The organism is Rossellomorea yichunensis (assembly GCF_032337515.1).
GTDB classification, from domain to species: Bacteria; Bacillota; Bacilli; order Bacillales; family Bacillaceae_B; genus Rossellomorea; species Rossellomorea yichunensis.
Genome location: NZ_JAVYAD010000008.1, coordinates 57,672 through 103,233 on the forward strand (window position 1 = coordinate 57,672; position 45,562 = coordinate 103,233).

The 45,562-nt window shown below is 38.3% G+C and carries 55 protein-coding genes, 1 pseudogene and 1 riboswitch (1 of these 57 running past the window's edge); of the genes and pseudogenes, 19 read left to right on the plus strand and 37 right to left on the minus strand.

The window, feature by feature from the left end:
- The 3 genes from RSX31_RS20540 to RSX31_RS20550 form a co-directional block, all read right to left on the minus strand.
- Positions 1-597 carry the 5' portion of a serine/threonine protein kinase gene (locus RSX31_RS20540; protein ID WP_148993825.1) on the minus strand. Its footprint begins 84 nt before the window's first position, so 597 of the gene's 681 nt are visible here — the first part of the coding sequence; the start codon lies at positions 595-597; its stop codon lies beyond the left edge, outside the window.
- Positions 598-873: 276 nt separating this feature from the next.
- Positions 874-1,149 (minus strand): helix-turn-helix domain-containing protein, encoded by a 276-nt coding sequence (locus RSX31_RS20545; RefSeq protein WP_315635872.1) that lies wholly within the window; start codon positions 1,147-1,149, stop codon positions 874-876.
- 263 nt (positions 1,150-1,412) lie between these two features.
- Positions 1,413-2,282: a LysR family transcriptional regulator gene (locus tag RSX31_RS20550; protein ID WP_315635873.1), complete on the minus strand. Its 870-nt coding sequence runs from the start codon at positions 2,280-2,282 to the stop codon at positions 1,413-1,415.
- 112 nt (positions 2,283-2,394) lie between these two features.
- Here RSX31_RS20550 and RSX31_RS20555 point away from each other — a divergent pair, with 112 nt between their 5' ends.
- Positions 2,395-3,024 carry a class I SAM-dependent methyltransferase gene (locus RSX31_RS20555; protein WP_315635874.1) on the plus strand — a complete coding sequence of 210 codons (630 nt, stop codon included), beginning with the start codon at positions 2,395-2,397 and terminating at the stop codon, positions 3,022-3,024.
- A 90-nt stretch (positions 3,025-3,114) separates the two neighbouring features.
- On the opposite strand, the gene RSX31_RS20560 is transcribed toward RSX31_RS20555, so the two are convergent.
- Positions 3,115-3,792, minus strand: a complete 678-nt coding sequence (locus RSX31_RS20560) for an HAD family hydrolase (RefSeq protein ID WP_148993821.1) — start codon at positions 3,790-3,792, stop codon at positions 3,115-3,117.
- A 525-nt stretch (positions 3,793-4,317) separates the two neighbouring features.
- On the opposite strand from RSX31_RS20560, the gene RSX31_RS20565 reads away from it, so the two are divergent.
- Positions 4,318-4,500 carry a DUF1272 domain-containing protein gene (locus tag RSX31_RS20565; protein WP_148969080.1) on the plus strand — a complete coding sequence of 61 codons (183 nt, stop codon included), beginning with the start codon at positions 4,318-4,320 and terminating at the stop codon, positions 4,498-4,500.
- A 141-nt stretch (positions 4,501-4,641) separates the two neighbouring features.
- On the opposite strand, the gene RSX31_RS20570 is transcribed toward RSX31_RS20565, so the two are convergent.
- Positions 4,642-5,097, minus strand: coding sequence for an NUDIX domain-containing protein (locus tag RSX31_RS20570; RefSeq protein ID WP_148993820.1), 456 nt, complete (start codon positions 5,095-5,097; stop codon positions 4,642-4,644).
- An 89-nt stretch (positions 5,098-5,186) separates the two neighbouring features.
- Entirely contained in the window at positions 5,187-5,552 is a 366-nt protein-coding gene (locus RSX31_RS20575; protein WP_148969082.1) for a VOC family protein, read from the minus strand.
- A 177-nt stretch (positions 5,553-5,729) separates the two neighbouring features.
- On the opposite strand from RSX31_RS20575, the gene RSX31_RS20580 reads away from it, so the two are divergent.
- Positions 5,730-6,782 (plus strand): serine hydrolase domain-containing protein, encoded by a 1,053-nt coding sequence (locus tag RSX31_RS20580; protein WP_315635875.1) that lies wholly within the window; start codon positions 5,730-5,732, stop codon positions 6,780-6,782.
- Between the two features lie 81 nt (positions 6,783-6,863).
- On the opposite strand, the gene RSX31_RS20585 is transcribed toward RSX31_RS20580, so the two are convergent.
- From RSX31_RS20585 to RSX31_RS20595, 3 genes are all read right to left on the minus strand, one after another.
- Positions 6,864-7,031: a hypothetical protein gene (locus RSX31_RS20585; RefSeq protein WP_315635876.1), complete on the minus strand. Its 168-nt coding sequence runs from the start codon at positions 7,029-7,031 to the stop codon at positions 6,864-6,866.
- 13 nt (positions 7,032-7,044) lie between these two features.
- The gene (locus RSX31_RS20590; RefSeq protein ID WP_148969084.1) at positions 7,045-7,383 is read right to left on the minus strand and encodes a DUF4181 domain-containing protein; all 339 of its coding nucleotides are present in this window, start codon (positions 7,381-7,383) and stop codon (positions 7,045-7,047) included.
- A gap of 310 nt (positions 7,384-7,693) precedes the next feature.
- A complete protein-coding gene (locus RSX31_RS20595) occupies positions 7,694-7,993 on the minus strand; it encodes a hypothetical protein (RefSeq protein ID WP_148993817.1) in 300 nt (99 codons plus the stop codon).
- Positions 7,994-8,313: 320 nt separating this feature from the next.
- Here RSX31_RS20595 and RSX31_RS20600 point away from each other — a divergent pair, with 320 nt between their 5' ends.
- Complete coding sequence (locus RSX31_RS20600; protein ID WP_148969086.1) at positions 8,314-8,799, plus strand: sigma-70 family RNA polymerase sigma factor; 486 nt, start codon at positions 8,314-8,316, stop codon at positions 8,797-8,799.
- Between the two features lie 75 nt (positions 8,800-8,874).
- Here the strand turns inward: RSX31_RS20600 and RSX31_RS20605 are convergent, their stop codons facing one another.
- From RSX31_RS20605 to RSX31_RS20625, 5 genes are all read right to left on the minus strand, one after another.
- Positions 8,875-9,327: a GNAT family N-acetyltransferase gene (locus RSX31_RS20605; RefSeq protein ID WP_148969087.1), complete on the minus strand. Its 453-nt coding sequence runs from the start codon at positions 9,325-9,327 to the stop codon at positions 8,875-8,877.
- A gap of 248 nt (positions 9,328-9,575) precedes the next feature.
- Complete coding sequence (locus RSX31_RS20610; protein WP_282137824.1) at positions 9,576-10,319, minus strand: ABC transporter permease; 744 nt, start codon at positions 10,317-10,319, stop codon at positions 9,576-9,578.
- A 15-nt stretch (positions 10,320-10,334) separates the two neighbouring features.
- Positions 10,335-11,246, minus strand: a complete 912-nt coding sequence (locus RSX31_RS20615; protein ID WP_315635877.1) for an ABC transporter ATP-binding protein — start codon at positions 11,244-11,246, stop codon at positions 10,335-10,337.
- 168 nt (positions 11,247-11,414) lie between these two features.
- Positions 11,415-11,759, minus strand: a complete 345-nt coding sequence (locus tag RSX31_RS20620) for a DoxX family protein (RefSeq protein ID WP_282137825.1) — start codon at positions 11,757-11,759, stop codon at positions 11,415-11,417.
- Between the two features lie 154 nt (positions 11,760-11,913).
- Positions 11,914-12,561, minus strand: coding sequence for a pentapeptide repeat-containing protein (locus RSX31_RS20625; RefSeq protein WP_315635878.1), 648 nt, complete (start codon positions 12,559-12,561; stop codon positions 11,914-11,916).
- 270 nt (positions 12,562-12,831) lie between these two features.
- Between RSX31_RS20625 and RSX31_RS20630 the strand changes: the two genes are divergently transcribed.
- Positions 12,832-13,338, plus strand: coding sequence for a GNAT family N-acetyltransferase (locus tag RSX31_RS20630; protein ID WP_148969092.1), 507 nt, complete (start codon positions 12,832-12,834; stop codon positions 13,336-13,338).
- Positions 13,339-13,481: 143 nt separating this feature from the next.
- Here RSX31_RS20630 and RSX31_RS20635 read toward each other — a convergent pair whose 3' ends face one another.
- The 7 genes and pseudogenes from RSX31_RS20635 to RSX31_RS20665 all read right to left on the minus strand — a co-directional run bounded on the left by RSX31_RS20635 (position 13,482) and on the right by RSX31_RS20665 (position 17,913).
- On the minus strand, positions 13,482-13,991 hold the full coding sequence (locus RSX31_RS20635) for an NUDIX hydrolase (protein ID WP_262372581.1): 510 nt from the start codon (positions 13,989-13,991) through the stop codon (positions 13,482-13,484).
- Positions 13,992-14,010: 19 nt separating this feature from the next.
- Positions 14,011-14,415 (minus strand): hypothetical protein, encoded by a 405-nt coding sequence (locus RSX31_RS20640; protein ID WP_315635879.1) that lies wholly within the window; start codon positions 14,413-14,415, stop codon positions 14,011-14,013.
- 61 nt (positions 14,416-14,476) lie between these two features.
- Positions 14,477-14,833 carry a VOC family protein gene (locus RSX31_RS20645; RefSeq protein WP_315635880.1) on the minus strand — a complete coding sequence of 119 codons (357 nt, stop codon included), beginning with the start codon at positions 14,831-14,833 and terminating at the stop codon, positions 14,477-14,479.
- A 351-nt stretch (positions 14,834-15,184) separates the two neighbouring features.
- The gene (locus RSX31_RS20650; RefSeq protein ID WP_148993808.1) at positions 15,185-15,568 is read right to left on the minus strand and encodes a VOC family protein; all 384 of its coding nucleotides are present in this window, start codon (positions 15,566-15,568) and stop codon (positions 15,185-15,187) included.
- A 102-nt stretch (positions 15,569-15,670) separates the two neighbouring features.
- Positions 15,671-16,678 carry a citrate synthase/methylcitrate synthase gene (locus tag RSX31_RS20655; protein ID WP_315635898.1) on the minus strand — a complete coding sequence of 336 codons (1,008 nt, stop codon included), beginning with the start codon at positions 16,676-16,678 and terminating at the stop codon, positions 15,671-15,673.
- A gap of 11 nt (positions 16,679-16,689) precedes the next feature.
- Positions 16,690-17,016: pseudogene (locus tag RSX31_RS20660) on the minus strand (class I SAM-dependent methyltransferase); the annotation flags it as partial.
- Between the two features lie 369 nt (positions 17,017-17,385).
- Positions 17,386-17,913 carry a GNAT family N-acetyltransferase gene (locus RSX31_RS20665; protein WP_315635881.1) on the minus strand — a complete coding sequence of 176 codons (528 nt, stop codon included), beginning with the start codon at positions 17,911-17,913 and terminating at the stop codon, positions 17,386-17,388.
- 282 nt (positions 17,914-18,195) lie between these two features.
- Between RSX31_RS20665 and RSX31_RS20670 the strand changes: the two genes are divergently transcribed.
- Both RSX31_RS20670 and RSX31_RS20675 read left to right on the plus strand, forming a co-directional pair.
- Entirely contained in the window at positions 18,196-18,753 is a 558-nt protein-coding gene (locus RSX31_RS20670; protein ID WP_148993804.1) for an MEDS domain-containing protein, read from the plus strand.
- A gap of 228 nt (positions 18,754-18,981) precedes the next feature.
- Entirely contained in the window at positions 18,982-19,419 is a 438-nt protein-coding gene (locus RSX31_RS20675; protein WP_148969100.1) for a hypothetical protein, read from the plus strand.
- Positions 19,420-19,511: 92 nt separating this feature from the next.
- Here the strand turns inward: RSX31_RS20675 and RSX31_RS20680 are convergent, their stop codons facing one another.
- The 6 genes from RSX31_RS20680 to RSX31_RS20705 all read right to left on the minus strand — a co-directional run bounded on the left by RSX31_RS20680 (position 19,512) and on the right by RSX31_RS20705 (position 23,264).
- A complete protein-coding gene (locus RSX31_RS20680) occupies positions 19,512-19,886 on the minus strand; it encodes a nucleotide excision repair endonuclease (protein WP_282137828.1) in 375 nt (124 codons plus the stop codon).
- Between the two features lie 108 nt (positions 19,887-19,994).
- Complete coding sequence (locus RSX31_RS20685) at positions 19,995-20,306, minus strand: iron-sulfur cluster biosynthesis family protein (RefSeq protein WP_315635882.1); 312 nt, start codon at positions 20,304-20,306, stop codon at positions 19,995-19,997.
- Positions 20,307-20,318: 12 nt separating this feature from the next.
- Complete coding sequence (locus RSX31_RS20690) at positions 20,319-21,206, minus strand: diacylglycerol/lipid kinase family protein (protein WP_315635883.1); 888 nt, start codon at positions 21,204-21,206, stop codon at positions 20,319-20,321.
- A 62-nt stretch (positions 21,207-21,268) separates the two neighbouring features.
- A complete protein-coding gene (locus tag RSX31_RS20695; protein ID WP_315635884.1) occupies positions 21,269-22,114 on the minus strand; it encodes an aminoglycoside adenylyltransferase domain-containing protein in 846 nt (281 codons plus the stop codon).
- Positions 22,115-22,356: 242 nt separating this feature from the next.
- Positions 22,357-22,701 (minus strand): hypothetical protein, encoded by a 345-nt coding sequence (locus RSX31_RS20700; protein WP_315635885.1) that lies wholly within the window; start codon positions 22,699-22,701, stop codon positions 22,357-22,359.
- 134 nt (positions 22,702-22,835) lie between these two features.
- Complete coding sequence (locus RSX31_RS20705) at positions 22,836-23,264, minus strand: collagen-like protein (protein ID WP_315635886.1); 429 nt, start codon at positions 23,262-23,264, stop codon at positions 22,836-22,838.
- Between the two features lie 842 nt (positions 23,265-24,106).
- On the opposite strand from RSX31_RS20705, the gene RSX31_RS20710 reads away from it, so the two are divergent.
- Entirely contained in the window at positions 24,107-24,655 is a 549-nt protein-coding gene (locus RSX31_RS20710) for a kinase (RefSeq protein ID WP_148993798.1), read from the plus strand.
- Positions 24,656-24,826: 171 nt separating this feature from the next.
- On the opposite strand, the gene RSX31_RS20715 is transcribed toward RSX31_RS20710, so the two are convergent.
- The 3 genes from RSX31_RS20715 to RSX31_RS20725 all read right to left on the minus strand — a co-directional run bounded on the left by RSX31_RS20715 (position 24,827) and on the right by RSX31_RS20725 (position 26,589).
- Complete coding sequence (locus RSX31_RS20715; RefSeq protein ID WP_113967738.1) at positions 24,827-25,015, minus strand: hypothetical protein; 189 nt, start codon at positions 25,013-25,015, stop codon at positions 24,827-24,829.
- A gap of 160 nt (positions 25,016-25,175) precedes the next feature.
- Complete coding sequence (locus RSX31_RS20720) at positions 25,176-25,382, minus strand: hypothetical protein (RefSeq protein ID WP_113967737.1); 207 nt, start codon at positions 25,380-25,382, stop codon at positions 25,176-25,178.
- A 112-nt stretch (positions 25,383-25,494) separates the two neighbouring features.
- Positions 25,495-26,589 (minus strand): hypothetical protein, encoded by a 1,095-nt coding sequence (locus RSX31_RS20725; RefSeq protein ID WP_315635887.1) that lies wholly within the window; start codon positions 26,587-26,589, stop codon positions 25,495-25,497.
- A gap of 162 nt (positions 26,590-26,751) precedes the next feature.
- On the opposite strand from RSX31_RS20725, the gene RSX31_RS20730 reads away from it, so the two are divergent.
- The 7 genes from RSX31_RS20730 to RSX31_RS20760 all read left to right on the plus strand — a co-directional run bounded on the left by RSX31_RS20730 (position 26,752) and on the right by RSX31_RS20760 (position 35,308).
- Positions 26,752-28,725, plus strand: a complete 1,974-nt coding sequence (locus RSX31_RS20730) for a hypothetical protein (RefSeq protein ID WP_315635888.1) — start codon at positions 26,752-26,754, stop codon at positions 28,723-28,725.
- A 92-nt stretch (positions 28,726-28,817) separates the two neighbouring features.
- The gene (locus RSX31_RS20735; RefSeq protein ID WP_148993795.1) at positions 28,818-29,474 is read left to right on the plus strand and encodes a PIG-L deacetylase family protein; all 657 of its coding nucleotides are present in this window, start codon (positions 28,818-28,820) and stop codon (positions 29,472-29,474) included.
- Positions 29,471-30,805, plus strand: coding sequence for a glycosyltransferase family 4 protein (locus RSX31_RS20740; RefSeq protein WP_315635889.1), 1,335 nt, complete (start codon positions 29,471-29,473; stop codon positions 30,803-30,805). The genes RSX31_RS20735 and RSX31_RS20740 overlap by 4 nt, the downstream gene beginning before the upstream one ends.
- Positions 30,805-31,983: a carboxylate--amine ligase gene (locus RSX31_RS20745; RefSeq protein ID WP_148994285.1), complete on the plus strand. Its 1,179-nt coding sequence runs from the start codon at positions 30,805-30,807 to the stop codon at positions 31,981-31,983. Before RSX31_RS20740 ends, RSX31_RS20745 begins: the two co-directional genes overlap by 1 nt.
- A 2-nt stretch (positions 31,984-31,985) precedes the next feature.
- A complete protein-coding gene (locus RSX31_RS20750) occupies positions 31,986-33,047 on the plus strand; it encodes a phosphotransferase (protein WP_148969111.1) in 1,062 nt (353 codons plus the stop codon).
- Between the two features lie 29 nt (positions 33,048-33,076).
- Complete coding sequence (locus RSX31_RS20755) at positions 33,077-34,345, plus strand: glycosyltransferase family 4 protein (RefSeq protein ID WP_262371789.1); 1,269 nt, start codon at positions 33,077-33,079, stop codon at positions 34,343-34,345.
- 48 nt (positions 34,346-34,393) lie between these two features.
- Positions 34,394-35,308 (plus strand): NAD-dependent epimerase/dehydratase family protein, encoded by a 915-nt coding sequence (locus tag RSX31_RS20760; protein WP_148993793.1) that lies wholly within the window; start codon positions 34,394-34,396, stop codon positions 35,306-35,308.
- Between the two features lie 87 nt (positions 35,309-35,395).
- Here the strand turns inward: RSX31_RS20760 and RSX31_RS20765 are convergent, their stop codons facing one another.
- Positions 35,396-36,793 carry a protoporphyrinogen oxidase gene (locus tag RSX31_RS20765; protein ID WP_315635890.1) on the minus strand — a complete coding sequence of 466 codons (1,398 nt, stop codon included), beginning with the start codon at positions 36,791-36,793 and terminating at the stop codon, positions 35,396-35,398.
- A gap of 235 nt (positions 36,794-37,028) precedes the next feature.
- Positions 37,029-37,136: riboswitch (SAM riboswitch) on the plus strand.
- 105 nt (positions 37,137-37,241) lie between these two features.
- On the opposite strand from RSX31_RS20765, the gene RSX31_RS20770 reads away from it, so the two are divergent.
- Both RSX31_RS20770 and RSX31_RS20775 read left to right on the plus strand, forming a co-directional pair.
- Complete coding sequence (locus RSX31_RS20770; protein WP_148969114.1) at positions 37,242-37,457, plus strand: Fur-regulated basic protein FbpA; 216 nt, start codon at positions 37,242-37,244, stop codon at positions 37,455-37,457.
- 221 nt (positions 37,458-37,678) lie between these two features.
- On the plus strand, positions 37,679-38,248 hold the full coding sequence (locus RSX31_RS20775) for a TVP38/TMEM64 family protein (protein WP_315635891.1): 570 nt from the start codon (positions 37,679-37,681) through the stop codon (positions 38,246-38,248).
- 82 nt (positions 38,249-38,330) lie between these two features.
- Here RSX31_RS20775 and spoIIP read toward each other — a convergent pair whose 3' ends face one another.
- The 3 genes from spoIIP to RSX31_RS20790 all read right to left on the minus strand — a co-directional run bounded on the left by spoIIP (position 38,331) and on the right by RSX31_RS20790 (position 41,676).
- A complete protein-coding gene (gene spoIIP / locus RSX31_RS20780) occupies positions 38,331-39,494 on the minus strand; it encodes a stage II sporulation protein P (protein ID WP_187443367.1) in 1,164 nt (387 codons plus the stop codon).
- Between the two features lie 101 nt (positions 39,495-39,595).
- On the minus strand, positions 39,596-40,069 hold the full coding sequence (locus RSX31_RS20785) for a DUF2975 domain-containing protein (RefSeq protein ID WP_148993790.1): 474 nt from the start codon (positions 40,067-40,069) through the stop codon (positions 39,596-39,598).
- 131 nt (positions 40,070-40,200) lie between these two features.
- Positions 40,201-41,676 carry a flavin monoamine oxidase family protein gene (locus RSX31_RS20790; RefSeq protein ID WP_148993789.1) on the minus strand — a complete coding sequence of 492 codons (1,476 nt, stop codon included), beginning with the start codon at positions 41,674-41,676 and terminating at the stop codon, positions 40,201-40,203.
- A gap of 205 nt (positions 41,677-41,881) precedes the next feature.
- Here RSX31_RS20790 and RSX31_RS20795 point away from each other — a divergent pair, with 205 nt between their 5' ends.
- The gene (locus tag RSX31_RS20795) at positions 41,882-42,118 is read left to right on the plus strand and encodes a hypothetical protein (protein WP_148969118.1); all 237 of its coding nucleotides are present in this window, start codon (positions 41,882-41,884) and stop codon (positions 42,116-42,118) included.
- Between the two features lie 99 nt (positions 42,119-42,217).
- Positions 42,218-42,979, plus strand: coding sequence for an AAA family ATPase (locus RSX31_RS20800; RefSeq protein WP_315635892.1), 762 nt, complete (start codon positions 42,218-42,220; stop codon positions 42,977-42,979).
- A 107-nt stretch (positions 42,980-43,086) separates the two neighbouring features.
- Here RSX31_RS20800 and RSX31_RS20805 read toward each other — a convergent pair whose 3' ends face one another.
- The 3 genes from RSX31_RS20805 to RSX31_RS20815 all read right to left on the minus strand — a co-directional run bounded on the left by RSX31_RS20805 (position 43,087) and on the right by RSX31_RS20815 (position 45,393).
- Complete coding sequence (locus RSX31_RS20805) at positions 43,087-43,401, minus strand: DUF3892 domain-containing protein (protein WP_148969120.1); 315 nt, start codon at positions 43,399-43,401, stop codon at positions 43,087-43,089.
- A 130-nt stretch (positions 43,402-43,531) separates the two neighbouring features.
- Positions 43,532-44,947 (minus strand): N-acetylmuramoyl-L-alanine amidase, encoded by a 1,416-nt coding sequence (locus RSX31_RS20810; RefSeq protein ID WP_315635893.1) that lies wholly within the window; start codon positions 44,945-44,947, stop codon positions 43,532-43,534.
- Between the two features lie 311 nt (positions 44,948-45,258).
- Positions 45,259-45,393, minus strand: coding sequence for a hypothetical protein (locus tag RSX31_RS20815; protein ID WP_262371676.1), 135 nt, complete (start codon positions 45,391-45,393; stop codon positions 45,259-45,261).
- Positions 45,394-45,562: the final 169 nt, after the last annotated feature.

Sequence of the window (45,562 nt, forward strand, 5' to 3'; positions counted from 1 at the left end):
CCATTTTCGAATTGTTTCAAGTAACCAAAACGGAATGGCTCTTCCATCAATGAGGTGGTAATGCTCTTCGTATGCTTTCTTTAAATGCTCCCATCTAAAGTCATTTCCTGGAAGGACGTATTCAGATACATCAATGATTTTGGCTCTTCCATTTTGAAGCAATATATTCTTTAAATGAATATCACGGGGATTCAATCCCTGATCACGAACATACTGTCTGGCATCCTCAACATCTTGAATTACTTGTTTAGGAATGTGAATTCCTTGGAGCAGACAATCGAATAGTGTTGGTCCATCTTCATAACTTAAAACGAGAAATTTATCGTAAGCGGCATAGCAGGTTGAGAAAAAGGGTGAATTCCCAATGGTATTGTACACTTTTTCTTCTATATTAATTTTCGATCCCTTATCCTCCGCGTACAATTTGAACGCATACTCTGGAGCATAAATGGATTGAAATACCGCTGCATCCGTCCCGACACCGATGCATCTTAGACTATCATCCCCTCCATGGATCCTGACAGGTTCATTATTGAGATTGGAAAACACGGTAACCTGAGAAAGAGATGGTAGTGCTGCTTCCCATTTATTATCCATAAGTTCTCCCTTCTTTGGATTGAACTTTATAAAAGGTATGATTGGAATTCATACCTTATTCAGAATAATATAGCACCTACCAAACCCTGATATCAATCTTGCACCTTTGTAATTTGCTAGAAATTTTAGACAGTTGTATGTAATAGCATATATTCTTAATCATGATGAACATATCTTTCTTAAAAACTTTTAAGAAAAGAAGGGAAAAATCACGCCCCCAATAAGTTCATCTACTTTTACACTTCCTTCTCTCTATCATTTATACATCAAGTTAAGTCATTTCTCTAAAAGCTCCGTTAATAAAGAAATATTTACTCCAAGTGCTTCAAATATTGATCGGCAGGTGATGTCACTTACTTTGCCCTTTCCTCCTTCAAGCCTCTTAATCGTTTGAGCACTCACGTTTGCTTTTTGAGCTAATTCCTCTTGTGTTAATTGAGACTTCACACGCAAAATGTGAACGATTTCGCCCATATGTAGTTTTTCAGTATTCGAGTCATCTTTTACAAAACAATTATTTATGGAGTTGCATAATTTTTTCATGTCCTTCATAGGTAGACTCCTCCAACAATTGGTAAATTTTATTTACTAAATATAAAGAAATTTCTACACATTTTCAAGGGAAACCGTATAATTTCTTATTTACAATATACGGTTATATCGGAAGTACTTTATGGTTTGATTGGTGAAAGCTAGGTGCGACTTTTGAACGGGATGAATGATATACAAAGAAGAGGATTGACTCTAAACATTTTCATTCTTAATGAATTTAATGACAGATATTCTAATTCTGTTTTCAAGAAACGGATAATTTATTATTTTATAAGGTTTAAGAAAGTATTATATGAAGTTGGTAATGAATCTGCAGAAACCAAACCAACGACTGCTATTTCCCGGTTTATTTGAGGGGAATCTACTATTTCCATTTCAACGATAGTATCGGATTTTGCGATTAAGTCTCCAGTTAATAATGCAACTCCTTTTCCATTTTCCAAAAAATCCAATGCGGTTAAAGGTGGCAGTTCTATATAATCTGTCCCAGGTTGCAACTGTGCTTTTTGCCATTGAAGGCTTTCGTGATTCCAATCAACCATAATAAAAGGCTTACTACCCGGGAGCACATCTATAATTGAGAGAGTTTTATTCTTTATCATCTTAACCAGTGGATGTGCATAATGAGCTGCAAGTTTTAGAGGTTCTCGGAATATCCAATACTTATTCAAGTCTGTATTAAAGTAGGGATGTGTTATAAATCCCAACATAACCGATCCGTCATAAAGCATTTCAATGATTTGTTGGTTATGTCCAGTGTGGATTTCAAGTGCAATATCTGGATATTGTTCATGTGATTTCTGTATAAGTGAAGAAAAAATACCTGTCGTGAAGGTTGGGAGAGTCCCGATCGTGACGTGCCCAATCTTTCCATCTCGAATAGACTGTACTCTTTCAACCCCTTTTTGCAGAAAGTCTATCGCTTGTCTAGCATAAGGCAAAAATCCTTTTCCTAATTCACTTAATTCAACCGTTCTTCCAACCCGAGTGAAAAGCGGTCCTCCTACTTTTTTCTCTAACCCCTGTATTCTTAACGTGACAGTCGGTTGAGATAGATCTAGATATCGCGCAGCTTTACTGATACTCCCCAGCCTTACCACAAAATCGAATGCCTGTAATTGATTAAGGTCCATCTTTTCACCTCATATAAGTATTTCTAATACTAAATATAACTTATATTGTATTGTTTGATTAGTGATTCGGACATTATAATTAGTTACTCATATACAAGGAGGAACACATTTGATGAAAAAACGAATAATCGATTTGGTTAATGAACAATACAAAGCACCAAAGGGTTTACTAGGGGTTTATTTCGGTGAAAAAATGGTTCGTCAACATAGAATTGAGACTTTGTGGACGTTGGAATTGCTTAAATTGCAGGATAACGATTATGTATTGGAACTTGGCTGTGGTGCTGGATATGCCGTGAAAAGGGTACTAAGGGATTCAAACGTTAAAAAAGTAGTCGGTTTTGATTTATCCCAAACTGCACTTGCATCCGCAAGATTCCGAAATAGAGCTAACATATACAATAGTCGTGCAAAATTTGTGTTGGGGAATGTTAATAGTCTTCCTTTTCAAGATGGGATGTACTCCAAGGTCTATAGCATTCAATCAGTATACTTTTGGGAATCGATACATGATTCAATCAATGAAATATATCGAGTGTTGAGACCAGGAGGTTCCTTGATCATTACATTAAGTGACGGTAAAAACGGCATACCTTGGATGAATATTCGAAGAATGTTGTTAGAAGACCTAATCCCAAATATGAAAATCAGGGGATTTAAGAATATTGAATTATTAGAAGGGCCTACTTCCAGAGGTTATAATTCCGTTGCGATAGTGGGGGATAAACAGATTTCATTATGACGCCAATTTCCGAAATGGCGTCATAATGAAATTATTGAATATGTTTTTCTAGTTATATCTTATAACGAATCAAAGGAAAATCGGGTTTGATCAATCTCGATTGTAATTCAGATGATCAATAAATTCCGGCAATTCCATCAAATCATCAATCACCCAATCTGCTTGTTCCGCATGACTCAAGTGATGGTCTTTCTTCCAAATACCCTTCATCCCGACTTTTTGAGCACCATACACATCATACTCAGGGTGATCCCCGATAAAGATGCATTCATGAGGTTCTAAATTCAACCTTACTAACGCTCTCTTGAAGATTTCAGGGTCAGGCTTTTTCAAGCCTTCCCACTCTGAAACTAGAATTTCATCAAAGTATGCTTTTATATCAAGAGCCAGGATGTTGTCCATTTGAAACTGGCCATAGCCATTTGTGATCATTCCCAGTTTGATATTTTTTTCTCTTAATTCATCCAACATTCTATGTAAATGTGGAAAAGGTACACAGCTGTGCTTGAATTCACTGATGTAATCCTCAAGCAGCTCTTCCCAGGTTAATTCGTGAATAGTGAATTCATCTATAAGCTGCTTGTACACCTCATCTTTCCATACGTAGCCGCGCTGGTCTAATTCAATGAATCTGGTTATGTACGATTCTTTTGGGATATGTCTTAGCCATTTATCCAGTCTTTCATATTGGCTAGTGATGAATTCAACTACAGAGGCATCTCTGTTCAGTAGGGTTCCGTCCAGGTCGAATATGGCAGCTTTGATCATGATGGGGTGTCCTCCATTTCTGTTTTTAGTCGAAGGTTCATATTGCATATTGAAAAATAGTCAAGTAGTGGCAGATTTCGCCCGAATAAGGGAATTTGCGTCGTCATCCAAGCTGTTTCTTGTAATTAATAGTGGTTTTGTGAGGATGTTCCCTGCCCTATCTTATAAAATTTAGACTTACGTGTTTATTTATCAGCGAAAAACGATTTTTATCAGCGATATTTTCGATATATCAGCGAAATACCGATTTTATCAGCGGAATTTCAAATATATCAGCGAAATCATACTATTCCAGAATCCTATGCAAACTAAACATTTCACTAATCCTCCATATCAGCGAACTCCCCCTTTTTAATATACATGATGAGCCCGACATGAATTGGATTCGGTTCCAATGTTAATTTGTTTTCGTATATAGGAGACCAGATAATCTCCGCTTCTATCATAAAATACTTTTCCATATATTCACTATATTAACGCATTTTAGAATATAATGGAAAGAGATGAATAGAAAGGGAGATACATATGGGATTGGAAATGAAGACGGATTGTCAGGCCTGCCGGAAGATTTTGACGGATGACGCGTATATCTGTGTGCATGAATGTACATTTTGTGAGGATTGTACAGCTAAAAATGACTCTATCTGCCCGAACTGTAGTGGAGAGTTAGTCAGGAGACCGAAACCACCTATGGGAATGGAGCATTAAGGAAGGATCGCTTGAAGAAAGCATTGGTGATCATTGATGTGCAAATTGGAAGGTTCTCGATTGAGCCACCGATTCATCGGGGAGACACTCTGTATCTTTAGATGGTAACAAGCTCAGAGTATGAACCCTGAGCTTGTTACATTAGTTGATGTCTCCAAGATATACTTCCTGAGCTATTTCTTTATTTAGATACGGAATGATTTTCTTAGGATATAATCTACACTTCGTTAACTCAGTCAAATCCATCCATTCGACCCCTACCTGATGACTATCTGGATTGGTAGGGACAAGATCTTTGTCCATATCATTGAAAACTGAACATTTAAAATAAAACTCCATCTGATGTACGTCATGATCAAAGGAAGCATGTTCATGGTTCTGCCCGATGTACTCGCGTATATGTATGAGTTCCCCTACTTCCACTTCCCTTCCGGTTTCCTCGATACATTCTCTTTTTAAAGCTTCATGAAGTGTCTCCCCTTGTTCCTGGCCCCCACCTGGAAATAGATAAAAGAATCCATTCCCGTCTTTATTCTTAGTGAGCAGGATTTTATCATCTTTTATAATGATGGCTTTAGCTGAATTTCGGATGGGCATGGATAATCTCTCCTTCTAATTGCTTTCATTTCTCATATGTATACTAACGGGAGACTCTAAAAGAAAGTCTCCCAACTATTAAACGTTGACTATTGACAAACCATCAACACATTCCCATCAGGATCTTTAAAAACAAAGTATTGATCATTTTGGATATCCGTTACTAATTCGACACCATTGTCTTTCATAAATTGATAGGAATCATGGATATCATCAGTGGCAAATTGAATGGCAGGGAAATTCAGTCTTGGTCCTTTTCCATTTTCGTCTTTCCACATGGGCATTGTGTCAAGAATCATACCAGCACCATCCATGTCGGCAACGAATAGATGATCGAAATGGTCTTCTCCTTTTTCGATTCCGAGCATTTTTGAATACCATTCTTTAGACTTTTCAATGTCACTTACAGGAATAAAAACCAGGTTCACTTTGTTTTTGATCGGACTCTTGAGCATATAGCTTCCTCCATTTCTTGTAGAGTACTAGAATACCATTCCATATAAGGCATCACATATCCTGCCTGACTCTTTGATTTCCCCCTTAGGAGTAAGAGATTTCGGTTTCCAGACTGAGTACTTTAAGATGAACCATTGATACACTTAGTTTAATTACAACTCGAAAGGATGATTATTTTGATAGAACGAAAATTGGTTGAGAATACAGTCCGTTCATTTCATGAGAGATATCAGCTTCCTGGCATCTCAATGTGTTTTACAGATTCTACTGGGGAGGACTATCCAATGGCAGCAGGGGTTCGTCATATCGCATCAGATGTAAAGTTGGACCCGTATGATCATCTAAGGGTCGGGAGCATTACGAAGATCTTCATCAGCACACTTATTTTAAAAATGAAGGATGAAGGCATTGTGTCACTTGAACAAACTGTGGATTCCATCTTACCCGGCATCTTGAAAGACGGGACTCATATAACCGTCCGTCATTTGCTACAACATAGAAGTGGTTTGAAGGACTATATATGGATGGATGTTGCAGGAACAAATTGTATCCAGCACGCAGTATCCAGCCTTCATGATGAATTCCCCCCACAGAGCCTTATCAGACTAGCTTCCAGCCATGTCCTCCAATTTGAACCGGGTACTGAATTTAACTACTCGAATACAGGTTATATCCTGCTTGGAATGATAGCAGAAAAACTCACCGGAGAATCAATAGAAAAGCTATTAGATAAATGGATCATCCAACCGCTTCAATTGGAAAGGACATACTTTCCCAGTACGAATGATCTGAGAAAACCCTTTGGGGCAGGTTATTCTAAAGCTACCCCTGACCTGACAGACCTTTCAGATGAAATATCAGAAATTACGCATCTTAATGTATCGATTGTATGGGCTGCAGGTGCTCTCATTTCCAATCCTATAGATATTCAAACGTTTATGAAGTCTCTTTTTAACGGTCATCTCCTATCTAAGAAATCTTTGACTGAAATGATGTGTTTCCTCGAAGCTGATGACCCGAAGCAGTCCTATGGTTTGGGACTCCATCAATATACCTTTGATGATGGAAGACAAGCCATTGGTCATCAGGGCGGGATACATGGTTACGAATCAGTGACACTTTATTATCCTGACTGTGAAATGTCTTTGACCGTTATCGTGAATCAAATGCCAGTCGGGGTGGTGGCGATTGCAAATCAATTGTTTCGAGAAATTACTAAGGGGATTTGAATGAAAGGTTTGCCTATTATAATGAAGAAAAAACGCTCAATCGGAGCGTTTTTTCTAACTCAATCAAATGACTAACCAGTGTCATCGTCTTTTCACAGCTTTCTTGCCCAAAAAGTATGAGCTGCTCCCCATAAATAAACCACCAGCGATACTAAACAAGGTTCCAACAACAATCCACTGAGTGGATAAGAAAACACCCAGCATAAATATAAATAATCCCCCTATAAACAGAACGTATGCTTTTGTCATAAATTCTCCTCTGCTATATTGAAAGCTGCTCAAGAATCGCCATGAAGATTAACATGGCGATGGCAGATGCAATAGTAGAAATCGTTACTACATATTCATTTGTTTTGCGGTATAACAACCATTCCATGAGTGCTCTAAATACCTGATGACCAATGAAGAAGGACAGAAAATACAATTCGGGGCTAATGATATTTTCATATTTGAAAAGAATTATGATAACTCCGGATACCATGAGCACTAATAGCATTCTCTCCCCCCATTTATGTACCGGGTGTCTTAATTCATTCCTTTCCTCTTTGGTAATATGAAATGATTTTCTTAATTTTTTTTCAATCATAGCGTTGAAGACCATTAAGATTAATGCATATGCTGAGGTAAGATACCAATGAAGAATGATTATTCCCCCCTATAAATCTCTTTCTAGTTTAACATAAATTACCTTATAAGCTAGTTTTTCCAGTGCTTGCACCCCTCAAAAACATTCCATTATCCATTCACCTTCTATATGATCAATTCCTTAATATATATCTTTATAGTATACATAATAATATTATGTATACCTTAGAATATGGAAAGCTAACTTCGGACTTCTTCAATCTAATGTAATATGGAATTGTGATAAATTAAAAAATTCTATATAAAATGGCTAAGTCATTAATGACTTAGCCATTTTTTTCCTTTATTTGTTCTCTGATACTTTCTAGTTCTTCAAGAGTCAACTTGCTCAAAGACTTTTTGATTTCTTCCTCAACCTGCTTTTTGTTTTTCTCCCTGTACTGATCCCACCATTGTCTAAGATCTTTTGTATTTGTCAGGAGATATTCAAGGTCAATCTCTTCTATTTCATCATCGGATAAATAGTTCAGAACAGCCGCTAACATTCGTTCGAGCATCTCGTTTTTTTCTCTTTCCTGTACCAGTTCACCTTTTTGTTCAGTTGAGGATTCATCTTTCCTTGGCATGTTAGTCCCTCCTTTGCATCACTTCGTACTCCTAGTATTGCCTTAAGATCTAATTTGGTAAACGAATACCTTAATATGTCCTTCAAGGAATAAATCTTGAATAATGAGACAATGTTGATTCGTATTTCCGTATTTAACAATGATAATTCAGGTAAACAATGTGTTTTTAATGAGTAAAAGTGGGATACACCTCCATTAATTACTCTGTGTTTACTTCAGGTTTACATACGCTTTCTCATTTTGTTCCCCTCCCTTTTTCTTTGTATGGTTAAGCTACCCGGGAAAACAAAGAGAGGCGCGCCAATCAGAAGGAATCTGAGTTGGAGAAATTTGAAGAGCTTTATAAGCAATATGATTTAATGATTCATAAAGTGATTCATTCTTTGCACATATACAAAAATAAGCATGAATATTATCAGACTGGTCTCATTGCACTCTGGGAAGCACATGAAAATTTCAATCCAGAAAAAGGTGCTTTCCCTGCATATGCTTATTCATTTGTACGTGGCAGAATACTATCTCAATTAACAAGTGAAAACAGGAATGAAGAGAAAAGTATTTTCAAAGAAGCGGAATTTTTTGAAATCGTGGAGGATGAAAAAGTGAATGATGGGTTGGCACAAGAATTACTGTACAGTTACTGTGAGGGCTTAACTGAAAATCAGAGAAAATGGGTGCTTTATACATGTATGCACATGCTGACGGTAAGTGAGATTGCAGAGGTAGAGAATGTTTCGATTTCCGCAGTGAAGAAGTGGCGTAAAGGAGCGAAAGAAAGGATTCGGGGAATGTTGGACATAAAATGATAGTTGATTAGTTTTCAAGACCAGGATACTCAAAGGCCAATTATCTAAACTTGGCCTTTTCTGTATTATTTCTTATCACTTCAAATTTTTCACAACAGCCATTTCCCTGCCGAATCTATCTCCCTGGTCAACAAATCCCAGACTGGAATATAAATGGTGTGCCCCTTTATTTTCAGGATGATACCCTACTACAATCCTTTCGACATCAAGGGTTTCAATCATCCCTTCTATCATCAAGGCAGTTGCAGTTTTTCCAATACCCTTACCCTGATAGCTTTTATCCACCATGATTCGGTATACCCAGAAAGCATCGAGTTCTTCTGGCACAGTATTGTACATTAAAAAGCCGACCACTTTGTCCTCATAATAGATGGCAAAGGGCTTTAGTGAAGGTTCGAATTTTGATTGAGCTATCGATATTGCATTTGACTCGATGAATGCCTTTTGATCATCGGAAATTTCCAGCTGACAGCAATCGTACCAATTATCTTTATTTAATTCTACTATTTTCACACTGTTTGAATTCATTTATTTTCCCCCTTCGATATTAAAGAACCCAGCCTGTTAATTGTCCTCAATACCTTGTCGTTACTTGAAATTATTCATTCTTTATTAACCACATTGAACGATGCCAAGAAACCAGATAAATATAGAATGCAATTCTCAGACTATTGAATTATACCACTATTTTCTATTAGAACCTCATACTTACCATTTAAACTAATGTCATTTGTAAAATTAAAAAAGCTCCCACAATCGGAAGCCTTTAGTACACGTCAATTCTTTGATAAACGAAGGAATCGTGGATAAGCTGCGAGCGCAATAAAACCACCCGCTATTCCAGCGATAAGCAGAATCCCTATATTAAACAAAATATCCCTTATTGTGCCATCTGCAAGGATCACTTCTTTGTAACCTTCGATAGCCCAATACTGAGGCAATGCCTTGCTGATTTTTTGCATGAAGTCCGGCATGAGTTCTACCGGAAGCCACAACCCCCCAAGCATAGCTCCACCAAGGGCTATGATCTGAGTCATCGCAATCCCCATGTTTTCCGTTTTCACCAATACGGCGAGTGCCATACCCCAACCAGTTACAATAAATGCTAATGACAAAGATAACATGATCAATGCAAATGGATCTCCTAATGGGAGATCATAAACAATCACACCGAAACCAAATAATACTGCCACTTGGATCAGCACAATCAACAAAAATGGGATCCATTTTCCGATAAAATAGTCTCTGATCGGTAATGGGGTACTAGCGATACGGGACACCATCCCCTTATCCCTGTCTTTAACAAATGCAATCACCATGGAGATCATGATATAAAAGGCAAACATAATCGTGTAGCCGGGAATGATCTGGGTAACAACTTCCTTATAACTTGTTTTTTCATCCCCTGAAAAAATAGAGACAAAAGCGATAATAAACACGATTGGTAAAATAAACGTCCAAAACCATAACCCTTTATCCTGAATATTTTTCTTTAATTCCATCCTTACAATAGCCCACATGCTCATCCACCCTTTCTATGAATCTCGCAGTTGTGTTCCAGTCAAAGCGAAAAAGATATCCTCCAGTTTTGGCTGATACAATTCAAGCCTTCTTGGCATAATGTTTTGATTGCGGAACTCGACAATCAATTGTTCCAGCGTCATCAAAGGATCTTCACTTTGCAAAAGAAATCCATTTCCTTTGGCTTTGACCTGACCATGTACGGATAAGCGGACTTCATCTAAACCTTCTCCGGAAATAAACAATGAGGGTTTATTATATTTTTGCTGCAGTTCTTCCATTGTTCCGCATTCACCTAATGTCCCCTTGTCGATTAGTCCGATGCTGTCACATAGCTGCTCTACTTCCTCCATGTAGTGACTCGAATAGATGATGGTACTTCCCTTCTCCTTTAACTCGTGGATGATAGAGAAAATCGAGTTTCTTGATTGTGGATCGATTCCTACGGTAGGTTCATCCATGAACACAATGGAGGGATTATGCAGTAAAGCACAGCCAATATTCAATCGACGCTTCATACCTCCTGAAAAGGTGATGACTTTGTCTTTCCCGCGTTCTTTTAAACCGATTTGTTGTAACACTTTTTCGGAACGATCTTGAAGGTCTTTTCCTTTCAGTCCATAAAGGCTCCCGAAATACATTAAATTATCCTTGGCAGTAAGGGTTTCTTCCAGACAGATATCTTGAGGTATGTATCCAATGAGCTTTTTCACCTTTAATCTTTCATTCATGACAGAATGCCCGTTGACGAAGATTTCCCCATTAAAACTTTGTAAAACTCCGGATAAGATCTTTATAAGAGTCGATTTCCCTGCACCATTGGGTCCTACCAGACCAAAACAAGAGCCTTCTGGAATAATTAAATGAATATCGTCAAGTGCTTGAATCGAATCATATCGCTTGCTTATGTTCTCAACTTTGATCATTAATAAACCCTCCTCCAACTCAAATGCATATTAAGATGTACGAAACGAAATTGTAAAAGTTTCACTTACTGTAAAGAAACGAAAGGAAAAGGAGTGGGTTTGTACTCCACTCCTTTCGTATTATCAATATCCTCGATTGAAATCATTTTATTATTTCGCCAATCAACGCTACCTAACCAAATAAAGTAATATAAATGAAAGAATACCTAGAAGGACAATCATAAAAGCATCTTTGAATCCATCTTTCACACGAATATGGGCAAGCATTCCACCGATAGCTGTGACGCCAAGAATGAGAGAGCCGGGACCAATGTACGTTTCATACCAATAACCAAGTACCAATAGTACGGCACCGGTTAATTCCACCAATCCAGTGACGACCCGAAACCATTGAGGTAAACGCAAATGATCAAATACACCACGATGCATGCTCGATCCAGTCAATTTTCCGACTGCCGCCATAAAAAATATCGCTGCCAATATCCCTTGTAAAACCCAGATGAAGATGGTCATGTTGTTTTCCCCCTTCGAATTGAAAGCAATGGGCCCTGATATATGAATATGCCAGCTTTAATGAATTCATGCATTTTATAAGATTCAGTGGATTATTTCACGAATGCTACTTAAAAAAGTGGACAGAGAGAACAACCTCTACTCTCCTTTACGCCTACTCCTTCACTTTCAATCCCAATAAGCTGGCAAATCCAATCGCTTGTTCAGGTGAAACTTCGCAACCAGAAAGATATTCAAGAGCTACATTTATACGTGTAAACCTGCAGGTACTAATATCAATTCCTTTGAGGTCAGTCTGGGTGAAGTCAATCTCATTAAGGTCGCATCGATCAAAGTTTACTTTCAGGAGTTTACAGTCAGAGTAGTTGGCATTTTGTAAAAAGGTCTGGTTAAATATCACCTGCTTTAATCGTGCTTCAACAAAGTCACTCATGTTTGCCAAGCACTCTTCAAAACGGACATTGCCTAAATTACCACCCGAAAAATTCACACCTAATAATTTGCATTCCTTGAAGGTCACCCGATGTATGATTCCCTCGCTAAAGTTTACATTCGACAGGTCGCAGTTTTCAAAGACGACATCTGTCATATCCGTCCGTGGGAAGGATGCACCAACGAACGAGACATTTTTAAACAACACTTTAGATAACACGAGCTGATTGATCTCTTCCTGATCAAGTCTCGTATTTTCTATCATACAATTCGATAGAAATGGATCTTCTTCATAATAGACATCTTGAAAATTAGCAGACTCTAAACGAGCAGGGATCTTTGGGTCTTCTATTTTAAACTTATTCCCCATGTTTTACACCTCAATTATGTTCATTTTATATAAAGAAAACTATAACATGAAGAAAATTGAATAGTAGTCTTGGATTTTTTTCAGGTGTGTGTCTCGCAATGACGAGAGGGTTGGAACACTGCAGCAACCTTTTATCTGAAAGAATAGTAGATAGCTTACAATCGTTTCCCTTATTCGATTTATTTTTCCCTGCTCATTACAAATAATCATTACACCAATTTTATGTTTCGAGTTAAAATAGGATGGAATGAATAAAGTGAGGTGTTCCATATGAAGGTAACAGAAACATCACGACTCGCCTTGAGATGGGTTGAGGAAACTGACGCAGAATTTATTATGAAATTACTAAATGAACCTGGATGGCTGCAATACATTGGAGACAAAGGAATTCGCACTATGGATGATGCAAAGGATTATATCGTGTGTGGTCCCCAAACAATGTATGAACGGGAAGGGTTTGGATTGTTTTTGGCAGAACGTAAGGATGATCACGTACCAATCGGCTTATGTGGATTGATTAAGCGTGACGGCCTCGAAGACGTGGATATAGGATTTGCCTTTCTCTCTGACTATCAATTTCAAGGGTATGCATTTGAAGCGGCAAGCGCTACAGTTGATTTTGCAAAAGACATGGGGATAAAGCGCCTGGTAGCGATAACCACCAAAGATAATGAATCTTCCTCCAAACTGCTTGAAAAATTGGATATGAAATTAGAAGGTTATGTAACATTGCCAAATGATACAGAAGAACTGAAAAAATACAGCCTGAATTTTTAGATATTGAACTATATTCATATTGAAAAGAGCTGATGTCTAGAATTCGCAGCTCTTTTACTCATATTGAAAAGCGTGTATTGAAAAAATGATAAAAAGGAACGAAAAAACACCTATCCAATGTCAGATAAGTGCTCAGCTGGTTCTTAATTATATAACTTCTTCAACTCTCTCAATACATAGTTCTCCCGTTTAATCCAGCGGGTGTTATCAAACTGGTCCATCAGTTTTTCATTCTCCTCAATCGCTTCATCCAGTGTAACCCACTTGGGTTTCATATCCAGTTCCGATTCATATCCTTCTAATTGTTGTGGTATTCTTTCTCTGTCAGTTAATTCACATTTGAAATAATGGGAAGTCATTTCGAATAAGGCATCATCTTCAAACACATCCACATGCCTTTGGATCACGACTCCAAGGGGCTCATTAACAACACAGTTTATAAAGCCACTTTCTTCAGCCACCTCTCTTATCAGGGCACGAGGCAAGGTTTCACCTTCTTCAACCCCGCCACCAGGAAATTTATAATCTCCCCTGTTTGAATGCATGAGAAGAATCTTATGATCTTGAATGATGACAGCTTTTACGGCGGTTCTATATTTCATTTTGTATTCAGTTATCTCGCTTTTCGGTTTTCCTAATACGGTTTCAAACAAAAGTGACGCTCCTTTCCTTTTATTTAACAATAGCCATTCCAACAACTTGATCCGAGAAGACAATCATTTCATCCATCTCGATAATAGAATCGGGGGCTGAAATTGATTTGAATCGAGCGTTTTTAATATGTATCGGGCCTGTTGCATTTGTTACCATCATATCAGGTGAAAGTTCCTGGAGTTCTTCCCCAAACCGATCGAGCCCATATTCAAAGAATGTCTTCATCTCTTCATCACCATCAAAAAAATTCACTTCCCCCTCAATCATGGCAGTTTGAGTAAGGATTTGAATCCTGCCTTGTTTGTTTGAAATCACTTCTTCTGGAATCAACCCTTCTTCAAACTGTTGTTTTTGATCAGCCAGGTGAGTGATAATCGCTTTCTTGTAATCCATCGCTTTATTAATGTTTTCTAACTTTTGCATGACTATTCTCCTTTTAATAGTAGATTCATTATCCTTGCCATATGAGATTTTCTTTCCTCAATTATTTCTTTTCAATCAACCCAATTCCCACTCCGGTAGGATCCACCAAATATGCAAGGAAGAAATCATCAAATTCCATCTTATCCCTGACAACCATCGCCCCGTTTTCTTTTGCTGCAGAAATGGATATGTCAATGGATTGTACTTCAATTTGCATACGTGTACCGTGTGGATAATCATGAGGCCCTTTGCCTATACCCCCATTCATTTCATTACCTTGCCCGGTTGAGACTGCCCAGTAGTCCCATTGAGGTTCAGCCACTTCCCATCCGAATACGTTTGAGTAAAATGCTGCCGCTTTTTCTGGCTCCTGACTGCTTAATTCAAAGCCAACAACTTTCCCATCTAAATTTTTCACGTTCGTTACCTCCATATCCTTTAATTCATGAAAAATTTAACCTTATACCAACGAGTATTATTTCTATTCGACAAAATCTCGCAATATCCTCCATTAGAACGAACATTCCCAAAAAAATGCCAAGTTTTGTTTCAATCAAAAGAAAAACGTATGCCTAGAAACTCTAAGCGTCTTGGGGTCAGTTTTGACTATTGTACTTGTTGATTTTTCAGTTTTTATTGATTGGATCACACCTTGGTGTATTGGATAAGAAACCTAATTGTTAGATTAGTCTTCACGAGACGTAAATGAGTAAAGAATATGTAGAAAGCCCGAGATCATATTAAGATCTCGGGCTTTCTAGTATTCATTTTATTTATTTTTCTCCATGACAGCAAAGTAGTTATCTTCATAATCAGCAAAATTGAAGACTCTGCCAGAAGGCATTTCAACAATTTGTCCCACCGTTATATTCTTATCAGATAGGTTTTTATGTAATTCATCCAGATTGTCTGTGAATAGCATTAAAGATGGAGTTCCGAGATTAAGTTCGGGCTGCATTTTAGCAATCAATTCCTTGTTGTGAAGCACAATGCTTGTCTCTGCATCTTTCGTCGGGGCGATTTCAATCCATCGCATCCCCTGCCCGTTATCTTCTTCGGATAGAACTGTAAACCCGACTTTTTCAGTCCAGAAATGTACCGACTCATCCTGGTTATGGACATATAACATGATTTGACCGACTTTACTGATCATCTATATCACTCCTATTATAGTATACATTAATTATATCACGCTTACATTGAATCGCTTACAATAAATAAAACCTGCGTTGTGTAAACAAGCAGGTTGTTTCCACTAACTGTTTCGTTTTCCTATATATTCGGATTGCGGCCGGTATATCGTATTCTTTTCTGCCTGCTCCAATACATGTGCAGTCCATCCAACGATGCGACTGGCCGTAAATGTCGGTGTGAAGAGATCTGATGGCAGATTAATCGATTTCATGATGGCAGCTGCGTAAAACTCTACATTTGTGTATAGGGATCTCCCCGGCTTAATTTCAGCTAAAAGTTCAATCGCTTTCTTCTCCACATAAAGTGCTAGATCCAGAGAGTGATCATCCCCCTTATTTTCTAACAGGGTATTTCTTAAAGCGATGGCTCTTGGGTCATGAGTTTTATACACCCGATGGCCAAACCCCATCAGCTTCTCTCCTTTCAGCAACTTTCTTCTTATGACATTTTCCGCTTTTTCAAGAGTTCCTATTTCGTTCAGTAAATCAATGACCCCGGATGGTGCTCCTCCGTGAAGCGGTCCTTTCATTGTTCCGATGGCTGAAGTGATGGCTGAAACCAGATCGGATTCCGTTGAGGCTGTGACTCTTGCAGAAAAAGCAGAAGCATTCATTCCATGCTCAAGGGTCAGGACCATATACGTTTCCAATGCATCAGCAACAGCCTTGGACGGGTTGTTTCCGGATAGCATATAGAGATAATTTTCCACATGGTTCAGCTGGGGATCCGGATCAATGAAAGGTTTTTCCAAATTCATATTAAAACGGTAGGAAATGATGGTAGGAATAACGGCCGTCAATCTCATTGCCTGTTCAATAGTTGGCTTCCAAGTGTATTCTGGTCCTCCTAGAGAGGAGATGACGGTTCTTAATACACTCATCATGTCCATTTCAACTGGCAAAGAATGAAGGATCTCCTTCATTGCAGGCGTTATGAATCGGAACGTGCTCAATTTGTTTTTTATGTCCACTGCATCCTCCATCGTTGGAAGATACCCATACCATAATAAGAAAGCTGCTTCTTCAAATGACAGGTCCTTGAGTTCCCCGATTTCATATCCCCTATAGATGAGGACGCCCTAAAGTTGATGGTAAGATTCCTTTCATCTGCACGTTCCTTTGCCCAATCGAGGGACGTTTTTGATAAATCAACTGCATCTACCTCAAAGCCCTGTTCCGCTAAATAAATCGAGTTTCTGCCTGGCCCACAACCGAGTTCCAGTACTTTTCCAGCCGAAATCCTTCCCGTTTCCACATATGATACTAAATTTTCGTCAGGTGCATTCACAAATATTGGTACTGATTTGTCACGATCAGAAAAAAATTCATCCCAAAAGTGAGTAGGTTCCCTTAAAAATGAATCCAGCATCTCCAGTAAATCTTCATAATTATGAATGTTTTCTTGCATGTGGTTCCCCCCTTTTTTAAGCTAATTTTATTTTACTTGATTACAAAAAAAGAAAGGTTACCACGATTTTACAAATGTGTATTTTTGTATGAAGCTGGATGGTTAAAGCGATGCTTATTATGCTCCCAGAAATAATCGTGTTGGTTTAGAATATCCTCAAAGCCGCTTTTAATAGGGAGGTTATACAAAATTATTCAGACCCAATCTTGCCTTAATACAAACCCATTAGCGTGGGTGGTGCCAATAGATGATAAAGATTGAACATTACATTTATTACAGAAATGTATCAGAAAATGGAAGGTTAAGGAAGTTATTTTGACTTCTTCTCTTTTCAAATCTTGTAATTTAAGTTCATCTATTTTTTCAAGTTCATTCTCCTAAATACTTCTCCATCCTGATATCAGACCACATACAATTTTTCCAATAAGTAAAGTCAGCAATTCTAGCGATTTCTTGATATCCCAACTGTTGATAAAGCTTATATGCCCGGGTATTAAACTCAAATACACCCAATTCAATTCTTGTTAGACCTTGCTTTTTTATCTCTTCTTCCAAATATTGGATAGCCTTGAAACCTATCCCCTTTCCACGTCCACCCTCTTCACCTATTGTAATTCCTATCCAAGCAGTTCCGGGTGCTCTTTTGTGAAGATGGCTTGGGTCGACCATGTAATTCATTTCTCCCACAAGCTTGTCATCTATATAAATAAGATAAAAATGATGGGTGTCTAAACGGTTTTTGAACTCTTCTAAAGTTATTTGCCACTGTTGTTCCAGTTCCTTCTTGTTTTTATTGGGGCGAATTAATGGAACTAAGTCTGGATTGTTTTCCCAGCGATTCATGGCATCTACAATGACAGGAGTTGGTTCGATTACCTTGGTAAAATGAAAAGTCATTATTTTCCCTTTCTATTCTCAATTATTTTAACCACTTGAATTAATAGTATCATTTATAAAACAATTCATTCCAATAACTTTTTTCTATCGATCAACTGTATCTCTTGAAATTATAATTAATCAGTTAATTATTTTCAGAAATTTCAAACTTCTATACAATCAAGTAACAAAATGTGTATGGAATGACAAATAGTTGTGTTATGATTTATATAATCCAACTTCTGAAGGCTCATGCATCTCAGCCATAGAAGTTCTGGTTCCTAATGGATGTGAGGTGAGGTAATGGAAGCGTTAAATGAAGTGAAATTAGTAACGTTACACAAAGGCCATGTCTTTTATCAATTTCAGTCAGAAGAAACCTACCTTAGCAACCTTATGCTATTTATTCGCTCTGGATTGGAGAATAACCAGCATATCCTGGTTATAGAAAGCATGAGAAATATCTCCAAGGTCAGAAATAGAATGAAAAGGATATTGAATGAGGAGCAACAATCTTCCATTTATTTAGTTGATAACTTTGATTACTATTTTTTTAATGGTGACTTTAATACTGAAAATATACTTAAGCATTTCCAGAAAGACATTTCCATCATAAAGAAGCAGAATCCTTCTATCAGAACCTGGGCCCATGTCGAGTGGACATCCAGTGAACCAGATGCAACCATTCTCAACGAATTTGAATCAACTTCAGATGATTACGTTATACAGGAAGGCTTGCTATCTGTCTGTGCATATTCTAAAAACAGTTTATCTCCTGTTTTGAAAGAAACACTTGAGAAAGTTCATAACTATGTGATGACAGATGAAGAGCTTTGTTTATCAATGATGTACGGGAAATGAAAATATCCTATTTGAGAAGATTCGTTTTTTACGAGTCTTCTTATTTATTTAGAAAGAAAAAACGAGTATAAACCCACTTGGGCACATATTCGTCTCAACTACTCCTTTTCCTGACCTTCTTCCTTTGAAAGGTTAATTCTCTGCGGTTAACTACCTGTTCTATTGAAGCCCAACCTCCAATATGTATAACTATGACTATATATAGGCATATACCAAGGGGGTACTTCTGTGAACGGAACCATCAATCCCATTAAGCTGAACGAAGTCATTACGTATGAAGATCTATTTCACGAAGCTTTTAAGGGGACACCATTAAAAGCAGGACGTGTGGAATTAATAATGTACTGGATAAAGCCCGGGAAGTCATTTATTACGTATGACATCCATGATCGAGATAAGAAGTTTGTGAATATAGAAGATGCTCCTTCCCCTCCTTCGATCCATCGGGAAGAGATTAGTTTTCGGACGATTTTTGATTTAAATCAGTCAGTGGATATTGAGATTGCCGGAGTGAAAAGACCTTCAGTCATAGTAACAATCAACATCGCTTGGTCGGATGATGGATGTGTAGTGTCTTATGGAGTGACGGATCGGACTAATACGACATATTATGGCGTTCGAGAAGAGTTGTTGGTAAGATGGAATCCAGAGTTTGTGATTAGGTGAAAAACATGAAAGACGTATACTACATGATGAAATCCATTTTTAACCCAAAAGGAACCAGCGTCTATTTTTTGTGACACTGGTTCCTTTTTATATTATTTATAGAAAACTTTGTCTACGTTATATTTCGATTGGAGTTTGTTGATGATATACGTTTCGTAAATTTCACGATCCATCGCATCTTCAACAATGGCAACATCGATTCGATAGATTTCGCCTCTGTGGTTACGTAGTGGTGATACGGCATCTTCAAGATGTTTCTTGACTCTTTGTCTTAGTTTACGTGCTTTCCCAACGAAGAGAAGTTCGTCGTTGATGTTGTAAAATAAGATGATGCCACCCTTGTCTCTTGGGATTTCGTGAAGATCGATGAACCCTTGGATACTTTTGATCTTCGGTTCTTCTGAGTCTCTAGGTTGTCTGCGTTCCGTTATGGAAATATCCGCTTGTGGGATTTCAATTTTTATCATGAATGTCACGTCCTTTGTTTGCTGTAAGAAGTAATGTTAACACATAAAGTATATAATTACTATACAACGCAGCACTTACCATTAAAAAAAGAAAGTCCCGTCTCCTTCTTACACGTACCTGAGTCCAATTCGATTATTAAACGTCTGATTTTTATTTTTAAACACAAAGAAATTATTTTTATAGTCAATCGTGAGTTCGTGTCCATAGGTATCTTCGAAGTCGCCGTCAACAATGAAGTACAAATCATCGGATTGGATAATTTTCTCTGTTGAATCAGGTTCTCTATTTTCTACTAGCTTTATTTCATAGAGATTGTTCACTATATCGCAGCTTCCGCGGTCAAGTGATAGCTGAATGATTTTGCCATCAGGGAATTCGTATAGTTTTTCTTTTGCAGACTCGGTAATTTCTAATTTCATTGTACGTTCCTCCTATTCTGTAGGTGGAACAAGTATGTCCAGATGCTGCTTGAGGTTTTCTATTGAAATTGGCAGCTTGTCCCCCTCGTCCCCATCAACATTGGCAATCATCTTATATGACGATGACGCTTCCAGGTTTGTGACTTTCATATAATGGACATGTTCACTTTCTGCCAGTTCTCCTGAAAGGATTTTTGGAAGGAGCAATAAAAAATGAGGAAGGGCTACGTCTTTGATGATAAAGACATGGAGCTTACCGTCATTTACTTTGGCCTCGGGTGCAATGGTTTCCATACCTCCGACAGAGTTTGTCAGGGCAACAAGCATAAGAAGCGCGTCCCCTTCCCAGTCATGAGCGGAATGGACCTTAAGCTCAAACGGCTGCTTCTCTTTCATTTTCTTCATTCCCTCGATTATATATGCAAGTGGACCAAGCCTAGACTTCTGTTCGACGGGGGTTGAGAACGATGCTTCTGCCAACGCGCCTACTGCGACGATATTGATGAAGTATCGGTCATTGATTTTTCCTACATCTGTCCTCTGCACATGTTTATGCCTGAATATGTCAATGGCCTCTTCAGGTTTCAAAGGAATATTTAAAGCTCGTGCGAAATCATTTACAGTTCCGAGTGGGATCAGACCAACTTGAGGACGGTGATCCTGCTCAGCTATTCCGTTAATCGCTTCATTGATTGTTCCGTCCCCTCCCATCACTGCGACGAAATCAAATTTTCGCTTACATGCTTCCCTGGCAAAATCCATGGCATCTCCTTCCCCTTCTGTAATGCGCAATTCCGTTTTATACCCCATCGTTGTCATGGTCTCAAGAGCATGTTCACAATATTCCTGCCCTTTTTCCTTCCCTGAAGAGGGGTTAACGATAAGCATGGCTTGTTTCACAGCGTTATCCTCCTTTTAAGTATGTATACGATATCTTTACCCTGATTTAGAGAATTGGAACCTTATGTATGATTAATATTAGTAGGAAAGAACATATCATTACAATTAGAAATTAAATACTTTGCAAACTCAAGGGTAAGTTTAATCCGTTCTTCTTCTGAGTTAAAGAGACTCACTCTCAAACCGTCACGAATATTCATGGCCTCCCTTATAATGTTGTGCCATTCATCCTGAAGATGTTGCAGTCCATATTCTCCTGCTTCCTGCTTGGAGGTAATTCCAGATTCTCTTAATGTATAGTATTGACGAAGCAAACCAAGGACGGACCATTCTATCTCATTATCAATGATTTCAGTCGGATATTTCATAATGTCCTCGATTGAATTTTCCATCCCACGGGTCCTTCCAGTCCAATACGAATTCATATTAGAAAGAACATAAGAGCTTAATTGGTGTAAAGAAATGGTTACATCAAAAGATGCCGGGTCAGGTCCCATAAAGCTAATCCCCTTATGCTTAATCAAATACCAAGTGATTGGGTTGAAATTAAAATATTCGCCAAAATTTAATTCACCATTATTGTAATATGCATTTTCTTGATACTCGTTTGTTTCGCTTGTGCTAAGTTTCCCTATCTCCCCTTGAATGATATAAACTCCATCCATTTCCGGCTTAGGGTATTGTAACGCTAATTCTTTATGTATAAGATATAAACTCCCAGCATCTTCAGGTGTCATTCTACGGCAGGTAACTGCGATAAAGTCGATATCACTGGAATTATTCACATACGCATCCAACGAGATGGAACCGTGTAAATACACGCCTTCCATCGTATTTGGCAAGTATTTGTTAAATAAAATCAGGTAATCATTTAATACTGCTTGGACAACCCTTGGTAATCTGGCCATTGAATATCCCCCTTTAAAATACTAATTATACGATGTCCTCATTATTATCCATCTCTAATTTATGCTTATAGGATCAATAACATTGAGAGATCATCACTCAGTAAATATATTAACATTTAATCCCATAAATGTGGGAGGTTAATGAAGAATTGGAAAATAGCAGTGAGGTAATTGGAACAGTATAAAAAAACGCTGACCTCCGCATGTCCGGTCAGCGCCCTCCAGATAGTTAATTCCTACTATTAATTTAGCTTTAACATTGTTAATCCTGCACTATTAGTTGGAGTATTGTCCACATTACCAATGAGGTTATCTGTCGTATGCCCAATATTTCTAAGTTCTACTTTTCCTCCTGCTGGTATAGGAACAATCGCTTCTCCATTAACTTGAAAAATGGAATCGAGGGTCACAGGTGCACTTGTGAAGATGCCTAGTTGGTTACCATACCTGCTGGATGCAACTATTGAACCATTCACGAATAATGCGTATGCTCCTCCTCTACTAAATCCTGTTTTACCACTAGTAAATACAACGTTATAGTTAATTTTGTAGTCTCCTTCATTTACTACGATTATCGAAGTTCCCAAGTGAATAAAGTCCCCAGCAGAACTAATGCCAGTATGGTTAAAGGAAACAGGTTGGTCAGGTATTATAAGATCTCCACCAATTCTATACACATTACAGTACTTACTATTGCATGTACATTCCCCTCGAGGACCTGTTACACCCTGTATTCCACGCTCTCCTGGAGGGCCCGATTCCCCTTGAGGTCCTTGTTCGCCTTGAAGGCCTTGTTCCCCTCGAGGCCCTTGCTCGCCTTGTGGCCCTTGTTCCCCTTGAGGTCCTTGTTCGCCTTGAAGCCCTTGTTCGCCTTGAAGCCCTTGTTCGCCTCGAGGCCCTTGCTCCCCTTGGGGTCCTTGTTCGCCTCGAGGCCCTTGCTCCCCCTGAAGCCCTTGCTCCCCTTGAAGCCCTTGAAGCCCTTGTTCCCCTTGAGGCCCTTGTTCCCCTTGAAGCCCTTGTTCCCCTTGAAGCCCTTGTTCGCCTCGAGGCCCTTGTTCCCCTTGAAGTCCTTGTTCGCCTTGAAGCCCTTGTTCGCCTTGAAGCCCTTGTTCGCCTCGAGGTCCTTGTTCGCCTTGAAGCCTTTGTTCACCTTGAATTACTTGGACATCCTGGGGTTCTAACTCTTCTTGAGGTACTCGCTTTCCTCGTTTTTTGCTTTTCTCGCTTTTTTTCTTACACACTTTATGCTTGTCTTCCTTATCATGACCTCTTTTAGATCCCAATTTACTCACCTACTTTTCATATATCAATATTTTAATCCTATTAATCAAATGTTGAATAACTATACAGAATTACTATAGTTTATGAAAGATATGAATAGTACGTGTAGACAAACATCCTGTGGTTCTATAAATAAACGATAGTCTATTATATTGGAAGAATACTATAATATGGCAGCCTCTGCTGAGAAAGCGTCAGGCTATAGGATGAGCCAGCTTATGATATATCAATATTAAAGAGTTTATTTCATTCCTTCGGTTTTATTGTTCATTAATAGAGAAAGAGAATAGGCTTACTATTAACAACTTCCTTTTTTCATTATCTTTAGTTTTTCTTTGAGTTACTGGAAATGCTGCTTCCCTTTGGTCCAATTTCTTGATGGAATTTCATGCCATGATTATCAGAAGTAGCTTCTGCTCCTTTTCATCCTGCTTCTTCGTAACTCATTTATTTTGCTGTTGGCACAGTTGCTACTACCCATAATAATTCCTCCTTTAATTCATACGATTAAATTTATGAAGTTTTTATATCAAGCGCACTCTGATTGATTGAACCCCTGGATCGTATGTTACTAAACAACACACTTTGCTAAGAAGCATTATTTTAATCCAAGTTCTAAGAAATTTCAGCATTTTGCTCGGTTACGAAACTGAATCTATTTCCATACAATATAAAAAAGTGAAAGTCTACCATGTAAAGGAGTGATGATCAATGGAGAACTTTTTTAACGGAAAAATTTCAAAGAAAGACCTGGAAGCCTTTGAAATGATTGGTGATGGGAAAGATGGGGAAATCTACAAGGTAGCTGAGGACAAAGTTGTTAAGTACTTCTTTAAGGAAGAAACACATCAACGGGAACTAGAAGCGATGAAGATAGGTCAGACATCGGCCATTATGCCTCGTCTTTATGAATTTGGTGATAATTACATTGTCATGGAGTTTGTACAAGGAATATCCCTTGCCCGTCATATGAAACGACACGGCTATATTGATGGAGAAATGACTAAAAAAATATTATTCGTCTTAGAAGAATTTAAACGATTAGGCTTTACTCGATGGGATACGGAGGTTCGCCATATGTTAATGGATGAAAATGGTGAATTCAAAGTGATTGATCACAAGCGAGCATTTACATCCGACTCACCTGTTCCAACGAAGTTGTTAAAAGGAATGAAGAAATTTGGTTTAACAGGCGCATTCCTGGAAAATGTAAAGAATTTAAATCCTGAGCTCCATGATGCTTGGAAGAAACATAAGTAGTTCCATATGATGAAGTTCCTCACTAAAATATCATAGATACAAGAACGTTCTTTCCTTTAATCAATAAGGAAAGAATGTTTTATTAATAAGTTTTAGGACAAGCACCTTGAATCAAAAAAAGGATAGTACTCCCATATAAAGTACTATCCCTGGAATTTTTATTAAAAATGATTATACTTTTTTCACCGTTACCCTATCCAGGTGAGTAAATAAAACGTCACCATTACCATTGGACCATACTAAATAGTGATCTTCAGCTTTTATAAATGTTCCGTCACAGTCTATTTTTTCTGCTCCTGAAATAACCTCGATTTTGTCACCAAGCTTGAGTACTTTATTAAGTTTATCGGAAAATCCCATAATGCCTCCTCCTTTCTCTTTTAACATTCAACAGTCTATATATTTATATTAAAATACACGAAAAATGATAGGGCTTTTACCTATCATTTTCATTTTTCCTTCAAAAGAAAAAATGACTGGATTGCGTCCAGTCATTTTCTTCGTTTCTAAATAATGTTAACTAAACTTTACGAACTGTAACATTATTTAAGTTAGACGTGTTCATATGGCCGTTATCATCAGCCCATACAACGAAGTTATCGCTTGCGTAAACGTATGAACCCTCTTCGATTTCTTCGTCACCAGATAGGACCTCGATTTTATCACCTAAAGATAAAATTTTATTAAGAAAATCAGCCATATTACCATCTTTGAACAAATTAGACATTATGTTTCCTCCTTTCGGTGTTTACTCTATTTTTATGCTGAACCGTTAAATGCGTAAAGGCAGATAACTAGATTTCATAAAAATATTTCGAATTAGTCTTTTACTAGATTAATTATTCTTTATCATTCTCAAGGGGTGAGTTGGTTAGTGAATGTTCCAAGGTATCTTCTGAAGGGCTTTCCTCTATACTGAATAGGGTCTCCTCTTGGCTTTCGAACTCTTCTACCAGTGAAGAAGCCTGACTCTCCTCTTGGATATCGATGGCCAGTTCCACCTCTAATACCTCTTGTGAGTCACTTTCGTTTTCTGCTTTCTCTTCATTGCCTGCATCTGACTCTTTTTCCTCAGAATGATCTTCATCTGTTTCCAATGGTGGAGTGTACTCCTCTTCTTCCTCACCTGAATCGTTCGAGTAATCTTCAACGAGCAAATTGATTACCCCTACTTTTTCATCAACTGAATCGGGATCGTAGTCTTCTCCTTCATCACCAGAGGAATCAACAATTTCTACAGTGATACTCTCATTTTCAATTGTTTCATTGTCCTCGTGTATGTGTTGAAGATTTAGACTCTCCTGGGACATTCCCTCAGTCTCATGTTCTTCTTTCTCAAGCTTTACGAAGTTCAGCAGTTCTTCATTAACGTCGGACTGTTTATTCTTTTCAGCCTTTTTCCGAGGACCTTGTTCTTTCTTTTCCGATTTGCCTTTTTTCTTCTTCTCGATCTGGTTATCACCTTTATGTTTAGGCTCATTTTTGTTTTTGTCATAGTGCTTCCGGTTTTTCTTTCTCTTGGAGCCAATTTTTCTTACACTGATCGGACCGCATAAATCTGTGAAATTGACATTTGCATTATAATCCATCCAAATGAGGATATTGTCGAATGCTGCTACGAATGTCCCGCCGCTGTCAATCATTTCATCCTCAAAGAAAACTTCAAGATGATCTCCAAGTTGGAACATTGAATTTAACACGCCTTCAACGGATTTACACGGGAGGTCGTCAAGATCCTGATTTGAACAATGCTCTTCATGTTCGTGTGTACAGTTCTCATCTGTTTCTGGAAGATCTTGATTGCCTGGTTCTTCTTTTTCCCCGGCGCCTTCTGAGCATAACTCTTCTTGCTCATCGGGGTCCCCCTCACAATGCTCTTCATCGTCATGATGATCGGAATATTTTCTAGTGTAATCATCATAATCTTCTACCATAGGTTTTCCACTCCTTTACAATTTGTCTACAATTCATAATCAATATATGTATGTAAAAAAGGAATGTATAGCCTATTTTTATCGTATTAACCCAAATTCCGCTCACTCTAACCCGGCTTTTGAATAGGTTATTAATAGATACAGAGACGTGGAGTGAAGCACATGCCCAATTGTTATCTTTTTATTAATGAATATATATTGCCAAGGATCTTTTCCTCCTGTTATTACGATGACTTTATGGTCCCTTGTCACAATCAATCCATCTTTGTGAGCTACCAAAAACCCAAAAAAGAATCTGTTACTTTTCCCGTAGTAGAACAGATGCAAGATGCTCCTTTTCTAAATCAAACTCATGTATCTCAAATCATTCACAGTATGATGAGCAGCTTGAACGAAACTAATACTCACCATCAATCGACTGAGCGACCTTCTTTCGACATCACTCTGACAACAGAAGATCAACCCAGCATAGTACTTTCTCGAGTATCTAAGCCAAAACTCCGTAAAAGACGTGGCAAATGTCCGCGCTTACTGTCCCGAGAGGTGCGACCATTCGAAAGATTTAATTATATCGATCCCAACAACAGTATTCCCCAATTAAAATATCAAGCAAGCGCACCAACCCTACAACCCTTACAAAAAAATAATCCATCGTACAGTAAATGTGACAATGAAGAATGTAAAGAAGAGTTTATCGAAATCAAGCACGAGCAGGAGAAAGTATTAAGAAAAGAGACTAGGAAAGACATTCATCAAAATGATCAAAATACCTATATAAAAAGTCAGGTTGATGAACCAGTTAGTGATATTGTTTCTAATGAGGAAAAACCACATGACATAAAAAAGCACGAAATGAAATCTATGCGTCCCTCACACTTATTAGAATCAGATGTTACGAAACAAACTTACTCTGCCGGCTCGTCCATTGAAGATGGTATTCATGACATGAGTTTGAAAGCAGAAGAAAAAATGAAAGCAGTTTTACATGATGACCTTCTGGAAGATAAAAATGATGAGCAGCTTCATACCAGCTTAAATGAAGCTGATAAAGATTTTTCTAACCAATCATCATTTACAATGGATACTGACACTCTACAACCCGGGAATTCGTATGATGAAACAACCCCATACACATCAAGATTCGATAACAAATCGAATAAAAACGTAAACGAAGATAGTAATATAAAATCTTCTACCGAAAACAACATACCAGTCTCGATTCCTTCAGCGAAAAATGTCAAGTATAGACTAAATCGCACTTGCGTCAGGGCTATGAAAATCGTTAGTGAACATAAGATGGTTGCTGCTGAATTCAACTTCGAGATCCTTAGCTCAAGCCCTCCTCGTAAAGAAATGAAATACAAACTAAATCGCACTGAATTAAGAACAAAAAAGATCGTTGATGAATATGAGAAAAGTGCTGATGAAAACTTAAACTCGAGCTTACCAGCTAAAGAAGGAAATAATAAAGACAATCGCGGAGATCACTCATCTTTAGAATCCGCAAGTGATGAATCAAATTCCCCTGCACCTACTACAGAAACTCACTTTGATATCTTACACTCTGCTTCATCTGTCAAAGAAGTCAAAAAGGACGTCAAGCCAACAGACTTTTCACCTGTGAAAATGAAAAAAAACGAAACAAAATCTACTCCATCTATTAAAAAAGTTCAATCTGATATCTTAAGTTCCAAGTCACCAGGGAATGAAGTGAAATACAAACTAAATCGCACTAATAACCAAGTAGAATACAGGAATCACAAACAAAAAAACATCGTAAAAGATGAAGTTAAAACTACTATAGAGCAGGATTTCGATATCTTACACAACAACAACCCAATTAAAGAATCAAAATTACAATCATTCCACCAGAAAACTAATGAAAAGGTTAGTAAGCCAGTCTCACCTTCTTCTCATGTCAAGGATAAAAACGACTTCCATACCACGATTTTGAATAAATATTTCACACTTGGTGACAAAATCAATGTATATGCGGGAAGTAAACTACTTGATCAGCAAGGAACATTTTTAACAGCCGGACCAGATTTCTTCATATGGATTGATGGTGATGGATATGTACGATTACAAATTATCAGCGGTGGAATTAGTATCGGTCAAACAAAAAAGAAAAAATAAGAAACAGACATTAGCCCTGTGCTGGTGTCTGTTTCGACAATATAGAAGGATACATATAGTAATGTAATAGAGATTAAAATGGGGTGAAGGGAATGAAAGAAACTGTATTGGTCATAGCAGCACATCCAGATGATGAACTACTTGGGACAGCTGGAACGCTAAAGAGGTTAGTGGATCAAGGAAATAGAGTCGTCTCGATCATTACAGCAAACGGAAGAAAAGAAGAGGCCCATCACATTCAACAGCTTGCCCGGAAAGCAAACAAAGAGATTGGGATTAAAGAAGTTATTTTTCTGGAGCATCCGAACCTGGAATTAGAAATGATGCCTCTTCATCTATTTACCAAGGAAATTGAAAAATTAATCGATATCTATCAGCCTACTAAGATTTTTACCCATCATTACGGCGATTTGAATATCGATCACCAAATTACGTTTCAAGCCGTATTAACAGCAGTGCGTCCTCTACCAAATAGACAGTCGATTGAATTGATCACATTTGAAACGGTATCCTCAAGTGAATGGAATACCCATACAAATGATAAGCAATTTAAACCGAATTATTATGTGAACATTTCATCCGAGATTGTTCAAAAAATTGCTTCCTTAAAACATTATGAAGTGGAAATGCGAGAGTTTCCACATCCGCGTTCCTATGAAGGTGTCAAAAATTTAGCAAGTGTCCGAGGCATGACGATTGGGGTACCGTATGCTGAAGCATTTGAAGTTATAAGGAGGGTCTGGAAATGAAAGAACTATTTTTTCCTTATCCTTACCTTGTTTCTGCTCTCGATAATTATTATGGAGTAAAGTCAAAACCCATAACGGCAAAAATAAAGGATAAGGGTAAAGATTCTAAACGAAAAAAAGAACGGAAAAAGAAATTAAAGTCGAAAAAGAAAAAAAGTAAACCTGGCAGTAAGAAACTGTCCATTTTGATAGCGACTTTTTGGGACTATCCTCATACAGGTGGTCTTTCAAATTACATTACTACTCTAAGAGAAGGATTGAGGTCTTTAGGTCACAAAGTGGATGTCATTGCTCCGAATCAGTTTTCACAAGTGAATGTAGAAAAGCTGCGTGAGGTGATCGTCCCTGAATTAAAGACTTTTTTTGAGCAACGATACGGTTCATACACAAGTAAAATCATACAAAGTTGTCGTTTGCTCTACATCTATGAACAGATGATGAAATCTGTAAAATTGGAAAAATACGATATACTTCACGCTCAGGATTTATTCACAGCCAATATCTTAGGGAGATTCAATGAAGATTTAGGTAAACCTCTTCTTTTCACCCCACATGGAATGTTCACCTTTAGCAGGGTCAAATTTAACCGAATTGAAAAAGGGTCTGTAGAAGAAGTGTATTACAAAGAGATTGAGAAAAAAGCGATTGAATACGCGACCCATATGGTCATTTTAAGTGACTCTTTCCGTGATCCATTAAGTTCACTGGGAGCGAAACCTGTAAAACTGACAACCGTTAATACAGGAGTTGATTTTAAAACCATTGAACGTGGTAAAACGAGTGGGAAAATTGTGATTTCATGCATCGCAAGACTTGGACCTAGAAAAGGACATTCGGATTTATTTAATGCCCTTTCCCGAATTAATGGAACAAGTTCTCAGGTTGAGGTGCAAATTGTCGGGGATGGGGAAATGCGTGAAGCGCTTGAAACTCAAGTCAAATCATTGAGACTACCAAACGTTCGATTCTTAGGTAAACGCGATGATGTCCCTGCCATATTAAGTAAAACGGATATATTTGTTCTTCCAACCATAAATGACAACCTTCCCATTTCCATTATTGAAGCCATGCATAGCGGTGCAGCGATCCTGACAACTAATTGCGGTGGTATTACGGAAATTGTTCATCATAATGAAACGGGAATCATTGTTGAGCCAGGCAATGTCAGCCAGTTAACAACTCAACTAAAACATTTGATCGGAAATGAAGCATTGCGAAAGAAATTGGGCGCAAATGCGTATCGATATGCCAAAAATCATCTCACTCGGGAAGCCATGGTTGGCAAGATTGAAGGGATTTACCAAAATCTAATAGATTCGGGGGATGAATGATGTTGTCATCACATCCAGCTGTTGTCCTCGATTTAAGCGCTAATGGAGTTGGCATCATCCATGCCCTCTCCCGAAAAGGAATTGATGTATATGCATTTGATACAGAAGGTCCCTATTCAAAGGGAAAATCAAGACTTGCAACATGTGGGGTATGTCCAAGCCCCTTAAACCAAGAAGCAGAGCTGCTTTCTTTTTTAAAAGGAATGGCGGTGAATCTTGGTATGAAGCCTGTGCTTTACGCAGGTGCAGATGATTATGTTGTCTTCATCTCAAAATACAGGAACGAATTATCCCAGTACTACTTGTTTTTATATCCTGATCACTCATTAATTATGGATTTATTAGATAAAAAGAAAACCTATGAATTAGCATTGGAATATAATGTTCCAACAGCCAAAACCTTTTTTGTGGAAAATGAAGAGCAGCTTGATGAGGCGATTACTCAATTAGATTTCCCCTGTATTTTAAAGCCTGTGTTCGGACATGAATTCAGAAAACATGTAAATAAGAAAGCCATTCATATTCAAGACGCAATCCAATTAAAGAAAATCTATCCTGTTTATCGCAAGTTCGGTGAGCTTATTATTCAGGAAATCATTCCTGGAGACAACCAATGCTTTTATAAAGTTGCCACATTTTTCGATGATGAAATGGAATTACTTGCCCTTTTCACTCTCCAAAAAAACCACCAATTCCCTGCACAATTCGGAACGGGAGCACATATCGTGAGCAAACGAATACCTGATCTGGTCGATGTTGGTGTTCCACTATTGAAAGAGTTGGGACTAAAAGGAGTAAGTATGATCGAATATAAAAAAGATCCACGGGATGGGCAATATAAGCTCATTGAAATCAATCCCAGGTTCTGGCTGACCCATAGTTTAACCGGTCCCTCCGGAGTTGATTTCACCCTTCAATATTACCTGTATCTTACAGGCCAACACCCATCTCCAAAATTGCAGCAAATTGACGGGGTTCAATGGATTTACCTGGTACGGTACTTCCTTACCTTTCTTGAAAAAAGAAGATATGGGGAAATGAGTTTAAAAGATTTCTTTTATGGACTCAGAGGAAAAAAGGTATTCGCCCTTCTTGCCTTTGATGACCCTATGCCCTTTATCAGGAGTACCCTGTCTCACCTGCGGAATGCGTGGAAAAGAAAACGAAGGAGTGATTGAATATGTACACACCACAAGAACTGAATTCTATGTTTCAAAAACACTCAATTGAAGAAAAACTCTCCACATCCCTTGGGAATAAAGTAGGCATCATTACTACATCAATACAAAACCTTAAATCAACTAAGAGAAGCAGCATTTATCAGCTTCAGTTACAAACACACACAGACACCTTCCCTATCATTTTTAAAATCTACCATTCTACCAAATACAAAAATGAAGTCGAGATTAATGTCTACAGTCATGCTTACCCTTTTTTAAAAGAGTTTCTTCCTGAAATCTACTTAATTGTGAAACATGGAAGTGATACGTGGGTGTTCATGGAGTTTGTCCGTCAAATTCGTGGACAGCTGACCTTTACACCCAAACATTTTGATTATATTATCCCAACCCTTGCAAAACTTCACGCCCACACGTACGAAGAAAATTTCAAGAAAGAAAAAAACACTTTTCAAAATTGGTTTCCCATTTACAACTCGGCAAAAATGAAAGACGACAGGGAAAAATTCATTTCTAATACAATGACATTTCTAGACAATGCCAAGAAGGATAAAAATTTGAAGGACATCATCAAACCACATTATAAATCACTAAAAAACTTATACAGTAAAGGTCCTGACTTCTTTCCCGAACTATTGGCAAGCGGCTCCTCCATTACTCATGGAGATCTTCATATGCAGAATATCTGTTCTAAAGATGTCAGCAAAAATGAACCCTGGGCGATTCAATTCATCGATTGGGAATCAGCCAAGTATTCCCCTACATGGTTTGATATGATTGTCCTCGTAGAAATTTTACTAGGTTTTCGGAAGGATTGGCAAAGCAATGCGGAAGAAATTCGTACCCATGCAGTCGACGTGTACACGAATGAAATGAAGAAATATGGGATCGAGTTTAAAACCAAACCGATTCACCTGTACAAAATGGCGTACCTTCAACGAACCCTCGAAAAAGGATTACACACTCAGCTGAGAAGGATCTTTGACAACCGCGGAGGTGAGCTTCTTCCCTACCATTTAGAAAAAATATCAACCTGGGGAAGTGAACTGGGAATCTATAAATAGACACGAAAGGATGAAAAAACTTGAGTCGAATGCCCCCTTTCAACATTCATCCCTCTCTTCTTACCATTATGGATCAATATTATGATGTGAAAAGAGACTCTAAAGAGTCTCTCACTCTCCAACCATTCGGTCAGAAGACAAAAGGCGGTGATTCAAAGCCAATGAAAATCTTGTACGTTACATTTTTTCAATACCCTCATACAGGGGGATTATCACATTACATCACTTCAATAAAAAACGGCTTTGAAAAGGTCGGTCATATTGTAGATGTACTTGCGCCCAACCATATGTCTTCAGAACTGCTGGAAGTATGGATTCCCCAAGCTGCCTCTGAAGCCCGTAACTTTATGCTTAACCGCTACGGAAACGCAAATGAAAAAATCGTAAAAAATCTTAGCTACCTTCATGTATTTGAACACTTTCTCAAAGAAAAAAATCTCCATCAATATGACATCATTCACGCTCAAGACCTATTTGCCATTTTCATTCTGGGACATTTAAATCAAACATACAAAAAACCTTTACTCTTTACTCCACACGGCTTCTTTACGAAAAGCCGCTTGAAATTCAATAAAATGGAGAAAGGTTCCATTGAAGAAGCCTACTTTACTGAGCTTGAAAAAATAGGTATTGGATCAAGTACTGAAATCGTTATGATTGCAGATTCCTTCAGACCTAACTTAATGGACTTCGGTGCAAAAGATGAAAGAATGGTCACTGTTCATACGGGGATAGATTTCAAACCACTTCCTCATAAAACTCATGAAAACATCATCCTGACATGCGTCTCCCGATTATCTCCACGCAAAGGACATGGATTTCTTCTAGAAGCATTGTCCAAGGTTCGGGAACACCTGACCAATGTAGAAGTATGGATTGTCGGAGATGGTGTCATGAAGGAAAAACTGATTGAACAAGTGAAAGAGCTTAAGCTAGATAACGTGATCTTTTTTGGAAAACGACACGATATACCCCATATTCTTTCGATGTCGGACATCTATGTGTTAGCAACTGTAAATGATAACTTCCCCCTATCCGTCATGGAAGCGATGTTTTCCCGTCAAGCGGTCATCTCCACTACATGCGGGGGAATCCCGGAAATGATCCGACATGAACAAACAGGCATCCTTTGTGAACCTGGTAACGTCGAACAGCTGTCACAAGCGATAAAGCGTTTCATTACCAACAGGGAAGAACGTGATAGGTTTGCTAAAGCCGCTGAATCCTATGCTCGTCAACACTTAACAAGCCAAGAAATGACGAGAAAGATTGAACAGATCTATCAAACATATTTATGAAGAAAGGAGACTCATCATGAGGGAGAATAAACTGATCCAGGATCAAAAATGAAAATTTTAGTTACAGGCGGTGCCGGATTTATTGGCTCCCAAATTATAGATTTACTGCTCGCTGAGGGTCACACACCTATTATCCTCGACAATCTTTCTAATGGCAGGGAGGAAAATGTGCCAAATGGAGTCAAAATATATAGAAAAAATCTATTATCTGATAAAGTTGAACGAATTTTCGAAAAAGAAAAACCCGACATCGTCATGCATCTCGCTGCCCAAGTGAGCGTAGCCAAATCATTGGAAAATCCAGCAGAAGATGCCGCAGTCAATGTATTAGGAACCGTAAAGTTGTTGGAGTACAGCATTAAATACGATGTGAAAAAATTCATCTTCTCCTCTTCGAGTGCAGTATATGGATATACAAATGAGGTGATTCAGGAAGAGAGTTCCACTAGTCCTATTTCCTTTTACGGCACCTCAAAATTAGTATCTGAAACTTATATCAAACTATTTAATAGGCTCTACAATCTTCCGTATACCATTTTGCGTTATGCCAATGTATATGGACCAAGGCAAAGATCCGATGGTGAAGGCGGAGTCATAAGCATTTTTATTGAGCAACTATTAAACAATGAGACACCAATCATCTTTGGGGATGGAAATCAGACACGGGACTTTGTATACGTAGAAGACGTGGCCCGGGCGAATCTTCTTGCCATCACAAATGCTGACAACCAAGTTCTCAATATCAGCACCAACACCCAAACATCCATCAATCTACTCTATACCTTGCTTTCTAACCAAATCCACTCTTTACAAAAGCCAAACTACGAAGCGAAACGGGAAGGAGATATTTTACACAGTCATCTATCAAACACGAAAGCGCTTAAAAACCTTAACTGGGAACCTGAATATGATCTGATTTCCGGACTAGAGAAAACGGCTGCATATTTCAAAAAGAAAGAGTAGTTATGCTATCATAAATCGCATTAATTAAAAGAAAAAGCCTGGATGCCAGGCTTTTTTCCTTTAATGTCGAATTTTAGTCAATATAAATCATGTATTCTTCTCTAAATAATCTACAATCCATTCGGCTGTTTTCTTTCCGTTCTGAATGCAGGCACCTATACCCACTCCATAATATGAAGAACCGGCCAGCTTCACGCCTGGTAGCTCGTTTGCCAGGTTGTTATCTAAAGATTGGACAGACTGACCGTGCTCAAGATGATAATTTGGCATCAGATCTTTCCAATTCGTTACTTCAGCAGAAACCGGGTCACAGTCTATACCTATGCTTTTTCTGATATCCTCTAGTGCCGTACTTACAAGTTCTGACTTGCTATATTCTTTCAACTCATTGTAATGGGGGTTTGTACTTTTATAAAAAAGCCTCAATAATAGTTTTTGGTTATTGGATGTATGCTTCCACTTCCGACTAGTCCATGTGCATGCATCGCATTTCACATCTCGGCCGTTTGATACGATAAAGCCTGTCCCATCAGCAGGAAGGTCCGCATCTGGAATGTTAAATCCGAGGTAGATCGAAATCAGTGATGAGTTTTTCAGTTTATTAAAATCGGGTTCCAGTTGTTCATGAGTCAGTATCTTTTGGGTTACATCATGAGGTGTTGCGAAAACTACATAATCCGCTTGAATGCTACCATGACCATTAAGAGTGAGTTTGTATTTATCACCCGTTTTTTGAAAAGCTTTTATTTCTACACCTTTTAAAATTGTGGCACCTGAGCATTTTTCTTCTAACCGTTCGATGATGGTTGATAAACCATTTTTAAACGAGATGAACTTTCTTTTGGATGCCCCTTGGAATTTTTGTTTATTTGCTGATAAACCTTTAATGATACTGCCGTAATCATTTTTATAATCAAGTAAGTACGGAAGTGTTGAAGCCATAGTGAGTTTATGCAAATTACCGGAATAAACCCCTGATAATACTGGAGCTATCTGTTTCTCGACAAGTTCCTTACCCAGGAATGCTTCTAAAAATTCACCGATGGAACTCTCTTTTGTAAAATGTGTATTTTCCGATTCGAGGTCTTTAAGAGCGTCAATCTTCCCTTCTTCTGACACCAGGGTGCTACTTTTAAGTGACTCAACTGACATGGGAATTCCGAAGATCGTATCTTGGGGAATCTCGTGTAATTCCCCATTTGTATAAATGTAGGATGTGCCTGTTTCATTATAGACCAATTCCTCTTGAAGTTGAAGTTCTTCAACTAGAGAAAGAACCCCTTCATTTCGGGCTACGATGGAATCTGCTCCTGCTTCCATAATGAATTCGCCTTCTCTTATAGTTCTTATTTTGCCGCCAAGCTGCCGATCTCGCTCGATTAAGATTAACTCGATATCTATTTCTCGTTCTATGGATATTTTTTGAAGATGGTACAGAGCTGTTAGTCCTGTAATTCCTCCACCTACGACAACCACTGTCTTCATACGTTTCACTCCAATAATTGCGTTTATGTATACAGATTATCATGTTTATTGTTGATTAGAAAAAGATTCTGTGTCTGAATTGGGAATAAATCGGAATGAAGGTTAGTTTAAACCTTTATATTTTATTTTCAATATCCCTATTCTATCCTATTAACTATATCTATCTTTCAATTCCTAGTTGACAACTATGAATACTCATATATATAATATAAGTATTCCATGACAACTATATAGCTACTTATCCAGAGAGGTAGAGGGACTGGCCCGATGATGCCTCAGCAACAGATTCTACATCGTAGAACACTGTGCTAATTCCACAAGCATTGAGCTTGGAAGATGAGTTGAAGTTTGATACATAAAGCCTTCTTCTTATCTACTAGGAAGAGGGCTCTTTTCAATGAAGGAGCCACTTCCAATGTTCGAATACTAATAAGAGGAGTGATCAAATATGGGGGAAATTCTCCAGGAAGCTATTCAAAATCGTAGAAATGAGTTAATAAACAAATTAATTGTCCACAACATTTTCAAAAAAGGCGACAAACAATTATTCGAGCTGACGCTGCAAGAACTTGAGGATGAATACAAATATCTTCAAAAGGAATGCCATCCGCATAGTGATGTTGGGTCCATCCATTGGAAAAATTGTGCAAAATTAAGCAGTTAAAAAGCAGCAATCCTAGGTTATGGAATGCTGCTTCCTTTTTTTCTATAGTTAAATTAAATGTATGCATTCAACTGCACATCCTCCTCGTTGTGATTCTAGTTTTTTGACAAAGTTGATTCATATATGGACGATTATCTAATCCATTTTTAAAGAAATTCTTTCAAAAACATTCCAGATGTCTTATTCTGATAATCTATAATCTATTACAAAGGAATTAAAATATGACTTCCACCCTGCAACATTTCATGAATGAATTCATCGGCTTAGATAGTTGGTCTCTCATTTTTATCAGTATATTCATTAATATACTCATCAGTATCCTTGGTTTCCTGCCAAGTGTCTTCTTAACGGCCTTTAATATTTCCGCATTTGGGTTTTGGACAGGAATCGTGATTTCCATACTTGGTGAATCCCTAGGGGCCATTGTTAGTTTTTATTTGTACCGAAAAGGAATGAAGTTTGCAGGTATTGATCAGATTCTGTCAAACAAATACTTTCTTAAATTAAAAGAAGCGTCTGGAACGGAATGGATCTTTCTTCTATTTTTGTTCCGCATGGTTCCATTTGTGCCTTCAAGTGTGGTAACCGTTGCCGCTGCTTTTAGCTCTATTTCTATTGTTGCCTTTTCTGTGATCAGTTCTGGCGGGAAGATTCCTTCGTTGTTGATTGAGGCATTCGTGGTAATGAATGTGTTGGATGCGGATAAGGGTACGGTTATTCTATTGGCAGGTTCGGTGGTGGTTGGGATGTTTTATTTGGCATACCGTTGGAGAAAGAACAATAGATTATAATTGTGTCAGTTACGGAAACCAATCTCCTCAGGAAAAGAAAAAAGACGTCTACCACACGGCATACGTCTTTTCTCCCTTTCAATTATTGTGCATTTACCTCGACAGCATCCTTCTTGTAATATTCTGCAAAAATCTCCGCAAACGCTTCTGTAGAGTTATACAATTCCACTAAATTATTTTCAACTCCGCCAAACTCAAGTAACATGGCTCTCTCGGTTAGGTCCTGATTGTAAACCCCGTTACCTTCTGCTCTTGTTTTGATGAAAACTCCCCGGCTGATGCCAGGATATTTTTCCTCCAGTTTAGCATTCAATTCCTTTGCGATCTTAAGGTTCTTTTCAAAGTTTTTGTTTTCTTTTCCTACGATAAAAAATAAGCGTGCATAGTTTTTACCGTTAATGGTTTTGGTAGTGATGCTCCGCGGCTGAGAATCCCGATGAATATCGATCAGGTACGTTAAGTCATCGTTTTGGGCTATGGCTTCTTGTACTAGTCCCCTTGATAACTGATAGGATTCAAAATATGTCCATGACTTGTCTTTGAGTGCTTTGTTTACATCTGTCTTATCCTGAACTGCCCCAATCCCCCTTGCTTCAAGTTCTTGCTTTAATTTGGACCCTACAGCAATGACGTTGACCTTCTCGTTGGTACTCGCTGGATCTTTCGAATCGTTATTTTTAATTAGCGGGCTGAACGCTTCCCAGCTGTGTGAATGATAGATGTAGACGGATTTTTCATCAATCTCTTGAACTCCGTCTCCCGAGTTGTTGTTTGCCTGATCAATTTGGCTCTGATCGAATTCCTGATCTTTCAACTGATCTTCTGTTGGCGCCGGTGATTCATTCGGGAGGTTCGTAATGTCAGTCCCCTTCCCCGCAACGGCTATGTGAGTATGATAATTTTCGATTCCCGGGATTTCCCGTCCAAATAAACTTCGCGGATCAAGGAGTGAAACATTCGTGACGCTTTCCAACCAATCAAAATCACTGTTTAATGCTGCCTCATTTGTAACCCGCAATCCTGTCATTTCCTGTGACAACAACATAAGAAACGTTTCCTTCGGTACTAGTTCCGACATTGATGAATACAGTAAACTATCCACCCTCAATTTTATGGCAGTTGACGAGATCAACCATACGGTCAAGTACATGAGTACGATACCGATCAATACTACCCGAATGATGGCCTTCATAGAGACGAATACTAGTGGGACTAAGCTATTGTTGTTTCGAGACTTATACGACATCATCAGTACCCCTATATAAAGTATTTAATAGTTAACTTTATGCAGGGTGTTGATAGAGTAGAAGGTTTTTTCCGGGATTCGGTCGGATTTCCTATTTCACCTCATACCGTGTAATCATTTTCAACTTTTAGTTTAAGTGCATTCCGCAGTAATTCTTGTAGGACTGCTGCGAATATCGATATGGTGACAGACGCAAAGCTAATAATGATCCCGACCATAGCAATACCCGGATGAAGAGCATTTTGGATTAGTAGAAACACTATTCCTGACACATAAATGGCAGTAATTAGTAAGGCATACAGTTTTATTCGGTGAAGAGCCACTATTGCCTTCGTCGAAAAAGCGTTCTCTTCAATACACGTTAAAAGCTTAAAAGCTTGGTACAGCGCTAAATTAAATGGAACCGCTGTTAAGTATAATCCTATTAAAATCGGCCATTTCAAATAAGCGAATTGGGGAAATAGATCGGCCGAATGCTTCGCCATGGTTGGCAACCAGACAATACAAAGGATGAATACAATCGCTCCTATTGCCATTACTGCCCCTTTTAAAAAAATCGTCGTTCCTCGTTTCATAACACACCTCTGATACCATGTTTTTCTAAATTATATAATGAGATTTATTGTTTTCCAATAAAATATTATTGATTTTTTATAAAAACTTCTATACGAACAAATGCATGAGTAAACTCATGCATTTTAATCCCTTATCTGCTATTCACTTCATTGGCTGCCCTTACCCCCGACTCTATCGCCCCTTCAATCCAACCATGAAAAGAGGATGTGTGCTCTCCGGCAAAATGAATTCTGCCTTCGGGTATCTTGATATAATCCCCGATATCACTTGCCTGACCAGGGGTATAAAGGGTAAAACATCCTGCAGAGAATGGGTTTTTACTCCAGTTGTAGACTACATAATTCAGCATTTCAGTATACACCTGTTCGCCATATATTTTAGATAGGTCTTCTAATACTTCTTTGATGATTTCTTGTTTTGATTTACTGTTCCATAAGAGTGCATTCTGTCCCCAGCTGTAACTCGCTAACATGACCCCTGGTTTATTGCTACCCTTGTCGTGACTCGGCATATACGTAAAGCGTGTGGGGAGATCTGACACGATGTTTCCGTAATCCATATCTTCCCAGAAGCGACGACGAAATTCGATTCCTATTTTGACGGATGGAATATTCGTTACTTCCCGGATCGCCTGCCACTTTTTGAAGGATATTGAATCATAAGGTACGACATCGATATACTGGAAGACAGTAAATGGTATGGTTACAATGACATAATCGGCATTGTATTCCCGTACCAATCCGTCTGCGGAGTTTACTGATCTAACGCTTACTCCGCCATCGGATTGTATAATGTGGGTCACTTTTTGATTCAGTAGAATGTGTGACCCAATCTCTTGGACAAATCCATAAGGTAAGTGGTCGTTTCCTCCTTTTATTTGATAAAATTTTGTTTGTTTCCTGAATATAGGAAAGATGATGTCTTTTAATATGTCGACGAAGGAGAATTCAGGGAATCCTTCTATCCCGAGAATGACATTGATTTTCCGGATTGCATTATAGGATAATGATTTACCGTATGGGTTATTTGCTAAAAATTGTCCCATCGAATAGCCAGAGTATTTTTTTATTAAATTTTGTTGTTCCTCATGGTCACTGTTATTATACAATTCGATAAAGGGTTTGGTTGCTTCAAGGAATAATTGCGAAGCCGTTTTACCCTGCTCACCTTCTGGTAAAGGATACTGTAGAATGGCTGGATTATTTTCGTATAGCTCCCTTGTTGTAAGGATATTGTTTACAAATAGTAAATCTCTTGGGGAATTATTAATGAATTCATGATAAGGAAGCTTGAATCTTCGGATATACTCAAACACCAACTGATGGTTATCGGGAATTCTCATGGCTCCCAGGTCCAAATAATTACCGGGTGTGAATGGCTTACGAACTGTATATACCCTGCCCCCGATCCGTTTATTTCCTTCTAAAACCGTTACCTCATGTCCGGCTTTTTTCAGTAGAGAAGCTGCGACTAAACCACTCATTCCTGCTCCAATGATTATCACTTTTTTGGGTTTGGTTGGATTTAATCCATTCCGGATAATGGCCAGCATATCGTCTGGATAGTTCAATTTGGAGGGGTCATCTTTTGAAAGTTGATTTACCATCTCATCACCCGCCTCCCTTTTTCTTACATCATATGACGTCAAGAAAGGGGGTATACGTATGATATCTGTGACAAAAAGCTCATTTCCAGTCATTTTCAGAACAAACGTTTCTATTTATACGTTTATGTGTTATACTTAAGTTTCATTGGGTCTACGAGACTGTATTTAGTCAATCCCTCGAGCAAGTAGAAGGGAGACATGTTATATGTCACTAGAAAATATCGTAACCATGCTCAATACTCTTAAGGAATTCAAGGATAGTGAGATCGTTCATACGATATCAAGTCATGATCACTCACCCGTTATGACCGTTACCTACCAGTTGGACAGGGATTGCTTTCAAATCACATATATGGATTCAATGAAAGTTGAAGAGTTTACAGACATTAGTCTTTTGGCTACAACTATAGAAAGTGTTGTTCTTCTCGAACCTTCAAGATAAGATAATAAAATGGAATGCCATTACGTAAATCGTGATGGCATTTTTTTGTACCCGGAATCTGTTTTTTTATGCTAACCTATAGATAAAAAGGAGGACATTATGTCTTTATCTTCTCAATCTTATATTCGAAAAGTGTCACTTCAAAGGGAAAACGTTCCTTCTTTTCATTCGTATCCCTTTCATATTCCAAGTATTCGGAGCCTGACAGACCTCTCCTTTCACCCAAATGTTACATTTATTGTGGGGGAAAACGGAATGGGGAAATCAACTCTCCTTGAGGCCATTGCAATGGCCATTGGTTTTAATCCTGAAGGAGGTACGCTGAACTTTTCATTCTCCACGTATGATTCGTATTCGAATCTGGATAAGTACTTAAGGATTGTGAGAGGCGTCGAACGACCAAAGGATGGTTTTTTCTTGAGAGCAGAAAGCTTTTACAATGTTGCGACGAATATAGAAAAATTGGATCAGCAGCCCTCTTTTGGGCCGCGAGTGATTGATTCTTTTGGAGGGAAATCTCTCCATGAGCAATCACACGGAGAAGCCTTTTTCTCAACCTTTATGAATCGTTTTCGAGGTAAAGGGATTTACATATTGGATGAGCCGGAAGCCGCACTCTCCCCCTTAAGGCAGTTATCCATGCTCTCCAGGATACATGAACTTGTGAATGATGACTCACAGTTCATTATTGCCACTCACTCACCCATTCTGATGGCATACCCTTCTTCTTCCCTGATTGAATTAACAGAAGAAGGTTTAGAAGAGTCTTCATTGGAAGAAACCAGCCATTATAAGATTATGAAGCAATTTTTTGATGAGCGGGAACGAATGATCTATCATCTATTGAAAGATGAGGACTGAACGTGGGAATAGGATTTATTCATAAAGTTGTTGATTGATGAAGCATTCCCTTAATAATAAAATCGAGCATAAAACCAACACTGGTTTTATGCTCGATTTTATTATTGTTAAAAAGAAGGAAGTTCACTTAAATTATTCTCTTTTATACCATCGGGTTCACTGCGAAGAACATCTCTCCCATACCGATGAATCACATCGACATGAGCCAGTTTTCCTGACTTTGCTTCTTCAAGTGCAGTGATATAATCCAACTCCCTCCCGCTTTCGGTTTTAAAAGCGATGAGATCGTCATCCTCATTTCGGCGAACGGCTACAATCTGTTCTGCTCCAGTTGCAATCTCCTGAGCCATTTCTACTTCAGCTTGAAATTCACCTTGCTTCTTGTATTCTTCATAAACCTGTTCAAAGCTCTTCTTTTCCATCTGGTTCACCTCCCGAACGTACGTTTAGTATTAACTCTGGAGCAAGGGATTATGATAAAATAAGTCAAATATACATCGCTTCCTCTCCAACGCAAAAAAGAGTGCCATCCATCACGGCACCCAACTATCATCATTTCAGTTTCTCAAGAGTATCATTTAACACAATTTTTTGTTCCTCTATAGCTTTCATCGCATCTTGGATGTTTCTTTTATAAACAGAAAGAATGCTTTGTCCATAGGTTGTCCCCGGTACTGCCCATTTTCCGTTCAAATCTGTCCAGTTTTTGGCGCTCCCTCGCGTGACCAATGAAAAACGGGGATCCACGAGTGATTGTCCTTGTGGAATTGGATCGGTTGAAGCATACGCGTACAGATGCTGAATATGAGCAAGAACCCCTTCTTCTGGAGTCTTAAATGATGCTCCGTCATTACCAGGACCGGTAGTACCAATCCCTGCATAGTTATTTTGATTTGGGTTGACTTGTCCTGTGAATCTGAAATAGTTGGTTTCATGTATTGCTTGAGCGTAAGCTACGTCGCCTCTAATTCCATAAAGATTCCCGTAAAAGAGATAAAATCCCCCTAACAGTGGCGCATCCGGGTTAATCGTTTTCACAAAGTCATCCAATTGTTCTGCTCGTAATACAGATGTGCCCAAAATTGAATACTGTATTCCCGGCGGCAAAGGAGGCTGTGTCGGTTTTGGCGGATCAGTTGGAGATGGTACAGGGGGCTTGGGGCTATCATCGGCAACTCTTACTAAAATAAATGCTTCAATACCCATTTTTTTTAGTGTGGCCACTTGTTTTTCTGCGTTCACTCTTTCTGTAAAAGCACCAGTTTGAACCCTGTAATACGTTTTCCCCAAGACCACCACTGTATCAATGAATGAATTTAAACCTTTTCTATTCAACTCATTTACCCGGTCTTCAGCATTTTCACGCTTCGTAAATGATCCAGCGATCACTTTGAAAAGTTCTTTTTCATTCACTATTTTCGCAGGTAAACCTAAAGCCTTAGCAACACCCCTTGCGATTGCCACACCTACAGTCTTTCTAAATGCAGCGTTGTTCATTAACGCAATATCTTTTGGATTATCAATAAATAGAATCTCAAGTAGAAGTGAAGACATGTTCGTTTCACGTAATACGTGAAAATTCGCTCTCTTTTTCCCTCTATCAATCACATTATAAGATGATTGAATAGCTGAAGTAACCTCATCGTGAATGATTTTCTGATAGGTAATCGTCTGGGAAGGAACACTGCCATTATACACATAGCTCTCAAATCCGGTTCCACCCCCAGCATTATGATGGATGGACAAGTAAAAATCAGGATTAGTACGGTTGGCAAAGTTTGATCTTTCCGTTAAAGAAAGCGTTTCATTACCAGTTCTCGTCATCAAAATGTCCACATTGTAGTTTTTCAACAAATAGTCTCTTACAATGAGTGCCGTTGAGAGATTGAAGGTTTTCTCTTCATTCCCATTGTAAACAGCACCTGGATCAGTACCTCCATGACCAGGATCAATCATTATAGTTTTCAATATTATATCCTCCTAAGAGTATGACATATAGTACTATATTCACATATGGACAAGCCTGCTTGGACTTTACCTGCTTTCTCCTCTAAGATAATACGAAAAAATGTTCCCTGTAGTGAAGGGAACACTTTTTATGCACGATTCTATTTTTATGGAGGAAACTTTCTTATAGGTGTTTTTATTCTATTTCTTTATTTTATTTCTTAACTCTCGTTCTTATTCATCATTTTGTATCAATTGGCCGGCGGAGGTTCATACTGGTGCTCGCTTCATTTTTTTCAGTATGAACTGTTGATCTTATAACCATTGTTCTTTTAATGAGTCAGGAGTCGAAGAGTTACCCCAAACTGTGCAACGTACATATTTGAGAGGGAAGGAGATCCCAAGTCATACTTGGAATGAGTTGCTGGTGGACTGCTGAATAGATACACTTGTAATTTTCTTGCCAATGCATCACCTCCATAGAATACTTTATGCCGAGAGTGAGTAGAAGGTGAGGACAAGCAACGAGTTTTTATAGAAATTGGACAGCCTTTTTTTTAGGCTTTGTTAAAGTTTAATGTTGATATTTGATAAAAAAATGGAACTCCCAGATTTATGGAAGTTCTTTTTTTTTAA

Coding starts and splice junctions, on each gene's coding strand:
- RSX31_RS20585 (WP_315635876.1), bottom strand. CDS start 7,031: ATGACAAAAGCATACGTTCTGTTTATAGGGGGATTATTTATATTTATG.
- RSX31_RS20630 (WP_148969092.1), top strand. CDS start 12,832: ATGAAGGTAACAGAAACATCACGACTCGCCTTGAGATGGGTTGAGGAA.
- RSX31_RS20785 (WP_148993790.1), bottom strand. CDS start 40,069: ATGAAACGAGGAACGACGATTTTTTTAAAAGGGGCAGTAATGGCAATA.
- RSX31_RS20615 (WP_315635877.1), bottom strand. CDS start 11,246: ATGATCAAAGTTGAGAACATAAGCAAGCGATATGATTCGATTCAAGCA.
- RSX31_RS20725 (WP_315635887.1), bottom strand. CDS start 26,589: ATGGTAGAAGATTATGATGATTACACTAGAAAATATTCCGATCATCAT.
- RSX31_RS20590 (WP_148969084.1), bottom strand. CDS start 7,383: ATGGTCTTCAACGCTATGATTGAAAAAAAATTAAGAAAATCATTTCAT.
- RSX31_RS20800 (WP_315635892.1), top strand. CDS start 42,218: ATGTCTTTATCTTCTCAATCTTATATTCGAAAAGTGTCACTTCAAAGG.
- RSX31_RS20750 (WP_148969111.1), top strand. CDS start 31,986: ATGTACACACCACAAGAACTGAATTCTATGTTTCAAAAACACTCAATT.
- RSX31_RS20625 (WP_315635878.1), bottom strand. CDS start 12,561: ATGGGGAATAAGTTTAAAATAGAAGACCCAAAGATCCCTGCTCGTTTA.
- RSX31_RS20570 (WP_148993820.1), bottom strand. CDS start 5,097: ATGCCCATCCGAAATTCAGCTAAAGCCATCATTATAAAAGATGATAAA.
- RSX31_RS20755 (WP_262371789.1), top strand. CDS start 33,077: ATGCCCCCTTTCAACATTCATCCCTCTCTTCTTACCATTATGGATCAA.
- RSX31_RS20795 (WP_148969118.1), top strand. CDS start 41,882: ATGTCACTAGAAAATATCGTAACCATGCTCAATACTCTTAAGGAATTC.
- spoIIP (WP_187443367.1), bottom strand. CDS start 39,494: ATGTCGTATAAGTCTCGAAACAACAATAGCTTAGTCCCACTAGTATTC.
- RSX31_RS20605 (WP_148969087.1), bottom strand. CDS start 9,327: ATGAATTCAAACAGTGTGAAAATAGTAGAATTAAATAAAGATAATTGG.
- RSX31_RS20715 (WP_113967738.1), bottom strand. CDS start 25,015: ATGGGATTTTCCGATAAACTTAATAAAGTACTCAAGCTTGGTGACAAA.
- RSX31_RS20685 (WP_315635882.1), bottom strand. CDS start 20,306: ATGAAATTAGAAATTACCGAGTCTGCAAAAGAAAAACTATACGAATTC.
- RSX31_RS20550 (WP_315635873.1), bottom strand. CDS start 2,282: ATGGACCTTAATCAATTACAGGCATTCGATTTTGTGGTAAGGCTGGGG.
- RSX31_RS20740 (WP_315635889.1), top strand. CDS start 29,471: ATGAAAGAACTATTTTTTCCTTATCCTTACCTTGTTTCTGCTCTCGAT.
- RSX31_RS20665 (WP_315635881.1), bottom strand. CDS start 17,913: ATGACTTTTCATTTTACCAAGGTAATCGAACCAACTCCTGTCATTGTA.
- RSX31_RS20790 (WP_148993789.1), bottom strand. CDS start 41,676: ATGGTAAATCAACTTTCAAAAGATGACCCCTCCAAATTGAACTATCCA.
- RSX31_RS20545 (WP_315635872.1), bottom strand. CDS start 1,149: ATGAAGGACATGAAAAAATTATGCAACTCCATAAATAATTGTTTTGTA.
- RSX31_RS20670 (WP_148993804.1), top strand. CDS start 18,196: ATGGAAGCGTTAAATGAAGTGAAATTAGTAACGTTACACAAAGGCCAT.
- RSX31_RS20650 (WP_148993808.1), bottom strand. CDS start 15,568: ATGATCAGTAAAGTCGGTCAAATCATGTTATATGTCCATAACCAGGAT.
- RSX31_RS20595 (WP_148993817.1), bottom strand. CDS start 7,993: ATGCCAAGGAAAGATGAATCCTCAACTGAACAAAAAGGTGAACTGGTA.
- RSX31_RS20575 (WP_148969082.1), bottom strand. CDS start 5,552: ATGCTCAAGAGTCCGATCAAAAACAAAGTGAACCTGGTTTTTATTCCT.
- RSX31_RS20710 (WP_148993798.1), top strand. CDS start 24,107: ATGGAGAACTTTTTTAACGGAAAAATTTCAAAGAAAGACCTGGAAGCC.
- RSX31_RS20805 (WP_148969120.1), bottom strand. CDS start 43,401: ATGGAAAAGAAGAGCTTTGAACAGGTTTATGAAGAATACAAGAAGCAA.
- RSX31_RS20565 (WP_148969080.1), top strand. CDS start 4,318: ATGGGATTGGAAATGAAGACGGATTGTCAGGCCTGCCGGAAGATTTTG.
- RSX31_RS20730 (WP_315635888.1), top strand. CDS start 26,752: ATGCCCAATTGTTATCTTTTTATTAATGAATATATATTGCCAAGGATC.
- RSX31_RS20640 (WP_315635879.1), bottom strand. CDS start 14,415: ATGCAAAAGTTAGAAAACATTAATAAAGCGATGGATTACAAGAAAGCG.
- RSX31_RS20560 (WP_148993821.1), bottom strand. CDS start 3,792: ATGATCAAAGCTGCCATATTCGACCTGGACGGAACCCTACTGAACAGA.
- RSX31_RS20555 (WP_315635874.1), top strand. CDS start 2,395: ATGAAAAAACGAATAATCGATTTGGTTAATGAACAATACAAAGCACCA.
- RSX31_RS20765 (WP_315635890.1), bottom strand. CDS start 36,793: ATGAAGACAGTGGTTGTCGTAGGTGGAGGAATTACAGGACTAACAGCT.
- RSX31_RS20620 (WP_282137825.1), bottom strand. CDS start 11,759: ATGACCATCTTCATCTGGGTTTTACAAGGGATATTGGCAGCGATATTT.
- RSX31_RS20745 (WP_148994285.1), top strand. CDS start 30,805: ATGTTGTCATCACATCCAGCTGTTGTCCTCGATTTAAGCGCTAATGGA.
- RSX31_RS20610 (WP_282137824.1), bottom strand. CDS start 10,319: ATGTGGGCTATTGTAAGGATGGAATTAAAGAAAAATATTCAGGATAAA.
- RSX31_RS20680 (WP_282137828.1), bottom strand. CDS start 19,886: ATGATAAAAATTGAAATCCCACAAGCGGATATTTCCATAACGGAACGC.
- RSX31_RS20695 (WP_315635884.1), bottom strand. CDS start 22,114: ATGGCCAGATTACCAAGGGTTGTCCAAGCAGTATTAAATGATTACCTG.
- RSX31_RS20775 (WP_315635891.1), top strand. CDS start 37,679: ATGACTTCCACCCTGCAACATTTCATGAATGAATTCATCGGCTTAGAT.
- RSX31_RS20770 (WP_148969114.1), top strand. CDS start 37,242: ATGGGGGAAATTCTCCAGGAAGCTATTCAAAATCGTAGAAATGAGTTA.
- RSX31_RS20760 (WP_148993793.1), top strand. CDS start 34,394: ATGAAAATTTTAGTTACAGGCGGTGCCGGATTTATTGGCTCCCAAATT.
- RSX31_RS20735 (WP_148993795.1), top strand. CDS start 28,818: ATGAAAGAAACTGTATTGGTCATAGCAGCACATCCAGATGATGAACTA.
- RSX31_RS20720 (WP_113967737.1), bottom strand. CDS start 25,382: ATGTCTAATTTGTTCAAAGATGGTAATATGGCTGATTTTCTTAATAAA.